The sequence below is a fragment of the Acinetobacter sedimenti genome (assembly GCF_022601685.1).
In the GTDB taxonomy this organism is placed as follows: domain Bacteria; phylum Pseudomonadota; class Gammaproteobacteria; order Pseudomonadales; family Moraxellaceae; genus Acinetobacter; species Acinetobacter sedimenti.
The window spans coordinates 1-57,671 of sequence record NZ_JAKUML010000010.1 but is presented as its reverse complement, the minus strand read 5'-3'; the positions used below and the strand labels follow the sequence as shown (position 1 = coordinate 57,671).

Annotated in this window: 57 protein-coding genes (1 of these 57 running past the window's edge); 27 read left to right on the top strand and 30 right to left on the bottom strand. The window is 41.0% G+C overall.

Annotated features, from left to right (window positions below; genetic code table 11):
- From MKI79_RS07595 to MKI79_RS07580, 4 genes are all read right to left on the bottom strand, one after another.
- On the bottom strand, nt 1-224 hold the 5' portion of the coding sequence (locus MKI79_RS07595) for a hypothetical protein (protein ID WP_241571629.1). Its footprint begins 163 nt before the window's first position; 224 of the gene's 387 nt are visible here — the first part of the coding sequence; its start codon is at nt 222-224; its stop codon lies off the left edge, out of view.
- 174 nt (nt 225-398) lie between these two features.
- The gene (locus MKI79_RS07590; protein WP_241571625.1) at nt 399-1,316 is read right to left on the bottom strand and encodes a LysR family transcriptional regulator; all 918 of its coding nucleotides are present in this window, start codon (nt 1,314-1,316) and stop codon (nt 399-401) included.
- A 122-nt stretch (nt 1,317-1,438) separates the two neighbouring features.
- A complete protein-coding gene (locus tag MKI79_RS07585; RefSeq protein ID WP_241571621.1) occupies nt 1,439-2,041 on the bottom strand; it encodes a DUF1287 domain-containing protein in 603 nt (200 codons plus the stop codon).
- 169 nt (nt 2,042-2,210) lie between these two features.
- Nucleotides 2,211-2,957, bottom strand: a complete 747-nt coding sequence (locus tag MKI79_RS07580; protein ID WP_241571618.1) for a YebC/PmpR family DNA-binding transcriptional regulator — start codon at nt 2,955-2,957, stop codon at nt 2,211-2,213.
- Nucleotides 2,958-3,200: 243 nt separating this feature from the next.
- On the opposite strand from MKI79_RS07580, the gene MKI79_RS07575 reads away from it, so the two are divergent.
- Together MKI79_RS07575 and MKI79_RS07570 are read left to right on the top strand one after the other, a co-directional pair.
- On the top strand, nt 3,201-3,830 hold the full coding sequence (locus MKI79_RS07575; protein WP_241571616.1) for a glutathione S-transferase N-terminal domain-containing protein: 630 nt from the start codon (nt 3,201-3,203) through the stop codon (nt 3,828-3,830).
- Between the two features lie 87 nt (nt 3,831-3,917).
- Nucleotides 3,918-4,805 carry a DUF4349 domain-containing protein gene (locus MKI79_RS07570; RefSeq protein WP_241571612.1) on the top strand — a complete coding sequence of 296 codons (888 nt, stop codon included), beginning with the start codon at nt 3,918-3,920 and terminating at the stop codon, nt 4,803-4,805.
- A gap of 61 nt (nt 4,806-4,866) precedes the next feature.
- Here MKI79_RS07570 and MKI79_RS07565 read toward each other — a convergent pair whose 3' ends face one another.
- Both MKI79_RS07565 and trmB read right to left on the bottom strand, forming a co-directional pair.
- Nucleotides 4,867-5,412: a 1-acyl-sn-glycerol-3-phosphate acyltransferase gene (locus tag MKI79_RS07565; RefSeq protein ID WP_241571608.1), complete on the bottom strand. Its 546-nt coding sequence runs from the start codon at nt 5,410-5,412 to the stop codon at nt 4,867-4,869.
- 127 nt (nt 5,413-5,539) lie between these two features.
- Nucleotides 5,540-6,343, bottom strand: a complete 804-nt coding sequence (trmB, locus tag MKI79_RS07560; RefSeq protein ID WP_241571604.1) for a tRNA (guanosine(46)-N7)-methyltransferase TrmB — start codon at nt 6,341-6,343, stop codon at nt 5,540-5,542.
- Nucleotides 6,344-6,601: 258 nt separating this feature from the next.
- Here trmB and ahpF point away from each other — a divergent pair, with 258 nt between their 5' ends.
- Nucleotides 6,602-8,167, top strand: coding sequence for an alkyl hydroperoxide reductase subunit F (ahpF, locus tag MKI79_RS07555; protein ID WP_241571603.1), 1,566 nt, complete (start codon nt 6,602-6,604; stop codon nt 8,165-8,167).
- Nucleotides 8,168-8,349: 182 nt separating this feature from the next.
- Here the strand turns inward: ahpF and rplI are convergent, their stop codons facing one another.
- The 10 genes from rplI to ppsA form a co-directional block, all read right to left on the bottom strand.
- Entirely contained in the window at nt 8,350-8,796 is a 447-nt protein-coding gene (gene rplI, locus MKI79_RS07550; RefSeq protein WP_241571601.1) for a 50S ribosomal protein L9, read from the bottom strand.
- Nucleotides 8,797-8,804: 8 nt separating this feature from the next.
- The gene (rpsR, locus tag MKI79_RS07545; RefSeq protein WP_092615240.1) at nt 8,805-9,032 is read right to left on the bottom strand and encodes a 30S ribosomal protein S18; all 228 of its coding nucleotides are present in this window, start codon (nt 9,030-9,032) and stop codon (nt 8,805-8,807) included.
- A gap of 11 nt (nt 9,033-9,043) precedes the next feature.
- Nucleotides 9,044-9,436, bottom strand: coding sequence for a 30S ribosomal protein S6 (rpsF, locus tag MKI79_RS07540; protein WP_241571599.1), 393 nt, complete (start codon nt 9,434-9,436; stop codon nt 9,044-9,046).
- Nucleotides 9,437-9,647: 211 nt separating this feature from the next.
- A complete protein-coding gene (gene cyoE, locus MKI79_RS07535) occupies nt 9,648-10,526 on the bottom strand; it encodes a heme o synthase (protein WP_241571597.1) in 879 nt (292 codons plus the stop codon).
- A 9-nt stretch (nt 10,527-10,535) separates the two neighbouring features.
- Complete coding sequence (gene cyoD, locus MKI79_RS07530; protein WP_241571595.1) at nt 10,536-10,859, bottom strand: cytochrome o ubiquinol oxidase subunit IV; 324 nt, start codon at nt 10,857-10,859, stop codon at nt 10,536-10,538.
- Nucleotides 10,856-11,479: a cytochrome o ubiquinol oxidase subunit III gene (cyoC, locus tag MKI79_RS07525; protein WP_241571593.1), complete on the bottom strand. Its 624-nt coding sequence runs from the start codon at nt 11,477-11,479 to the stop codon at nt 10,856-10,858. Before cyoC ends, cyoD begins: the two co-directional genes overlap by 4 nt.
- A gap of 4 nt (nt 11,480-11,483) precedes the next feature.
- The gene (cyoB, locus tag MKI79_RS07520) at nt 11,484-13,484 is read right to left on the bottom strand and encodes a cytochrome o ubiquinol oxidase subunit I (RefSeq protein ID WP_241571589.1); all 2,001 of its coding nucleotides are present in this window, start codon (nt 13,482-13,484) and stop codon (nt 11,484-11,486) included.
- Between the two features lie 2 nt (nt 13,485-13,486).
- A complete protein-coding gene (gene cyoA, locus MKI79_RS07515) occupies nt 13,487-14,587 on the bottom strand; it encodes a ubiquinol oxidase subunit II (RefSeq protein ID WP_241571587.1) in 1,101 nt (366 codons plus the stop codon).
- 364 nt (nt 14,588-14,951) lie between these two features.
- Nucleotides 14,952-15,719 (bottom strand): RDD family protein, encoded by a 768-nt coding sequence (locus tag MKI79_RS07510; RefSeq protein ID WP_241571583.1) that lies wholly within the window; start codon nt 15,717-15,719, stop codon nt 14,952-14,954.
- Nucleotides 15,720-15,830: 111 nt separating this feature from the next.
- A complete protein-coding gene (gene ppsA, locus MKI79_RS07505) occupies nt 15,831-18,206 on the bottom strand; it encodes a phosphoenolpyruvate synthase (protein WP_241571581.1) in 2,376 nt (791 codons plus the stop codon).
- A gap of 349 nt (nt 18,207-18,555) precedes the next feature.
- On the opposite strand from ppsA, the gene ppsR reads away from it, so the two are divergent.
- The gene (gene ppsR / locus MKI79_RS07500) at nt 18,556-19,377 is read left to right on the top strand and encodes a posphoenolpyruvate synthetase regulatory kinase/phosphorylase PpsR (RefSeq protein ID WP_407651597.1); all 822 of its coding nucleotides are present in this window, start codon (nt 18,556-18,558) and stop codon (nt 19,375-19,377) included.
- Nucleotides 19,378-19,480: 103 nt separating this feature from the next.
- On the opposite strand, the gene MKI79_RS07495 is transcribed toward ppsR, so the two are convergent.
- Nucleotides 19,481-20,524: an LLM class flavin-dependent oxidoreductase gene (locus tag MKI79_RS07495; protein WP_241571574.1), complete on the bottom strand. Its 1,044-nt coding sequence runs from the start codon at nt 20,522-20,524 to the stop codon at nt 19,481-19,483.
- A gap of 177 nt (nt 20,525-20,701) precedes the next feature.
- Complete coding sequence (locus MKI79_RS07490; protein ID WP_241571571.1) at nt 20,702-21,148, bottom strand: glycine zipper domain-containing protein; 447 nt, start codon at nt 21,146-21,148, stop codon at nt 20,702-20,704.
- Between the two features lie 427 nt (nt 21,149-21,575).
- Here MKI79_RS07490 and prfA point away from each other — a divergent pair, with 427 nt between their 5' ends.
- From prfA to MKI79_RS07470, 4 genes are all read left to right on the top strand, one after another.
- Complete coding sequence (gene prfA, locus MKI79_RS07485; RefSeq protein WP_241571568.1) at nt 21,576-22,664, top strand: peptide chain release factor 1; 1,089 nt, start codon at nt 21,576-21,578, stop codon at nt 22,662-22,664.
- A gap of 42 nt (nt 22,665-22,706) precedes the next feature.
- Nucleotides 22,707-23,534, top strand: a complete 828-nt coding sequence (gene prmC, locus MKI79_RS07480) for a peptide chain release factor N(5)-glutamine methyltransferase (protein ID WP_241571565.1) — start codon at nt 22,707-22,709, stop codon at nt 23,532-23,534.
- The gene (locus MKI79_RS07475) at nt 23,534-24,700 is read left to right on the top strand and encodes an MFS transporter (RefSeq protein ID WP_241571562.1); all 1,167 of its coding nucleotides are present in this window, start codon (nt 23,534-23,536) and stop codon (nt 24,698-24,700) included. Before prmC ends, MKI79_RS07475 begins: the two co-directional genes overlap by 1 nt.
- Nucleotides 24,701-24,914: 214 nt before the next feature.
- Nucleotides 24,915-25,958 carry an NAD(P)H-dependent flavin oxidoreductase gene (locus tag MKI79_RS07470; protein WP_241571560.1) on the top strand — a complete coding sequence of 348 codons (1,044 nt, stop codon included), beginning with the start codon at nt 24,915-24,917 and terminating at the stop codon, nt 25,956-25,958.
- Between the two features lie 91 nt (nt 25,959-26,049).
- Here the strand turns inward: MKI79_RS07470 and MKI79_RS07465 are convergent, their stop codons facing one another.
- Nucleotides 26,050-26,391, bottom strand: a complete 342-nt coding sequence (locus tag MKI79_RS07465; RefSeq protein ID WP_241571559.1) for an AzlD domain-containing protein — start codon at nt 26,389-26,391, stop codon at nt 26,050-26,052.
- Complete coding sequence (locus MKI79_RS07460; protein ID WP_241571556.1) at nt 26,381-27,160, bottom strand: AzlC family ABC transporter permease; 780 nt, start codon at nt 27,158-27,160, stop codon at nt 26,381-26,383. The genes MKI79_RS07465 and MKI79_RS07460 overlap by 11 nt, the downstream gene beginning before the upstream one ends.
- 136 nt (nt 27,161-27,296) lie before the next feature.
- Between MKI79_RS07460 and MKI79_RS07455 the strand changes: the two genes are divergently transcribed.
- A complete protein-coding gene (locus MKI79_RS07455; RefSeq protein ID WP_241571554.1) occupies nt 27,297-27,836 on the top strand; it encodes a hypothetical protein in 540 nt (179 codons plus the stop codon).
- 75 nt (nt 27,837-27,911) lie between these two features.
- Here MKI79_RS07455 and MKI79_RS07450 read toward each other — a convergent pair whose 3' ends face one another.
- Entirely contained in the window at nt 27,912-28,364 is a 453-nt protein-coding gene (locus MKI79_RS07450; RefSeq protein WP_241571552.1) for a hypothetical protein, read from the bottom strand.
- A 236-nt stretch (nt 28,365-28,600) separates the two neighbouring features.
- Here MKI79_RS07450 and MKI79_RS07445 point away from each other — a divergent pair, with 236 nt between their 5' ends.
- From MKI79_RS07445 to MKI79_RS07415, 7 genes are all read left to right on the top strand, one after another.
- Complete coding sequence (locus MKI79_RS07445; protein WP_241571550.1) at nt 28,601-30,241, top strand: CTP synthase; 1,641 nt, start codon at nt 28,601-28,603, stop codon at nt 30,239-30,241.
- 50 nt (nt 30,242-30,291) lie between these two features.
- Nucleotides 30,292-31,149, top strand: coding sequence for a 3-deoxy-8-phosphooctulonate synthase (gene kdsA / locus MKI79_RS07440; RefSeq protein ID WP_241571548.1), 858 nt, complete (start codon nt 30,292-30,294; stop codon nt 31,147-31,149).
- Nucleotides 31,150-31,214: 65 nt separating this feature from the next.
- Entirely contained in the window at nt 31,215-32,504 is a 1,290-nt protein-coding gene (gene eno, locus MKI79_RS07435; protein ID WP_241571545.1) for a phosphopyruvate hydratase, read from the top strand.
- A gap of 23 nt (nt 32,505-32,527) precedes the next feature.
- Nucleotides 32,528-32,893: a septum formation initiator family protein gene (locus MKI79_RS07430; RefSeq protein WP_241571543.1), complete on the top strand. Its 366-nt coding sequence runs from the start codon at nt 32,528-32,530 to the stop codon at nt 32,891-32,893.
- 37 nt (nt 32,894-32,930) lie between these two features.
- Nucleotides 32,931-33,635 carry a 2-C-methyl-D-erythritol 4-phosphate cytidylyltransferase gene (gene ispD / locus MKI79_RS07425; RefSeq protein WP_407651596.1) on the top strand — a complete coding sequence of 235 codons (705 nt, stop codon included), beginning with the start codon at nt 32,931-32,933 and terminating at the stop codon, nt 33,633-33,635.
- 256 nt (nt 33,636-33,891) lie between these two features.
- Entirely contained in the window at nt 33,892-34,179 is a 288-nt protein-coding gene (locus tag MKI79_RS07420) for a type II toxin-antitoxin system RelB/DinJ family antitoxin (protein WP_241571537.1), read from the top strand.
- A 135-nt stretch (nt 34,180-34,314) separates the two neighbouring features.
- A complete protein-coding gene (locus tag MKI79_RS07415; RefSeq protein ID WP_241571532.1) occupies nt 34,315-34,755 on the top strand; it encodes a GNAT family N-acetyltransferase in 441 nt (146 codons plus the stop codon).
- Between the two features lie 15 nt (nt 34,756-34,770).
- Here the strand turns inward: MKI79_RS07415 and MKI79_RS07410 are convergent, their stop codons facing one another.
- Both MKI79_RS07410 and MKI79_RS07405 read right to left on the bottom strand, forming a co-directional pair.
- Entirely contained in the window at nt 34,771-35,499 is a 729-nt protein-coding gene (locus MKI79_RS07410; protein WP_241571530.1) for a pseudouridine synthase, read from the bottom strand.
- A gap of 161 nt (nt 35,500-35,660) precedes the next feature.
- A complete protein-coding gene (locus tag MKI79_RS07405; RefSeq protein ID WP_241571529.1) occupies nt 35,661-37,217 on the bottom strand; it encodes an acetyl-CoA C-acetyltransferase in 1,557 nt (518 codons plus the stop codon).
- A gap of 304 nt (nt 37,218-37,521) precedes the next feature.
- Here MKI79_RS07405 and MKI79_RS07400 point away from each other — a divergent pair, with 304 nt between their 5' ends.
- On the top strand, nt 37,522-38,913 hold the full coding sequence (locus MKI79_RS07400) for a 3-oxoacyl-ACP reductase (protein ID WP_241571527.1): 1,392 nt from the start codon (nt 37,522-37,524) through the stop codon (nt 38,911-38,913).
- 126 nt (nt 38,914-39,039) lie between these two features.
- Nucleotides 39,040-39,900, top strand: a complete 861-nt coding sequence (locus tag MKI79_RS07395; RefSeq protein ID WP_241571525.1) for a MaoC/PaaZ C-terminal domain-containing protein — start codon at nt 39,040-39,042, stop codon at nt 39,898-39,900.
- Nucleotides 39,901-39,968: 68 nt separating this feature from the next.
- Here MKI79_RS07395 and arsH read toward each other — a convergent pair whose 3' ends face one another.
- Together arsH and arsC are read right to left on the bottom strand one after the other, a co-directional pair.
- Nucleotides 39,969-40,688 carry an arsenical resistance protein ArsH gene (arsH, locus tag MKI79_RS07390; protein ID WP_241571522.1) on the bottom strand — a complete coding sequence of 240 codons (720 nt, stop codon included), beginning with the start codon at nt 40,686-40,688 and terminating at the stop codon, nt 39,969-39,971.
- A gap of 84 nt (nt 40,689-40,772) precedes the next feature.
- Nucleotides 40,773-41,213 carry an arsenate reductase (glutaredoxin) gene (gene arsC / locus MKI79_RS07385; protein WP_241571519.1) on the bottom strand — a complete coding sequence of 147 codons (441 nt, stop codon included), beginning with the start codon at nt 41,211-41,213 and terminating at the stop codon, nt 40,773-40,775.
- Nucleotides 41,214-41,458: 245 nt separating this feature from the next.
- On the opposite strand from arsC, the gene MKI79_RS07380 reads away from it, so the two are divergent.
- Nucleotides 41,459-42,727 (top strand): serine hydrolase domain-containing protein, encoded by a 1,269-nt coding sequence (locus MKI79_RS07380; protein WP_241571757.1) that lies wholly within the window; start codon nt 41,459-41,461, stop codon nt 42,725-42,727.
- Nucleotides 42,728-43,015: 288 nt separating this feature from the next.
- Here MKI79_RS07380 and MKI79_RS07375 read toward each other — a convergent pair.
- From MKI79_RS07375 to lpxB, 3 genes are all read right to left on the bottom strand, one after another.
- Nucleotides 43,016-44,133, bottom strand: a protein-coding gene (locus MKI79_RS07375; RefSeq protein ID WP_241571755.1) for an IS3 family transposase whose coding sequence is annotated in 2 segments (ribosomal slippage) — nt 43,016-43,914 and nt 43,914-44,133 — 1,119 coding nt in all. Because the reading frame shifts where the segments join, the coding sequence is not laid out codon by codon here.
- Nucleotides 44,134-44,319: 186 nt separating this feature from the next.
- A complete protein-coding gene (locus tag MKI79_RS07370; RefSeq protein WP_241571516.1) occupies nt 44,320-44,709 on the bottom strand; it encodes a hypothetical protein in 390 nt (129 codons plus the stop codon).
- 166 nt (nt 44,710-44,875) lie between these two features.
- Nucleotides 44,876-46,090 (bottom strand): lipid-A-disaccharide synthase, encoded by a 1,215-nt coding sequence (gene lpxB, locus MKI79_RS07365; RefSeq protein WP_241571513.1) that lies wholly within the window; start codon nt 46,088-46,090, stop codon nt 44,876-44,878.
- Between the two features lie 202 nt (nt 46,091-46,292).
- Between lpxB and MKI79_RS07360 the strand changes: the two genes are divergently transcribed.
- The 3 genes from MKI79_RS07360 (at nt 46,293) to MKI79_RS07350 (ending at nt 49,081) form a co-directional block, all read left to right on the top strand.
- Nucleotides 46,293-47,177, top strand: a complete 885-nt coding sequence (locus MKI79_RS07360; protein ID WP_241571511.1) for a sulfite exporter TauE/SafE family protein — start codon at nt 46,293-46,295, stop codon at nt 47,175-47,177.
- A gap of 176 nt (nt 47,178-47,353) precedes the next feature.
- Entirely contained in the window at nt 47,354-48,445 is a 1,092-nt protein-coding gene (locus MKI79_RS07355; RefSeq protein ID WP_241571510.1) for a 3-deoxy-7-phosphoheptulonate synthase, read from the top strand.
- A 96-nt stretch (nt 48,446-48,541) separates the two neighbouring features.
- On the top strand, nt 48,542-49,081 hold the full coding sequence (locus tag MKI79_RS07350; protein WP_241571508.1) for a protein tyrosine phosphatase family protein: 540 nt from the start codon (nt 48,542-48,544) through the stop codon (nt 49,079-49,081).
- Nucleotides 49,082-49,197: 116 nt separating this feature from the next.
- On the opposite strand, the gene crp is transcribed toward MKI79_RS07350, so the two are convergent.
- Nucleotides 49,198-49,929: a cAMP-activated global transcriptional regulator CRP gene (gene crp, locus MKI79_RS07345; RefSeq protein WP_241571504.1), complete on the bottom strand. Its 732-nt coding sequence runs from the start codon at nt 49,927-49,929 to the stop codon at nt 49,198-49,200.
- Between the two features lie 208 nt (nt 49,930-50,137).
- Here crp and MKI79_RS07340 point away from each other — a divergent pair, with 208 nt between their 5' ends.
- The 4 genes from MKI79_RS07340 (at nt 50,138) to MKI79_RS07325 (ending at nt 54,220) form a co-directional block, all read left to right on the top strand.
- Nucleotides 50,138-50,563 (top strand): OsmC family protein, encoded by a 426-nt coding sequence (locus MKI79_RS07340; protein WP_241571501.1) that lies wholly within the window; start codon nt 50,138-50,140, stop codon nt 50,561-50,563.
- Between the two features lie 296 nt (nt 50,564-50,859).
- Nucleotides 50,860-52,845: a transketolase gene (tkt, locus tag MKI79_RS07335; RefSeq protein ID WP_241571498.1), complete on the top strand. Its 1,986-nt coding sequence runs from the start codon at nt 50,860-50,862 to the stop codon at nt 52,843-52,845.
- 207 nt (nt 52,846-53,052) lie between these two features.
- On the top strand, nt 53,053-53,637 hold the full coding sequence (locus tag MKI79_RS07330; RefSeq protein WP_241571495.1) for a YceI family protein: 585 nt from the start codon (nt 53,053-53,055) through the stop codon (nt 53,635-53,637).
- Between the two features lie 175 nt (nt 53,638-53,812).
- On the top strand, nt 53,813-54,220 hold the full coding sequence (locus MKI79_RS07325; protein WP_241571493.1) for a GFA family protein: 408 nt from the start codon (nt 53,813-53,815) through the stop codon (nt 54,218-54,220).
- A gap of 87 nt (nt 54,221-54,307) precedes the next feature.
- Here the strand turns inward: MKI79_RS07325 and lipA are convergent, their stop codons facing one another.
- Nucleotides 54,308-55,321, bottom strand: a complete 1,014-nt coding sequence (gene lipA / locus MKI79_RS07320) for a lipoyl synthase (protein ID WP_241571490.1) — start codon at nt 55,319-55,321, stop codon at nt 54,308-54,310.
- Between the two features lie 562 nt (nt 55,322-55,883).
- On the opposite strand from lipA, the gene sthA reads away from it, so the two are divergent.
- Nucleotides 55,884-57,302: a Si-specific NAD(P)(+) transhydrogenase gene (gene sthA / locus MKI79_RS07315; protein ID WP_241571489.1), complete on the top strand. Its 1,419-nt coding sequence runs from the start codon at nt 55,884-55,886 to the stop codon at nt 57,300-57,302.
- Nucleotides 57,303-57,671 lie beyond the last annotated feature (369 nt).

The following is a 57,671-nucleotide window of genomic DNA, read 5'->3' as shown; positions in this document are numbered from 1 at the left end:
ACTGGCGATGTGCCACGGCTACAGGTTTTTTGTGCGGCTTTGACTGCGTTGTTTTGTGCAGTGAGTTTATCTTTACCAATGCCTGTGATTTGATATTGATTATTTTCTTTTTGCATTGCAAGTGTTGTGGTTTCAGTGCTTTGACAGCCAACGAGTGCTACGATAGATAGCACACTTGCGCCAACGACCCATTTGCGTGAATGCGTTTTTACTAAATTTTGCATATGCAATACCTCATTTTTTAAAATTCATTGATTTACATCATTATGCCGTTTGCTTTACTTGCTCATGTATGAAAAATGATGATGAATCAGTAGATTGCTGTAAGTAGATCTCCATTATTTTTTAGAGCATCAAAGTGTTATATCACAGTTAAAAAGTGCAGTCTTAAAGCGTAGTTAATCATAATAACATTCTCGTTTTTTCGAGAATTTTTCTAACTGTTGTAAAAATCCTGCGAAGTATTCTTTATGCTTATCTTCACTGCGAAAGCCTGCATATAAAGTACGACGCAAGCCGTTGTCTGATACAAAGGCAAAACGGCGACTTGTCACCCAGCCTTTTTGCTCATATTCATTGACCACCCAATCAGGTAGAGCAGATATTCCCCGACCACTTGCGACTAATTGGATCAGCATTTGCGTGAGTTCGGTGGTGCGAATTTGCTTTGGTTGAACATTCGCAGGGATAAATATATGCGCCATGATGTCCAAACGATGTTTATCGACAGGATAGGTGATTAAGGTTTCTTCGCTCAAATCCTGTAGCGTGATGTCAGCCTTACGTGCTAAAGGATGTGTATGCGCCAAGACGAGCCGAGATTCATATTCAAATATGGGGAAATACTCAATGCCTTTCAATGCAATTGGATCAGCGGTGATGAGTAAGTCAAACTCACTATTTTGCAATAGCTCATGCGGATTCACCTCAAAAGCCGAAGCAAAGTCCAAATCCACATCGGGATAGTTCAGTCGATATTGATTGAGCAGTGGCATGAGCCAATCAAAACAACTATGACATTCGGAAGACAAAATAATTCGTCCAGTTTGCCCATGTACAATACGAGTAATATCAGATTGAGTGAGTTGTACTTGCGGTAAAATATCATCGGCAAGTTGAAGCAGTCGCAAACCAACGGTAGAGAATTGTAGGGGACGACTGCGCCGATTCACGATTTCTACATCGTACCAATGCTCAAGTTCTTTCAGCTGATGTGAAATCGCAGATGGTGTAAGGTTCAGCTCATTGGCTGCGGCAACCAATGAACCGTGATAGCGTAGAGCGCTAAGTGTGCGCAGATGACGAAGTTCTAGCATGATGAAAATTCAACAGATAAAATTTATATTTAATAATATTCATCTTAGCATAGATGCAGTGAATTGAATTCAATTAATGTTTCATTCAATGCTATTAAGGTTCAATTCTATCTAGATTCAATTTATGGAATGCGATAATGACCTGTAATTTTATATTGCAATAAAATATTTTCTTCCTGTGTACCACGTCCAATATTATGAATGATCAGCGGTACTTGCGTCGAAGATTTTCGATCTGACACGATACCGATGTGTACCAAACCACGACCTAAATCCCAAGTGACGATATCACCCGCTTTAAATAATGCGGTTTTGAAAGGGCTCTTCTGTACACTATAACCTTGACGCGTCATATATTTGGCGATATTTGGAACACGGCGATGATCAATATTACGATCGGTATTTTTTAATCCCCAAAGTTTTGGATAAGCATTAAAATTTCGCTTCATATCTTCATGAATGACTTTTTGCAGATCAATATTTTGCTTGCGTAAAGCACGAATCACGACATCAGTACAGACACCTTTTTGTATTGGCACATCGCCCATTGGATAGCTTAAACGTGTATAAGCAGGATCATAGGTTAGTGTTTGGCCAATTTGACTGCGAGCATCTTTAACCAACTGATTGGCAGAGATTGCATAGCTGAAAGTGCTTAAAATCAAACTCAAGCACGTCAGACTCAAAAATAGAATGTACCGAGGATAATTTTTAAATATTGTCATTACATTGTCTACACAGAGTGAATTTGTAGTTCTTTATTTATTTTATCAATATTAAGAAAATAGTCATAAACAGCTTTGTAGAGATTTACTTTAATCACTCGATAAAAAAACGCCACCAGTGTGACGTTTCATTTATTTCAATCAATGATATTAAAATCAATAGAACAAATTATTCAAGCTCAGCCATCACGTCATCGCTAAACTCAACATTGGTATAGACGTTCTGTACATCATCCAAATCTTCAAGCATATCAATCATTTTTATGATTTTTTTCGCTTGATCAATGTCGGTGATTTCAGCTTTAGTCGAAGGATTCATCACGACTTCAGCGTTGTCAGACTTTAAGCCTGCTTCTGTCAAAGCATCTTGTACTGTACCAAATGTTTCAGGTGTCGTGATGACGAGGATGCCATCTTCAGACACTTCGATGTCTTCTGCGCCTGCCTCTAAAGCCACATCCATGATTTGATCTTCAAGCGATACATCTTCAAAGCTGATCTCACCACGCTTGGTAAATAAGAAAGATACAGAGCCATTCGTCCCCAAATTACCGTCTGTTTTGGAGAAGCAGTGGCGTACATCAGGTACAGTACGGTTTAGATTGTCTGTCATGGTTTCGACAATCACCGCAACACCACCAACGCCATAACCTTCGTAGGTCACTTCTTTTAAGTCGTCATTGTCTTCGCCACCTGCACCACGTTGAATGGCCCGGTTAATCACATCACGTGTCATATTGACAGAGAGGGCTTTTTCCACCACAGCACGCAGACGAGGGTTGCTTGCAGCGTCACCACCGCCAAGCTTTGCAGCAGTGACAATCTCACGAATATATTTGGTAAATACCTTACCACGGCTTGCATCTTGTTTTGCTTTACGATGCTTGATATTTGCCCATTTTGAATGACCCGCCATGTGAAAAGTACTCCGACGTTAAATCAATTACTGAATAAAAATGTTGAATAAAAAAATGTGGCGAAATCTTAGCATAGCGCAGGATTTTTTGAAAATAGCACGGTGCGCTTTTTATCGTTAGAACTGCGACTGCTCGTATTGAAAAAAGTTGTATAGAAGTTTTGTAGTGAAAATTGTGTGGTTCAACACTGCATGCTATAAATTGCTGAGAACAAGTGGAAAAATTTCAGATGGAGCAATCTTGTGATCGACTTATATTATTGGGGCACGCCAAATGGACATAAAATTTCCATTGCTTTGGAAGAAATGAAACTGGCTTATAAAATTTATCCAATCAACATCCTCTCCAATGATCAGTTTGATCCTGACTATTTAAAAATTTCCCCTAACAATAAAATTCCAGCGATTGTTGATCACGATACCTTTGATGGTCAGCCGATCTCAATCTTCGAATCGGGTGCGATTTTGCAATATTTAGGGCGGAAAACAGGGCTGTTTTATCCGCAAAATGAACGTAAACGGATTCAAGTGGAACAATGGTTGATGTGGCAAATGGGTGGTTTTGGTCCGATGCTTGGGCAAAATCATCACTTTTCTAAGTTTGCACCTGAACGACTTGAATACCCAACCAAGCGTTATCAAGCAGAAACCAAACGCTTGTATGGTGTGTTAAATACACATTTGCAAAATCGTGCATTCGTGGCAGGACAAGGTCAAGGTGAGTATTCGATTGCAGATATGGCGATCTTTCCGTGGATGTTGACTCATGAATGGCAAAATATTGATCTCAATGATTTTGTAAATGTGAAAAGTTATTTTGAACGTATCTACGCACGAGAAGCAGTGCAAAAAGCATTAGCCATTTCTGTATGACGGATTACATTGAAAAGCATTGCTATGACAATTAAAGTGTTTTCCTAGATGGTTTATAAAAGCCAAAATTTATAAAAGAGAAAAATGATGAATACGATTAAAACGACTAATGCGTTGACTGTCGCTACATTAAGTACGGTACTGATCCTTTCGGCGTGTAGTAAGCCTAGTGAATATGCGAGTGGCGATGCGGTTTCAGAGTCAGCAGCTTCGGCGGTATCCGCTACGGACATGAACCGAGAAAATATAGAGAATCCTGAGCAACTGGTTTCCGATACACAACAACAGCTCGAACAATCACGACAATTGGTGAAGTCGGCGACGGTACGTTTTGAAGTAGAGAATATTCAAAGCACTACAGCGAAAATTGAACAACAACTCGCAAGCCACAAAGGCTATATCGAAGCAAGAGAGCTACGATATGAAGTGAATGATTATCGTCGTAAAAATCATAACGATGGTACAGTGACCATTTTTGAGAAGATTGTCCCAACCACAAGTATTACGGTACGTGTACCAAATGCCGAAGTCGCAAACTTTTTAAATGCCTTGCCTGCGATGATGAAATATTTTGATGCACAGTCATATGAGGCAAAACGCTATCAATTAAAGCTTTTAGAACAACGTCTAAATACAGCAGATCGTACTAATAACGTATCAGAACAAACTGATCAACAATTACAACAACTGACTGAATCAGAAGCAAAAGATCGCTTGCAATACAGCACGATCCATCTGACTTATTTCCAAATGCCTGAACTACGTCAACGTCAAGATATGAATCTCGATGAGGTGGTGGCAACGCATCAAGATGCTTTCCATCATCGGATTTGGTATGCCTTACAAGATGGGTTTGAAATGTTTAAAGCGCTCATTCTGTGGTTATTTTATATTTGGCCTGCGTATGTGGTGCTATTGGTGTTTTATTTTGTTTTTCGAGTGATTCGAGCGAAAAAACAAAAGGCGAATATTTAATTCGCCAGTGTTCTTTTGAAGTTTAATTTGAGAATTAACTTCAGATTTAAAACAGTGCGGATTACTCAATCCGCACATCTATCCCAAGTTCTGCATAATGTTGTTTGATTTTGATCAAATCACTGTGTAAATTAGTCGGATAAATCTTGGCGAATAGACCGCCTTTCTTGGTTTTGGCATGTGCGTAGATCAATACAATCGGTACATTGGCTGCTTTGGCAATATGCCAAAATCCTGTACGAATCGGTTTGCGTTCTACGCCATTTTTCGCACGAGTCGCTTCTGGTGCGATGACTAAAGTAAACTTTTCATGTTGCGCAAAGACATCGACCATTTGACCGACGACATCTTTATTGTTACTGCGATCGACTGGAATGCCACCAAGCTTCGTCATGATCGGTTTCATGGGACCACGAAACCAATCTTGTTTGATTAAGCCATATGCTTTGAGATCAAGAATCCCAAAAATCGAGTAGGCGAGTATCGCATCTAAGTTTGATGTATGTTCAAAGCCGATGATCACTTGTTTATCTTCAAGTAGACTTTCATCGACTTGATACTGCCATCCTGCAAGTTTAAAGATCGTTTTTCCAATCCATTTTTTCATTGATGTACACAATACAAAGTAGAATTCGTGAATATTATCATGTGCCTAATGTGTATTAAGCAATGTGATAAAGTGACAAAAACGCAGAAATCATTGATTTAGCTGCGCAGTTGTCAAGCGATAAGTGTTACTTCAATTTCTCAAAAATAAAGTCATTAATCACATGACCTTCTTCCAGCCCACGACGTTCAAACTTGGTCATTGGTCGCCAATCTGGGCGAGGGAAAGCATTACCTTCACCTGCAAGATTTTTCAGACGTTCACGGCTTGAAAGCACTTCAAGCATCCACGCCGCATAATGTTCCCAGTCGGTTGCAGAATGAAAAGTCCCGCCAATTTCTAATTTTTCTTCCACCAATGCCATACGTTTTGGTACGACAAAACGACGTTTGTAATGACGTTTCTTTTGCCACGGATCAGGGAAATACAGTTGGATGCAGTTGATGCTATTGTCAGGCATTGCCGTTAAAATTTTAATTGCATCGCCATCTATGACACGTAGATTGTCAATTTCTGCAAGCCCTGCCTCATAGACACACTGCGCAATCCCAGGCACATGTACTTCGATGCCGACATAGTTACGTTCAGGATTGGCTTTCGCCATCTCTACCAGCGAGCGCCCCATACCAAAGCCAATTTCCACAGTTAAAGGGCGTTCAGGATGAGCAAAGGCAAGACGCAGATCACCAGATTGTAACGCTTCAGCATGTTGATCAAGAATTAAATGCTGATAATCTTCGAGTGCTGTACGCTGTGAGGTATTCAGCGGTGAAGAGCGACGCATAAACGTCACAATTTCACGATGCTCAGTCAATTCATCAAGATTTTTGATGGCAGCGATTTGCTCACGAATTTCTAGCACATTTTGTGGTGTGTTGGAAACAGGTGGCGCACTTTGCGGGATAAGTGGTGAGGTATTTTGATCTGACATGGAAAAGATGCGCTAATGACAAACGATAAAGTGGGCGCTATTCTAAAAGTATCTGCTCGTTTGTGCAAATGTAGAGAAATCATCGTAAAATGGCGTATTCAACATTAATCGGTTATTTCATCGTTATTTTTATAAAAATCTAAAAAACCGATTGTATTGATAAAATCATTCTGTTTTACCAATCATCAAAAACAGCATAATATAGCCTCATTGAAAAGTTTTAACCCTATACATTTTAGACATTTGGAGAGTTTGACGATGTTAGAGCAAAACATTAAAGCACAATTAAAAACTTATTTAGAGCGTTTGGAATCACCGATTGAAATTATTGCTTCACTCGATGAATCGAATAATGCGACCAAAATCAAAGAGCTCGTGACTGAGATTGCTGAGCTGTCAGATCAAGTGACCGCACGCTTTGATGGTACACATACACGTCGGCCGAGTTTTGCCATTGCCAAAGTCGGTGAGCAACCACGTGTGCACTTTGCTGGTTTGCCGATGGGTCATGAGTTTACTTCATTGATCTTGGCATTATTGCAAGTCTCAGGTTATGCGCCAAAAGTGTCTGATGAAGTTTTAAATCAAATCAAAGGTTTAAATTTATCAGGTGACTTTGATGTGTTCGTATCATTAAGCTGTCACAACTGTCCAGATGTCGTGCAGGCGTTGAATTTGATTGCAATCTACAATCCAAATGCAACAGCAACCATGATCGACGGTGCATTCTTCCAAGATGAAGTTGAACAACGCAAAATCATGGCTGTACCAATGGTATTCAAAGGCGAAGAACAATTTGGTCAAGGTCGTATGACGTTGGAAGAGATCGTCGCAAAATTGGATACCGACTCTGCCAGTAAAGACGCAGAGAAGATCAATGCTAAAGAGGCTTTTGATGTGTTGGTGATCGGTGGTGGTCCTGCAGGCGCAACAGCGGCGATCTACGCAGCACGTAAAGGCATTGCGACAGGGATCGTGTCTGAACGCTTCGGTGGTCAGGTCATGGATACCATGGACATTGAAAACTTTACGTCAGTACAAAAAACCCAAGGGCCGAAATTCGCAGCCGATATCGAAGCACACGTCAAAGACTATGATGTCGATATCATGAATTTGCAAAAAGTTAGCAAAATTACAGGTGCCGATCAAACCACTTATGGCATGGTTGAAGTTGAGCTTGAAAATGGCGCAAAACTGGAATCAAAAACCGTGATCTTGGCGACAGGTGCACGTTGGAGAAAGATGGGTGTACCTGGTGAAAATGAGTATGCGACTCGTGGCGTGGCGTACTGCCCACACTGTGATGGCCCATTGTTCAAAGGTAAACGTGTTGCGGTGATTGGTGGTGGTAACTCTGGTGTGGAAGCTGCGATTGACCTTGCAGGAATTGTTGAGCATGTGACCTTGATCGAGTTTGATACCAAACTCCGTGCTGATCAAGTCTTGCAAAATAAGCTCAATAGCTTGCCAAATACCGAAGTCATTTTGAATGCGCTGAGTACAGAAGTGATCGGTGATGGGCAACAAGTGACGGCTTTGAAATACCAAGATCGTGCTACAGATCAAGAGCATACCGTGGAGCTTGCAGGTATTTTTGTACAGATCGGCTTGTTGCCAAATACTGACTTCTTAAAAGACAGTGCGGTCGAGCTTAGCCCGCGTGGTGAGATCGTGGTCAATGACCGTAACGAAACCAATGTGCAAGGTGTATTTGCCGCAGGGGACTGTACTACGGTGCCGTATAAGCAAATCATCATTGCGACTGGTGAAGGTGCTAAAGCGTCACTCAGCGCCTTTGACTATATGATTCGTTCAGGGCAGTAATATTGCACTGAGTGTTTGGTAAAAAGTAATTCAAAAATAAAACCCAAAATCATGGTAATGGTTTTGGGTTTTTACTATGTATGCTTTTACAAACAAAACTTTAGCAAAACTCGAGAATTAAGCAACAAAAAAGACATATGCAAGCATATGTCTTTTTTGTCAATCATTTAGGAATAAATAAATTATTCAGAAACGATTGTTACTAAAATTTCAGAAGTCACATCGTGGTGCAATTGAACTGCGATGTGGAACTCACCAGTGTGGCGAAGTGCGCCATTTGGCAAGCGAATTTCAGTACGATCTACTTCAAGACCAGCAGCTGTCAAAGCATCTGCGATATCACGCGTTCCGATAGAACCGAAGAGTTTACCTTCATCACCAGCTTTCGCAGTGATCACGATATTTACTTCGTTCAATTGGTCAGCACGAGCTTGAGCAGTAGCCAATACTTCAGCTTCTTGCTTTTCAAGTTCCGCACGACGTGCTTCAAATGCAGCTGTATTTGCTTCAGTTGCAGCAACAGCTTTACCTTGAGGAATCAAAAAGTTACGACCGTAACCAGCTTTTACTGATACTTTGTCGCCAAGCTTCCCAAGGTTAACAATACGTTGTAATAAGATAACGTCCACAGATCACCTCACTTATGGTTGTCAGTGTATGGAATCAATGACAAGTAGCGAGCTTGCTTGATCGCAAGAGCCAATTGACGTTGATAACGAGCACGAGTACCAGTGATACGGCTAGGAACAATCTTGCCGTTTTCAGTGATGTACTGTTTTAGAGTATCGATATCTTTATAGTCGATGTATGTAACGTTCTCAGCTGTGAAGCGGCAGAACTTACGACGACGGTAAAAACGTGCCATGTGTGTTCTCCTTATCCTTCAACAGATTCGTCTTGATGAGACGGCTGATTGTCTTCACGTTGCGCTTTACGAGCACGTTTTTCTTCAGCACTCTTAGCAAGCAAAGATTCTTCAGTGATTGCTTCATCACGACGGATGATCAAGTTACGGATGATTGCATCGTTGTAACGGAACAATTCTTCTAATTCGTCAAGCGTAGTTTGACCACATTCAACATTCATCAAAATGTAGTGCGCTTTATGAATTTTGTTAATTGGGTAAGCCAATTGGCGACGGCCCCAATCTTCTAGACGGTGGATTTGACCACCAGCTTCTTTGATCTGTGCGATATAGCGTTCAACCATACCAACAACTTGATCGCTTTGATCTGGATGAACCAAGATCACGATTTCGTAGTGACGCATGTCAGCTCCTTACGGTTTAAACAGCCCCTAATCCGTTCAAAAGAATTTTTAAAACGCTTAGAAGCAAGGAGTCATAACTTTCAAACATTGTGTTTGACATGTTATGTCGCAAATTGCGAAGCGCAAATTTTACTGCTTCGCAATAAAAAATACAAGAAAATTCCCACACTAAAACTTAGCCATCAAGCATCTAATCTAAAAAAGATACGACTTAAAATATTGGTAAATGCGGTGCAGGGGAGATCGCTGTAAAGTAAAAGCTCAGACTCAATACAGTGATAAACTGAACTGAAAATAAGAAATAATGTTTTGCCCAAGCTTGATCATCATCAGCTTTAAAGCCTTTGATGCTGAGATATATCCAATATAAGCCGATCGCATTTAAAGCAATTGCGAAGCAAATATTTGTATAGCCAAAGACATAAAGCAAATTCATCGTAATTAAAAATAAAACCACATAAATTAACGATTCAATTTTAGTACGTTTGATTGTGCGAGCGACAGGTAGGATTGGGATATTCGCATTGGCATAATCTTGAAAACGATAGATTGCAATGCCCCAAGAGTGTGGCATCTGCCAAAATGCGTAACCAAGTAATAAGATTAAAGCGGCAAAATCGAACTGCTCAGTAATCGCTGTATAACCAATCACAGGCGGGCAAGCACCAGAGATACTGCCAATGACTGTTTGATGAATGCTACTACGCTTCGTCCATAGGCTATATAGAAAAACATAAACGATAAAACCAATACCTGCGAATAAGCAAGCCAATGGATTGACCAAAAAATACAAAATCACAAAGCCAAGTATGCCAAGTATACAGCCGTAAATAAATGCAATAGGCACAGAAATCGCTTTGGTGACCAAAGCACGATTTTGAGTACGCTGCATTTTTTGGTCAATATCTTGGTCGATAATATTATTAAAGACACAGCCAGATGCCACGACAAGAGTCGTACCAAGTAGCGTAAGGAGCAAAAAGGGGAGATCAATTGAACCTTGGGCGGCTAAAAAGAAGCCGCCCAAAGTGGTAATGAAATTACCAAATAGAATCCCTGGTTTGGTCAGGAATAAATACTTTTTAAACATGACAAGCGTTTAGATCATCATGTTCGCATGTAGGTTGGTCATTACCCATACCGAACCAATCAACAAGATCGCAATGGTCAAAATGGTATAGATAAAGGCAATCGAATCCCAACGCTGTTGTTCAGAACCATTCAAGTGAAGGAAGAACACCAACTGGACGAGTACCTGTGCAATCGCAGTAATCGCAATCGTCGCAATGACAAGACCACCAGTCATACCAGCCATGACCATCCCAAAAGGGATGAGGGTCAGGATGATAGACAAGATAAACCCGATTGTATATTGCTTAAAGCTACCGTGCGCAGCACCAGGATTATTCACATCATGACTCATGCGAGAACTCCTCCTAAGTAAACTAAGCTAAACACACAAATCCATACGATATCAAGGAAGTGCCAGAACAAGCTTAAGCATGCCAAACGACGTGTGTTTGGTAATGTCAAACCGTTCTTTTTGATTTGGTACATTAACACCAACATCCACACCAAGCCAGAAGTCACGTGAATACCGTGTGTACCAACTAGAGTAAAGAATGCAGATAAGAATGCACTTGTACTCGGACCATGACCTGCATGTACTAAGTGATTGAACTCATAAAGCTCCATACCGATGAACGCTGCACCAAAGAAGAATGTAATCATTAACCACTTCAATACACCGCCAACATCATTACGGTAGCGAGCCAATACTGCAAAACCAAAGGTCACTGATGAAATCAAAAGTGCCATAGTTTCAGTCAATACAAATCCTAAAGAGTCACCGAACAAATCCTTCGCACTTGGTGTACCAGGTGGAATGTGTGTGCTCAATACAGCAAAAGCGATGAAGAGTGTGCCGAATAAGATCAAGTCACTCATCAAGTAAGTCCAGAAACCAAAGACCGTTAGATCAGTATCATCATGTTCGTGATGATCATCGTGTCCGTGGTTGTCGTGATGAAGTACTTCAGCCATTGTCTTAGTCCTTCTTCAAATGTTTATCTAACAAAGCATAACGTTCGTTTTCGATACGTTCTACTTCGGCAGCAGGGACGTAGTAATCCACTTCTTTAGTAAATGAACTACGAATGAAGCTGATGATCGCAATTACAAAAGTAACTAGCGCTAACCACCAAATATGCCAGATCAATGCAAAGCCCATGACTGTCAATACGATTGCAATCACAAAACCAGCTGCACGATTTGTCGGCATATGAATGTCTTCATATTTCGCTGGACGTTGGTAAGCGATACCGTTTTCTTTATCAGACCAGAAGCGATCAATACCAGCACCATCTAAGTCAGTTGCAAAGTTATAAAACGGTGCAGGCGAAGAGGTAGACCATTCATAAGTACGACCAGCACCATTCCATGCGTCGCCTGTATAGTCGATAGTTTCTTTGCGTTTTAAGAAACCAACAAATACAGAAAGAAGCAAACATCCAATACCAATAGCAACCAAGATTGCACCGACCATTGCGACGTTGAGATAAGGTGTCCATTCTGGATTGTCATATGTATTTAGACGACGAGTCATACCCATGAAACCAAGGATATAAAGTGGCATGAAAGCAAAATAGAAACCGAAGAACCAAAACCAGAAGGCTGCTTTGCCCCAGAATTCATTCATTTTCCAACCAAACATTTTTGGCCAGTAGAATGTAATACCAGCGAACATACCAAATACCACACCACCGATGATCACGTTATGGAAATGCGCAATCAAGAACAATGAGTTGTGGACAAGGAAGTCAGCAGGTGGAATCGCCATCAATACGCCAGTCAAACCACCGATACCAAATGTTACGAGGAAGCCAAGCGTCCAGTACATCGGAGAGGCGAAAGTAATCTTACCGCGATACATGGTGAATAACCACGAGAACATTTTCACCCCAGTAGGGATCGCGATGATCATTGTCATAATACCGAAGAAGGCATTGACATTTGCACCTGCACCCATGGTGAAGAAGTGGTGTAACCAAACGATTAAAGACAATATGGTAATTGCGATCGTTGCATACACCATAGACTTGTAACCGAATATCGTCTTACGGCTAAACGTTGCAACAATCTCAGAATATAGACCAAATGCAGGCAGCACCAAGATGTATACTTCTGGGTGACCCCAAGTCCAAATCAAGTTCACATAAAGCATTGGGCTACCGCCAAGCTCATTGGTGAAGAAGTGGAAACCGAAGTAACGATCAAGTGTTAACATTGCCAAAGTTGCTGTCAATACAGGGAAAGTTGCAATGATCAAAGCACTTGTACACAAGGTCGTCCAAGTTGATACAGGCATATCCATCAACTTCATACCCGGTGCACGCATCTTGATGATGGTCACGAAGAAGTTGACACCTGATAACAATGAACCTAAACCTGAAAGCTGTAGTGCCCAAATATAGTAGTCCACACCCACACCTGGGCTGTACTCAATATTTGAAAGTGGTGGATAAGCCATCCAACCTGTCGCAGCAAACTCACCGATGACCAATGAAGCCATCATTAAGCCAACCGCACCAGCGAATAACCAGAAGCTCAAAGAGTTGAGCAGTGGGAATGCAACGTCACGCGCACCGATTTGAAGTGGTACAGTGATGTTAAACATACCAACAACTAGACCCATCGCTACGAAGAAGATCATAATTACGCCGTGGGCTGTAAAGATCTGATCGTAGTGCTCGGGGTGCAGATAGCCTTCGCCACCTGGTCCTGCGAGGAACAGTTGCAGACGCATCATGATCGCATCGGCAAAACCACGGACTAACATGATTCCTGCCAAGAGGAAGTACATGATACCAATTTTCTTATGGTCAACAGTGGTAAACCATTCTTTCCACAAGTAGCCCCATAGTTTGAAGTAGGTAATCGCACCTAATAGCGCGAATGCACCTAAAAACATAATTGCAGCAGTCACCAATACGATTGGATCATGTGGAATTGCTTCAGGGCCTAATTTGCCTAATAAAAGTGTAGACATCATTATTCTCCTGTGACAGGTGTAGCGGTGTCATGCGCTACAGCTTCAGGCTGATGACTTGGAGCTGAATGTGTGTCAACTGCATGTCCAGCGTGATGGTCATCACCGTGGTAATTACTCATGTAATGATTAATCACAGAGTCAAAAAGACCTGCTTCAACCGATGAGTAATAAGTCACTGGGTGAGGGTGATGAGGGTAAGGACCTTCCGCTTGTGCAATTGCAGCCGCTTTTTTCTCAGCTTCTGTACGTGCTGTTTTCACCATTGCATCAATTTGGAATTGAGCACGGTTACCATCACGAAGTGATTTGAATTCTGCTTGGTCAAGTAGACCTTTTTGAACAGCAGTCGTGCCTTTGTCATCAACAACAACAGCATTGCCTTGACCACTCTTAATCGCTTGAACCCATTGTTCAAACTCAGGTGCAGTCACACTGTGTACAAGGAAGCGCATTTGGGAGAAGCCATAACCACTATAGTTGGATGAGAATCCGCGATACACACCAGTTTCAGTTGCACTCAAATGCAACTGGGTTTGCATACCCGCCATCGCATAAATCTGACCTGCAAGCTTCGGAATGAAGAAAGAATTCATCGTGAAGTTCGACGTGACGCGAAACGCAATCTCTTGATTTTCAGGGAAACGAACTTCATTGACTGTTGCAATATTTTGTTCAGGATAAATAAATACCCATTTGAACTGTTCAGCAATGACTTGAATCGTCATTTCTTGATCAGGAGATGTCGCACGTGGCTTGTAAGGATCGTATTCATGCGAACCCCACCAAGTGAGATATGCTAGATAAGCAATAATGATAATTGGAACACCCCAAACAACGATCTCAATTGCCGTTGAATGCGCCCAATGTGGTTGATAGTCAGCATCTTTATTAGATTCACGATACTTCCAACCAAACCATAATGCCATCAAAATCGACGGCACAACAACAAGCAACATCACATAGATGGCTGTCATCATTAAGTTTGATTGACCTTCAGCAACAGGACCTGCTGAATTCAGAAGTACCATATCGCCGCCACAGCCTGTTAGGGCAATCGCTGCGACCAATAAAGACAATACTGTTATAGTCGTTTGTCTCATAATACAACCTCGGTGAAGAGACCCATTTTCAAAAAAATATGGGATAGCGATTTGAGTGCTGCATGATTGATTAGATATTTGATTAGCAAATAGGCTATTTTCTAGCCAAACATGTGGCACCGCTACTTTATAGGGCATTATGCCTGATTCATCGACACGAAGCTATAACAAAACTCTGATAAAACACAATTAATTCCATGAAAAAAATAATGGTTTAAAACCAAAAGGCACAAATTTTTAATAATTCTTTGAAGAATAAATATTTTTTGTATATCTTTGATTAAAATATAGCCACAAAATGGTTTATTTTGTGGCTAAAGGTTCACTATAAAATAAATGAATAGCGAGTCATTCATATATTGAATTATTTTTCAATGACAATGGTTTTTGCAACTTTGTCATGCAAGGTTTGACGCTTTTTCGTTGCAGAAAATGCAAGGTCGATAATGGTGCTAAATGGCATAAACAATACATTCAAAATAATAAACAATGCACTACGCATCACAAATACTCGTCCGAAGCCTACAGTTTCTTTGCTTTCGGCATCTACGATTTGTATTTTCATGATTTTTTTACCGATACTTTGACCGCTACGTGTCAGTAAAACGGCTTGTGCAGTCAACATCAAAATGAGATACATGCCCATGCCAATCCAACCAATCTGTGGAATAAGGCTAAAGAGCGCTTCTTGAGTTTCAGGCGTTGGCAACATACCTTGTGCTTGAAGCTTGGCAAGCTCTGCATGTTGCGCAGGTGACATAAATGCAGTTAAAAATAAAAATGCAGGAAGCCATAACAACAAATCAATAATTTTGGCAAAAATACGTTTTGAAAATGGTGCTAAGCCACCATCGGTGTTTTCATTTTTATTAAACTGAATGTTATTTTTCCAGTCATATTGCTGTGTAGTAGATGCAGGCGTTGCCCATTTTGAGTCGCTATTATTTGCCTCATCTACAGCAGGCGGAAGTTGACCACTTTGTTTGACTTCGCCAATGGTTTTCCATTCAGACATGCCTTTGAACCAAATCAAATCTGTTGTAACGACTTGTTGGCTTTCAATCATTTGATGAACTTGCGCCAAAGTATATGGGCCTGCTTGTTCATTATTTCGAGCTAAATAAATATCCAAAATGTACAACCTCAAATAAACGCCAAATTTTCCAAGAAAGTGTCATAAAAAAGACCCACAAACGGGTCTTTTCCATTGTCATAATACGAACATTTTATCACATAATGTCGTTTACTTTTTGTTTTGGTTGTCTGACAGGTAGAACCATGTATCGAGCACTGAGTCAGGGTTTAATGACACTGAGTCAATGCCTTGTTCCATCAACCAAAAAGCTAGGTCAGGGTGGTCGGAAGGTCCTTGACCACAAATCCCGACATATTTTCCTGCTTTACGACACGCATTGATCGCCATAGAAAGCAATGTTTTCACTGCTTCGTCACGCTCATCAAAGAGGTGCGAAACAATACCTGAGTCACGATCAAGACCAAGTGTTAATTGAGTTAAATCGTTTGAACCAATCGAGAAGCCGTCAAAGTGTTCGAGGAATTGATCAGCCAAAAGCGCATTGGTTGGCAATTCACACATCATGATGACTTTTAAGCCATTTTCACCACGTTTTAAACCATTTGCACCAAGGAGTTCAATCACACGCTTTGCTTCGTTTACAGTGCGTACAAATGGAATCATGATTTGAATATTGGTCAGACCCATTTCATCACGTGCTTTTTTCAAGGCACGACATTCAAGCTCGAAACAGTCACGGAAGTTATCAGATACATAACGACTTGCGCCACGGAAGCCAAGCATTGGATTTTCTTCTTCAGGCTCGTAGAGCTTACCACCGATCAAGTTTGCATATTCATTCGATTTGAAATCTGACATACGTACGATCACTGGCTTATCAGCAAATGCCGCTGCAAGAGTGGTAATTCCCTCAACCAATTTCTCCACATAGAAATCGACTGGAGAAGTATAACCTGCGGTACGTGTTGCAACCGCAGCACGCGTTTCACGAGGTAGACTGTCGATATTTAATAATGCTTTTGGATGTACGCCGATCATACGGTTGATGATGAACTCAAGACGTGCCAAGCCAATCCCTTCGTTTGGAATTTGCGCAAAGTCAAATGCACGGTCAGGGTTTCCAACGTTCATCATGATTTTAAATGGTAGTGGTGGCATTGAAGAAATTGAATTACGTTGTACTTCGAAGTCCAAAGCACCTTCATAAATAAAGCCTGTATCACCCTCTGCACAAGATACAGTGACTTCTTGACCATCAGACAAAATCTCTGTGGCATTGCCTGTGCCGACGATCGCAGGGACACCAAGCTCACGTGCAATAATTGCAGCGTGGCAAGTACGACCACCACGATTGGTGACGATCGCAGCCGCACGCTTCATCACTGGTTCCCAATCTGGGTCAGTCATGTCTGAAACAAGCACGTCGCCAGTTTCAACTTTGTCCATCTCTTTGATCGAGTTCACCACACGTACTTTACCTGAACCAATACGTTGACCGATCGAACGACCTTCGCAAAGAACGGTACCTTTTTGCTTGAGTAAGTAGCGTTCCATCGTGCCGACATTTTGACGGCTTTTGACGGTTTCTGGACGTGCTTGGACGATATAGATTTGCTCATCATCGCCGTCTTTTGCCCATTCGATATCCATTGGCGCACCGTAGTGCTTTTCAATGATGAGCGCTTGTTTTGCAAGTTCGGTCAGTTCGTGATCATTGAGAGCAAATTGTTGACGATCCGCTTTATCAACATCAACGATCTCTACAGAACGACCTGCGGCAGCATCTGCGCTATAGATCATTTTCTTATGTTTAGAGCCGAGATTACGACGCAGTACAGCATGTTTACTATTATTTAATAATGGTTTAGACAGATAAAATTCGTCAGGGTTCACCGCACCTTGTACCACCATTTCACCCAAACCATAGGCTGCAGTGATAAACACCACATCACGGAAGCCTGATTCGGTATCAAGGGTAAACATCACACCAGCTGCCCCAGTTTCAGAGCGCACCATACGTTGTACACCTGCAGAGAGCGCAACGATGTCATGCTCAAAGCCTTGATGGACACGGTAAGCAATCGCACGATCATTATACAGTGAAGCAAAGACTTCTTTGATTGCTACGAGGATATTGTCGATACCACGAATATTCAGGAAAGTTTCTTGTTGACCTGCGAATGAAGCATCAGGCAAATCTTCTGCTGTGGCAGAAGAGCGCACAGCAACAGCAATCTCAGGATTGCCATTCGACATGCTTTCAAAAGCACTACGAACTTCTTGCTCAAGTTCAGGTGTCAGCGGAGAATCGATGATCCATTGGCGGATTTTTGCACCAGTTTCAGTAAGGGCTGTAATGTCATCAACATTCAGCTTTTTGAGTTCATTGGAGATTTTTTCTTTTAGACCGCTTTTATCAAGGAATTCACGATATGCTTCAGCAGTTGTGGCAAATCCTCCTGGGACTGAAACTCCAGCATTAGAGAGGTGACTAATCATTTCACCTAAAGAGGCATTTTTTCCGCCTACTTTATCTACATCATGCTTGCCTAATTTTTCCAGACCAATAACGCGTGCTTCCAAAATCGTTACTCCACTGTGTGCTTCATTAAAAATTTAACTGATTCGAAAATTTCTTTCGAACGTCTACATTCAAGTCTAAATCAAAAAATCTCGAAAACGTATTTCATAAATCGATGTCGTCAATCTATTCGTAAATCAAAGTTGTGATATGCGTACCAATGATTCAAATTTCCACCCCTAGTGGCATATTATTTTTTACTATTTTTCACAGTTTTCACGTTTTATCAGCGAATATAGCAATAATAGGCGACAGGAGATCAACATCCGATTACTATAAAGATTATGTGCTGTGAAAACAAATGTTAAAGGTGAAAAAAACATGTCAGAAAGTAACATACCTAATGACAATATGATTAATCGAAGTGTGTTCTTTATATCTGATGGAACAGCGATTACCGCTGAAACCTTAGGGCATTCACTCTTAGCACAATTTCCCAATGTTGAGTTTGATACGCACATCATGCCGTATATTGATAGTGAAGAAAGCGCCATGAATGTGGTGATGAAAATCAACAGTATCGCTGAGCGTGATGGCAGTTTGCCGATTGTGTTTGATACTTTAGTTGATCCTGATCTGCGAGATATTATCAACACTGCAAATGCGATTAATTTGGACGTGTTCGAAGGCATTATCAGTAAACTTGAAACTGAACTGGAAACCAAAGCGACAACACTAGTTGGTCAGACCCATGCGGTGACGGACTCGGAGTCTTATAAAGGGCGTATCGATGCAGTGCATTTTGCACTTGACAATGATGATGGCGCACGCACACGACATTATGATCAGGCGGATTTGATTTTGATCGGTGTATCTCGTTCGGGGAAAACGCCAACGTCGATTTATTTGTCATTACAGTTCGGTATTCGAGTGGCGAACTATCCGCTCACTGAAGATGATTTGGATGACAATCGTCTGCCTGCGGTACTTAAACCACATAAAAGCAAGCTCTTTGGTTTGATGATTGATGCGGAGCGATTAGTGGCGATACGTACCGAACGCAAAGCCAATAGTCGTTATGCGAGCTTTAGTCAATGTCAGATGGAGCTTCGAGCAATCGAAGGGATTTATATTTCAGAAGGTATTCCATATTTAAATGTATCGGAAATGTCGATCGAAGAAATTTCGACACGAATTTTGCAAACGACAGGTTTAAAGCGTCGGATTGGTTAGGATTTTCTTTAATTTGAAAAATTGATTTTTTCGAAACGGAAATATCAAAAAGCAAATAATAAAACGCCAAGTTCATAAGCAACTTGGCGTTTTTCAATCTAAATTATTGAGATTCACCTTGAATTTGTTTCAATAATTCAAAGCTTTTGAGCCGTTTTTCAGGATCATACACATCACAAGTGAAGATGAATTCATCCGCCTGAGTACGCTGTAGTAATTCCTCTAAGCCGTGTTTCACGGTTTCTTTAGAGCCAGTCTGCTCAACACCAAAGAAACCTTCGACGCCACGTTTTTCTACTTCTGACCATAAACCATCCATCGACGCTACAGGTGGCACAAGATTGGTTGGTTGACCACGAAATAGTGCAAGGATGCGCTGATAATTGGTCGTGGCAAGATATTTTGCTTCTTCATCACTCTCTGCAACAAGACTTGGCACACCAATTATCACATAAGGTTTATCCAAATAAGCCGAGGCTTGGAAGTTTTCACGATATAAAGCGATGGCTTGCATCATCATCCGTGGCGCAAAGTGTGAGGCAAAAGCATAAGGTAAACCGAGTCGTGCAGCAAGCTGTGCGCTAAATAGGCTAGAACCTAACAAATACACAGGGACTTTTGAGCCTTGCCCTGGAACGGCAATGATTTGCTGTCCTGCTTTGGCATCATCGAAATAAGTTAAAATTTCACTTACATCTTGCGGGAATTGCTCCTCAGTTTCAAAACGTCCACGACGCAAAGCTCGCATTGTGATCTGATCTGTACCCGGTGCACGACCTAATCCGAGATCAATCCGATCAGGGTAGAGTGTCGCTAAAGTACCGAATTGCTCAGCAACCACAAGAGGGGCATGATTGGGCAACATAATGCCACCCGAACCTAATCGCAGTGTTGAAGTGTTCGCCGCAAGATAACCAAGCAACACACTGGTCGCAGAGCTGGCGATACCTTTCATATTGTGATGCTCGGCAACCCAAAGACGATGATAGCCAAGCTTTTCGGCATGTTGTGCAAGTCGTTTTGCATTTTCTAAAGCATCTTTAGCGGTACCATCATCACGAATCGGTGCAAGTTCTAAAATGGAGAATTTTACATCTTTCAGATTGGATGATGCGTTTTCATTGAACGCTGTATCGGCTGTGGACACAAAGCCACCTCATTTTAAAAATCATGTCATGTTAATATGAGGTTGCTTCGGATAAAATCAATTTTTACCTTTTAAATTTCTCATAAGGTTATAAATAAGCTGATTTTTAATTTTTGAATATCCTTTCTCAGGCAACAAAAAAGCACCCGAAGGTGCTTTCTTGAACGTATTTAGCTATTAGTCATGGTAATGACGTGAACGTTTCCATTGGCTGCGTTTGTATTTACGTGAGTTGTTATACTTACGTTTTTCAGCGTCTTTATCATCGCTGATTTTATTACCAAGAGCTGCGCCACCTGCTGCACCGAGAGCTGCTCCGATGATTTGACCATTTGAACCATAGTTTTTACCCAGTGCAGAGCCTGCATAAGAGCCTAAACCGCCACCAATTGCCGATTCAGTCCGGCTTGATTTGCTACTTGCCGCTGCAGCACCACCTGCACCACCGATTGCAGCACCTAAATCTGCACCATTTGATCCACCGACTTGTTTACCGATGACATTACCAACGACGCTACCAAGTGCACTCGCTGCTGCCACACGTGTCGTACTATCCGCCATCGCAGGTGTTGCAATGATCGAACTCGCTAAAACTCCAGTTAAGATATATGCATAATGTTTCATTGTGCTCTCCTTATAAGCTTCTATTTTTAAGTCTTTTTGACAAAGTATGTCAAAATGTTTTGATGGAAATAAATTTAGCAAAGGATAGGGCGAAAAAAATGGAGATCTGTAGCGCAAACACATACTTTGCGTAACTCAAAGGTAGCGAAAGACGTATCTTCTGTAACTTTCGCCGTAATTCCTCCCTATTCTGAATTTGAAATGCCAAGACGATCACATTGTCTAAAAGTTGATGTTGTCGATAGGATTTAGCTTGATTTGTCGGTAAACTATGCGCCACATTGCATTGATCAATTTCACATCTTTAATGATTTTTATTCATGATTTCTATTCATGGTCTTGAAATAATTTTGATGCACCAAATTTGAAACACATTCGTTGAAGTAAAACCTAGAAATAGAATCTAGGACAAAGAGAAAGTTATTGTATGAAAGAGTCGCTACGTTTACGTTTGGATCAGTTGGTCGATCGTTATGAAGAGTTAAATGCCTTATTGGCAGATGTAGAAGTTATTTCGGATAACAATAAATTCCGCAAACTCTCTCGTGAACATAGTGAACTACAAGAGATCACCGCTGTTTGGCAACAATATACTCAAGCCGAAGCGGATATTGTGACTGCTGAAGAAATGCTATCCGAGCCAGATTTCAAAGAAATGGCACAAGAGGAAATCAAAGAAAATAAAGCCTTGATCGACGACCTTGAAAGTCAGCTCAACATCTTAATGATTCCCAAAGATCCGAATGATGCCAATGCTGCATTCCTTGAAATTCGTGCAGGAACGGGTGGTGATGAAGCGGCGATTTTCTCAGGTGATCTATTCCGTATGTATAGTAAATATGCCGAAACACAAGGTTGGCGTATTGAAATCCTCTCTGAAAATGAAGGCGAACATGGCGGTTATAAAGAAGTTATTTGTCGTGTCGATGGTGATGGCGTCTATGGTCGCTTAAAGTTTGAAAGTGGTGCGCATCGTGTACAACGTGTGCCTGCAACCGAGTCGCAAGGGCGTGTGCATACTTCGGCATGTACCGTGGCGATTTTACCTGAAGTGGATGTGGATACGTCGGTCGATATTAACCCTGCGGATTTGCGTATTGATACTTACCGTGCATCAGGTGCTGGTGGTCAGCACATTAACAAAACTGATTCTGCGGTGCGTATCACCCATATTCCAACAGGTACGGTGGTAGAATGTCAGGATGAGCGTTCACAGCATAAGAACAAAGCCAAAGCGATGACACTGCTTGCGTCACGTCTTGAAAATGCCAAGCGTGCGGCCGCTGATGCAGCGACTTCAGAAATGCGTCGTGATTTGGTGGGTTCGGGTGATCGTTCTGAACGGATTCGCACCTATAACTATCCGCAAGGTCGTATGACCGACCATCGTATCAATCTGACTTTATATAAGCTCGATGCGATCATGGAGGGCGATTTGACCGAAATCTTGGACAATCTGCATCGTGAATATCAAGCTGATCAATTGGCGATGTTGGCGCAAGAGAATGATGCCTAACCTTTATAAAAAATTCATTATTTCAAAAATTCAGGTCATGTGATGAATATTGCACAAGCCTTAAATCTGCGTGGGCAAGTGGATAGCTATGAACGCCAAGAAGCGACATGGCTACTTGAGCATATTCTTAAACTCAGCCCATTGCATCTGAAAATGAATATGATGCAAGACTTATCAGCGGAGCAAGAACAGCACTATCTCGATGGTTTGATGCGCTTAGCAAAAAATGAACCGCTTGCCTATATCATCGGCTCACAGCCGTTTTGGACGCTGGATTTAAAAGTCACATCGGACACATTGGTGCCACGTCCTGATACCGAGATTGTGGTCGAAACGGTATTGGCGTTGGACTTACCGAAAGTGGCTAATGTGCTGGATTTGGGGACAGGTACAGGCGCAATTGCACTGGCACTTGCCTCGGAAAAGCCACTATGGAAAATCACAGCAACAGATATTTATGCACCAAGTCTTGACGTGGCAAAGTTTAATGCAGAGAAACACGGTTTAAATAATGTTAATTTTGCGCTCGGCTCGTGGTATAAAGCGCTAATGACGCGACAGCACAAAGATAAGTTTGACTTAATTGTCTCGAATCCGCCGTATATTGATCCTGATGATGTGCATGTGGCTAAGCTCGAATATGAACCGCAACGTGCTTTGGTCGCTGAGAAAAAAGGCTTATCAGATTTAGAGCTCATTATCCGTGAAACGCCAGAGTGGTTAAATCCAAAAGGCTGGATTGTGCTTGAGCATGGCTATGATCAGGCGACTGCTGTACAGGATTTATTAAAACAACAAGGCTTTAAAAATGTCCGTACTGTGCAGGACTATGGTAGTAATGATCGGGTGAGTTTGGGGCAATTTGTTTAATGCAAAAGTCAAACGACTTGCAAAAGATCGGTATACGACTGTCTGCATTTTATTTTTTCTACTATGCGATCGTCGGCACATTCATGCCGTATTGGAATTTATATTTGGAATTCCAACAGTTTAGTCATTTTGAAATTGGTTTGCTCAGCACCATTGCGGTGATCACTCGATTTTTTGCGCCATTTATTTGGGGATGGCTCGCCGATCTGACGGGCAAGCGCATGTTGTGGATTCGCATTGCAACTTTTGTAGAAGCAGTGATTTGGCTGACCATTTTCTTTATTGATAAAAAATTTCAAAGCATCGCCATCATCATGCTGATTTTTAGCTTTTTTCAAAATGCAATCTTGGCGCAGTTTGAGGGCGTAACGCTATTTTGGCTCGGTGATCAACATCAGACTTTATATGGCAAAATCCGTAAATGGGGCTCGATCGGCTTCATCGTTGGCGTGTTTGTGATTGGTGCAATTTTGGATTGGATTCCAATTACCAATCTACCAATTCTATTATTGTGTATTTCCGCTTGTGCTTTTCTGTGTTCGTTTAGCATTGCTGAACCAAAACAAGCACCGACTGCACAGCGCAAACTTGAGCCGATTTTACCGATCTTAAAACGTCCTGCGGTGGCGTGTTTTTTTCTCATTGAATTTTTCCTTTTGTTTTCTCATGCGCCGTTTTATAGCTTTTATAGTAATTTTCTGCATGAATATCAGTTTTCCACCACGAAAACAGGGCTGTTATGGTCAATGGGCGTGGTAGCAGAAATCGTGATGTTTGCTTATGCGACATGGTTTTTTCGTCAATTTTCATGGCGCAGTTTAGTTGCTATCTGTTTGGTCTTGACCAGTATGCGTTGGATCATTGTCGGCGTATTTGCTGAGCATTTTTGGATACAGCTTTTTGCACAATGGATTCATGCCTTTAGTTTTGGTTTATTTCATTTGATTGCCATGCGGATGATTTTGCAACACTTTAGTGCAGGACAACAGGGACGAGGGCAGGCGCTGTATAGCACCATGTGGGGGCTAGGTGTGGCACTCGGTAGTTTACTTGCAGGAAAATATTGGGATGTGTTGTCTGGGCAATGGATATTTATCATTGCAGGGTTGATGTGCTTATTTGGGCTAGTTTTTATCAAAGCATTGCCAAATAATAAGATGGCTTAGAACTTGTCATTAAAGTTTGCAGTGAATCAAGTCACCATAAATAGTGAATATTCATTATTAAAATACATAAAGCTGAAAGAAGCGGTATGCTAAAAGTATCTACAGTCATTGAATTTTAATCCTGCTACATCATTAACCTTAATTGGTTGCATTGCGTTAGAAATAAATTTCTTTGACGATACAATGGCATTTATGAAGAGATCTGGGTGGTCAAATGGATTTATTACAACGCTTAGGAATTACACATCCTATATTTGTTGCACCGATGGCAGGTACGTCTACACCTGAGCTTGCGGCAGCGGTATCAAATGCAGGCGGTTTAGGTGCGTTGGGTTTAGGAGCAAGTAATGCCGAAACAGCAAAACAAGCCATTCTCAAAACCCAGCAATTGACCGATCAACCTTTTCAGGTCAATTTTTTCTGTCATCAACCGACTGCTTATGATGCAGACAAAGCGCAACAATGGATTAATTATATTCGTCCACACTTTGATGAGTTTGATGCAGAAGTGCCAATACAACTCAATGAAATTTATCAAAGTTTCGTATCGAATGATGATTTGCTGAAAGTTGTGTTAGACACAAAACCGAAAGCAGTGAGTTTTCATTTTGGCTTACCAACTGCTGAGCAGATTTCTGCTTTAAAACAAGAGGGCATCATTACACTGGTGACAGTGACTCAGTTGAGTGAAGCCTATTTGGCACAGCAGGCAGGCATTGATGTGTTGATTGCGCAGGGTGTTGAAGCAGGCGGACATCGTGGCACATTTAATCCAAGCTGTGATGCGGGACTGACGACTTTAGATTTGGTGATTATTTTGAATCAGTATTTTGATCTGCCGATCGTGGCTGCGGGTGGTATCATGACGGGTGAAGATATTCGATTGTATTTGGAGCTGGGTGCCAGTGCGGCACAGCTAGGGACAGCATTTGTACAATGTAAAGAATCCGCTGCCAATGACGTCTATCGAGAATTGCTTTTTCAACAGCCGATTACCCAAATCACCGATAATATTTCAGGTCGCCCTGCACGTGGTTTGCTCAATGCGTGGCATCAGTTTGTTGATTTGCCTGATCGTCCATCTCATGCGGGCTATCCATATACTTATGACTTGGCAAAACAACTGCATGCAGTTGCATCAAAACAAGATGAACAAGGTTTTGGTGCATATTGGGCAGGCAGTAATGTGGCGAATATTCGCCGTTTGGATGCCAAAGAGTTGGTAGAAAAATTGGTGCAGGAATTGCAAGAACTGTAATAAGTTTTGCTCAGATTGCAGGAAATCAGCATCAATATATGTTGCTGATTTTTTTGATAGGTGTTTGTTTCTAAGTTTGTTTAATTTGTCGTTAGAAATGCACGTAGGTAAACAATACGCCATAAATCAGCGCCGCTGTTAAGGTCGCCAAAATAATCTTTTTACTCAGCGCATACATCATGATCAATGCCAAAAATCCACAACTCATGGCAAAAATCCGATCATGATGATCAATTAACGGTGGCAATGTGGCAATCATGAACATGGCACAGATCGCACTAACACCAATACTTGCCATCGCCACGCCAATCCATGCACGTCCTTTATTTTGTTGCTGTTGCTGTTTTTTATGTACTAGCCAAATTGGTACAAAACGGTTAAAAAAGTTAGCTAAGCCGACCAACAAACCAATCAATAAAATTTCAATGCTCATGGGATTGTGCTCCTTGAGATGTGTTTTTATCAATGCCATAGTATTTGATTAATGCAACGACCATTCCCGCAATAATTCCTGAGAAAATCGCAAAAGATAATCCAAGCCATAAATAACCAAGCGCACTGAATAGCAAGGCGCTGATAATGATATGTAAATTTTTCTTCTCAAATGCCGCCAATAAAAAGCTTAAAAATAATGCAGGCAATAAAAAGTCAAAACTGGCTTGTAAAAACATCGGCATTAGATGTATCTGATCGGCAAACATCGCACCGACAAATGAGCCAAATGCCCAAGATGCCCATGAGGTAAAACTTAATCCGAGCATCCACGCCTCAGACCAGTTTTGCTTGCGCTGACTGAGTTCAATCAAACCTCGTGCAAACACTTCGTCGGTCAAGCCCCAAGCCCAAAATCCTGTTTTTTTCATGCTCAAGGTGGGTTTCACTGCGGACGGGAATTGCTGATACATCGCAGGGCCATACAGCACATGACGCAGATCTAGAATAATCACGGTAATCGCCGCCACCCAAATCGAGCTACCAGATGCCAAAAGTGCAATGACAATAAACTGACTTGCTCCTGCATAAATGGTTGAAGATAAGAATAGCGCTTCCCACGAATTAAAACCAAAGCCGACCGCAGCCACACCAAATGCAAATGCCACAGGCAAATAGGTAAATACAATGACTAAGGCATCACGTGCACCGTCTAAAAAGGTACTCTGACGGTGTGTGCTTGGATTTGAAACGATATGAGTGTTGGACATAAAAACCTTTATACATACAGCGCAGAAATCACAAAATACTTATCGCTTCAGGATAATGTAGGAATAGCGGTTGAGTATTCTAATATAATTTTTTAATATGCGAGCCTGTCAATTGATTAGGCTATGGTGGCATCGTATGAAATTTCAACTTCAATGTTCCGTTGTACTGATGAGCGTGTTGGGTGTTGCATGTGGCAATCCGCAAAACAGCAACACGAGTGAGCAAAGTGCAACTTCGCCGAGTACGGACAGTCAAAATGAACAGCATGCAAATGCAAATCAAAAAATCAAACCTGCAAAGAAATTAACAAATGATGCTTCTGCTGTTGCCAATGAAGCATGGATTTTGATTAATCAATTGGATCAACTCATTTATGCTGAAAATGCGAAAAGTAATCCTGATATTGATGGCATGGTGCGAGAACCACTGCGTGAGCTGTCGACGCGTTGGCGTATCGAAGTCAAAATGACAGACTCAGTGACCGAAGGGAAGTATGCACTTTGCCGTAAATCATTGAATAGCTTGGATGCTTGGGCGAGAAGTGTGCAAGAGCAGAGCAGTGATCGTGCGCAGAAGCAACTGAACTATGAGCGTGATAAGCAATATTGCAAAGATGCGATTGAAAATCCGAAGTATGGCAATACACCACCGAAAATTAGCCAAGCGCCGATTTGATTTAAACAATCACAGGAAAGTTGCGCATAAAAAAGCTGACCTAAAGTCAGCTTTTTTAACGCAAGAATTTAATCTTTATTGAAGCGCAGGTTGAGCTGCTTTCATCGCTGCTGCTACAGCATCATCTTCAGTGGCATCACCTGATAACGCATGTTCATCATTGACGACATCTTCGCTCACAGTATTGGCACTATTTGCAGATGATGTACTGCTCGAACCGTTGCTATTTGATGAAGAGCCATTTGAGCTTGCAGAACCACTGCTTGGTGCAGGTGTTGGATCAACATAAGCATCTTCTTCACTTGCTGTAATTTCAGCTGTACCTGAATTGTCATCTATCTCTTCAAGATCGGTGTATTCAGCTTGTTCTTGACCATTGTCCAGTTCTTGAAAGTCTGATTCTTGCACTTCAGTTTGAGTGGTTTGCTCTTGCTCAGCGTCTTCAGGCTTTTCTTTTTTCATGCACGCAGTAAGTAGTAGTGCACTTATAGAACTGACCATGATCAATTTTAAAAAAGTAGATTTCATAATCGTTTTCTTCATTTCACAAAACAGAAAATTAAGTGAATTATATCAAACTAAAAACTTAAATTGTAAAAATTCATAACTCGAATTGTGCTTTTATGGTACGTAGATGCTTTAATCGGCATTTCAACAAAATTATTGCGTAAAAGATGCGATTAGTTTTGCTTTATGAGGGGGGTTTACAGTAAAATCGCCAAACATTGTATGCCGTTTTTCGGTGCCATTGTACGAGAATTCGAATGACTCATTTTATTTTTGTCACAGGTGGTGTGGTTTCATCACTTGGGAAAGGTATTTCTGCTGCTTCTGTTGCTGCGCTATTAGAGGCGCGTGGCCTTAAGGTCACGATGGTCAAAATGGATCCGTACATCAACGTCGATCCAGGTACAATGAGTCCATTCCAACATGGCGAAGTCTTTGTTACCGAAGATGGCGCAGAAACTGACCTCGATCTAGGCTATTACGAGCGTTTCCTCAAGCGCTCAAAAATGACAAAACTCAATAACTTCACCAGTGGTCGTGTTTATCAAGACGTACTCAACAAAGAGCGTCGTGGTGACTATCTTGGTGGTACAGTTCAAGTCATTCCACACATTACTGATAATATTAAAGCACGTGTCCTTGCCGCAGGTAATGGATTTGATGTGGCGATCGTTGAAATCGGCGGAACAGTCGGTGATATCGAATCTTTACCATTTATGGAGTCTGTGCGTCAGCTGATGGTAGAGCTTGGGCATAAGCATTCGATGCTGATGCATTTGACCTTGTTGCCTTATATCAAATCTGCGGCTGAGCTAAAAACTAAACCAACACAGCATTCGGTTAAAGAATTACTTTCGATCGGTATTCAGCCTGATATTCTCATCTGCCGTACTGAGCATGATGTGGATGCAGATACTCGACGTAAAATTGCGCTCTTTACCAATGTTCGTCCAGAAGCCGTTGTGGTCTGTAAAGATGCCAAAACCATTTATGAAATCCCACGTAATTTCTATGAACAAGACGTTGATGATCTCATCTGTGAGCGTTTTGGTTTTGACAATTTACCAGAAGCTGATTTAACTGATTGGGATCAAGTCTGCGAGGCTTTATTCAACCCTGAATTTACTGTGCGTGTAGCAATGGTGGGTAAATACGTTGAGCTTCCTGATGCCTATAAATCTGTCAATGAAGCTTTATTGCATGCGGGCATTCGTAACCGTGTGAAGGTGCAAATCGACTATGTTGATGCTGAGCAACTTGAAACACTTGATGTTAATGAAACCTTATGTGATGCCGATGCAATCCTTGTACCAGGCGGTTTTGGTGAGCGTGGCACAGAGGGCAAGATGAAAGCGATTCGTTTCGCTCGTGAAAATAAAGTACCGTATCTTGGTATTTGCTTGGGTATGCAACTTGCGGTGATTGAGTTTGCTCGTAATGTTGCAGGTATGCCTGAAGCAACTTCAACAGAATTTAACCGTAATACCAAACAACCATTGATTGGCCTAATCACAGAGTGGTTAGATGAACGTGGCGAATTGCAACAACGTAATAATGAATCGAATCTCGGCGGAACCATGCGTCTTGGTACGCAAACGTCTGAGTTGGTTGAAGGGACTAAGATTCGTGATACCTATGGACTTGCGGAAATCAGTGAGCGTCACCGCCATCGCTATGAGATGAATAACCGTTATATTGATGATCTTGAAAAAGTAGGTATGAAGATTTCGGGTTATTCTGCGGTGCAACACTTGGTCGAAACAGTGGAAATCTCTGATCATCCGTGGTTTATTGCGGTACAATTTCACCCGGAATTTACCAGTTCACCTCGAGATGGACATCCATTATTTGCAGGATTTATCGCTGCAGCAAAAAAACAGTTTCAAGGAAAGGCGTAAGGCTTTACACAAATTGATTCGAGATTAGGAAAAGAGTTTAAGGAAATTTCATGACAGAACTTAAAGCAAAACAAATCGTTGAATTAGGTGACATTCAGATGGCGAACCATTTGCCATTTGTATTGTTTGGTGGCATGAATGTACTTGAGTCGAAAGACTTGGCGTTTGAAATTGCTGAAACTTATATCGACATTTGTAAGCGTCTTGAAATTCCTTATGTCTTTAAAGCAAGCTTTGATAAAGCAAACCGTTCAAGCTTAAACTCTTTTCGTGGGCCAGGTTTGGAGAAAGGTGTTGAGTGGCTCGGTGAGATAAAAAAACACTTTAACGTGCCGATCATTACCGATGTACATGAGCCATACCAAGCTGCACCTGTTGCCGAAGTTGCGGATATTATTCAACTGCCTGCGTTTTTAAGTCGTCAGACTGATCTCGTTGAAGCGATGGCGAAAACCGATGCAATCATTAACATCAAAAAAGCGCAATTCCTCTCACCACGTGAGATGGGGCATATCCTGCATAAGTGCTTAGAAGCGGGTAATGATAAGCTGATTCTGTGTGAGCGTGGTTCTGCATTCGGCTATAACAACCTTGTGGTGGATATGCTTGGCTTTGATACCATGAAAGCGATGGATGTGCCTGTATTCTTTGATGTGACACATGCTTTGCAAACTCCGGGTGGTCGTGAAGACTCAGCGGGTGGTCGTCGTGCGCAAATCACCACGCTTGCTCGTGCGGGCATGGCAACTGGACTTGCAGGGCTGTTCTTAGAAGCGCATCCTGATCCGAATAAAGCAAAATGTGATGGACCATGTGCATTACTTCTTTCTCAACTTGAACCATTTTTGGCACAGTTGAAAGAGTTAGATACATTGGTTAAAGGTTTTAAACAACTGGATACACACTAAGTAAGACTTTAATGAGTTTTTTGGTGTGTGTTTTTATAAATTGAACAACGATTGAGGAAAAATAAATGAGCCAAATCGCTGACATTCGTGCCCGTGAAATCTTGGACTCACGTGGTAATCCAACCATTGAGGCTGATGTGATTCTTGAGTCTGGTGTAGTTGGACGTGCCTGTGCGCCAAGTGGTGCATCTACAGGTTCACGTGAAGCATTAGAGCTTCGTGACGGCGATAAAGCACGTTATTTGGGTAAAGGCGTACGCCAAGCAGTACAAAACGTGAATAGTGATATTCGTGAGTTGCTTCTTGGTCAAAATGTCTTTGAGCAAAAGTCACTTGATGACAAGATGATTGCTTTAGATGCAACTGAAAACAAAGCAAAACTTGGTGCGAATGCGACTTTGGCAGTATCACTTGCTGCAGCGCATGCTGCGGCGACCGAACAAAAAACTCCATTATTTCAATATATCGCCAATCTGCGTGGTCAAACATCATTGACCATGCCAGTGCCGATGATGAATATCCTCAACGGCGGTGCACATGCAGACAATACCGTTGATATTCAAGAATTTATGATTGAACCTGTTGGCTTTACCTCATTCTCAGAAAGCTTACGTGCAGGTGCGGAGATTTTCCATGCACTGAAATTTGTATTGAAAAAGCAAGGTTTGAATACGGCTGTTGGCGATGAGGGCGGTTTTGCGCCAAACTTACGCTCAAACGAAGAAGCAATCACTGTGATTCTTCAAGCGATTGAAACTACAGGCTATAAAGCAGGTTCTGATATCATGTTGGCTTTGGACTGTGCATCGTCTGAATTCTACAAAAATGGTCAATATGTGCTTGCAGGCGAAGGCAATAAAGCATTTACTAGCAATCAATTTGCAGATTATCTTGCAGGGCTTGTCAATCAATATCCAATTATTTCGATCGAAGATGGTTTGGATGAGTCTGATTGGGAAGGTTGGGCGTATTTGACGTCAATCTTGGGTGATAAGATTCAATTGGTCGGTGATGACTTGTTCGTAACTAATCCAAAAATCTTACAACGTGGTATTGATGAAAAAGTTGGTAACTCAATCCTCATCAAATACAACCAAATTGGTACCTTGACTGAAACACTTGATGCAATCTATCTTGCAAAAGCAAATGGTTATACCACGGTGATTTCACATCGTTCAGGTGAAACTGAAGATTCAACCATTGCTGATCTTGCAGTAGGTACAGCAGCGGGTCAAATCAAAACTGGTTCACTATGCCGTTCTGACCGTGTGGCGAAATACAATCAATTGCTTCGTATTGAAGAATTGATCAAAGCGCCGTACCGTGGTAAGGCTGAATTCAAAGGCTTAAACTAATTTTATAGTCAGGCACTTTGAATATGTTCGCTACGGCAACAGGTCGAATCATCATCGGACTTGCGATACTTATTGTCGCAAGTCTGCAATACGCCTATTGGTTTGGTGAAAGTGGTTATTTCATGCATGAGAAACTCATCAATGACATGACCACGCAGATCGAAACCAATCAGGAATTGTCTGAACGAAATCGCATTCTCGCAGCGGAAGTGTACGACCTGAAAAATGGTTATGAAGCGATTGAGGAACATGCGCGTTTAGATCTTGGTTTGGTGAAACCACATGAAACTTTCGTACAAATGAGTATGATTAGTGGTGCATATCAGCCGATCTATTTGAATGATCGTGAAGAAACTGCCTTAGAACGGCAAACCAATGAATCAGAATAATTCCGAGCTTGTTCAACAGCTCAATTCACGAAATAATATTCATCAAAAACCAAAACTGTGGGGCGTAATTCCAGCAGCGGGTTCAGGTCAACGCTTTTCCAAAACCGAGTTAAAACAATATCTAAAGATCGCAGGGCAGACTGTGCTTGAGCATAGCGTCAATGCTTTGTATAAACTTCCACTTGAAAATTGTGTGATTGCGATCAGTGTAAATGATACCTATGCCAAGCAGATTCAATTTGCGCACCCTGTACAGTTTTGTATCGGTGGCAAAGAGCGCATGGATTCAGTGTTTTCTTCATTACAGCATTTGCAAAATTTTGCGGATAAAGATGATTATGTGCTTGTACATGATGCAGCACGTCCTTGTTTACATCAAAGCCAGATTCAAGCGATTGCTGATTTTTGTGAAACAGGTCAAGACGCAGCGATTATTGCTGTGCCAGTACGAGATACTTTAAAAAAATCAAAAGCAAACCAAGAGATTGAAGCGACTATAGATCGTAGCGCATTGTGGCAAGCACAGACACCACAGATCATTAAATATGGTGTGCTCTATCAAGCATTACTACATGCGATTCAAAATCATTTGTTAGTAACTGACGAAGCAAGCGCATTAGAACACTTAAATGTCCCAGTCAAACTTTTAGAAGGGCGTAGTGATAATATTAAAATCACTTATCCTGATGATTTAGACTTCGCTACGCTCATTTTGCAACAGTTTTCATCGCATTCAAACTAACTTATTTTTGTAATGACAATGAGGTGATTATTTCAGAATGAATGCACCTTTAGTAGTATTTTGTTATTTTTTTGATTCCATAATGATTTTATTTTTGCTAGACTTCAAAAGTCATGTATTCCACATTACTTTGTAATGACGCAAATAAAAGATAATTTAAATTGCAAGACTTTTGTCATCACAAAAGAATGATGATTTAAAGCGAAGAAGTAAGGTAAAGGAATACAATTACTGGAGATTATTAGGGATTCACGTCATGGCAAAGACTGAGGTTTATCAAATTCGCTTAGATAGCGATGAAAAAAAACTGGCATTTGCTGTATTCCGCCAGCTTGGCTTGACACCTGCGCAAGCAATTCGAATGTTTTTTCGTCAGGTTGTACTGACACAATCTATTCCATTTCAGATTGAGAGCAAAAGCATTCAACCGTCTTTATTGCACACACCTGTGAGTGATAAGTCTGCCACAGTTGCTGAAAATGAAGAAAATCATCACGATATCTTTACAGAGTTAGATCAAATTCTAAATTCTGACAAAAAATAATATTGCTAAAATCTTGTTGCATTTTAATAACTAAACGACACTTTTTGGGGTGATTTTTTTGTATATGCTAGACCTGACACAAAGGAATTTTAGTCGTTTTTAATTTTTGGTTTTAAAATTAGTGGAATAAAAATTATGATTGTACGTCGTGCCACAGAAGCAGATTTGCTTTTATTAACTGTATTGTTTGATGAATATCGCCAGTTTCATGGCACGAGCTCGAATCTTGCACAGACGCAAGATTTTTTAACCAAGCGTATGAAAAACCAACAGACGGTGATTTTTGTCAGTCAAAAAGATGACGTAATTACTGGTTTTATTGTGTTGTATGTGGGCTTCTCTACGGCGGATTGCCGTGAATATTATATTTTAGATGATACCTATGTTACGCCAAGCTATCGTCGTCAAGGTGCGGCACACCAGTTGATTGATACGGCAATTTTGTTTGCACGCCAACAACAAGTAAAACGTATTAGCTTACAGACTGAAGTGGACCATGTTGAAGCTCGTCGTTTGTATGAAAAGCTTGGTTTTGTTAAAGATCATGAGTTCGAGTCGTATCACTGCTTTATCTAAATCTAATTGATTCCCTTAGGTGTTATTTTCTGAAATTGCTCGAACCGTTGCAGATTGATATTCTGATTCACTCAAATAGCACCATTCGCCTGATTGTATGGACAATTGTTCCAATTTTAATTCGGCAATTTGATCACGATGCAATGCGTCCACATGATTGCCAACCGCTACGATCATCCGTTTCACCTGATGATAAACACCTTGAGAAATCGCAAATCGGTAATGTCTTTCACCGATTTTTTCAAAATTTAAGGCTTGAAAAAGACCTTGTTCATTGCGTAGTTCTACGCCGTTTTGAAGTTGCTTAATTACATCTGTACTCAGCGCTTCAGTCGTGTGGATTTGATAATATTTTAAAACGTGTTTCTTGGGATGCGTGAGCTGATGTAGATATTGACCATCGTCGGTCAGTAGAAGCAAACCAGTTGTGTCTTGATCCAGCCGTCCAATGCTTTGAACATTACGCTCAATCAGATGGTCGGGTAGTAGTTCAAATACACTGTGGTGATGTTGTGTTCTGTGTGAACATTCATAGCCTTGCGGTTTATTCAGTGCAATATAGACTTTTTCTCGATAGCTAAATTTTTCACCGTGTACTGAAAATTGAAAATTTGGTGTGTTGCAACGAAATTTATGATCATGAACGACATCATTGTTTATGCTGACGTGTCCACGATGAATCAAAATTTGACATTGTTTACGTGTGCCAAAGCCTTGAGATTGCAGTAGTTTATCGAGTTGCACAGGGAAAATAATCAATAAAGAAAGTTTAAGTATAAAAGAATTGATCTGTCATTTGTAGTTTAACAATTTTATTTTGCATTAAAAAAACCACCAATTCTTGTGAAATGATGGTTTCTGTTAAATCGCTAAATTAGCAATTTAAATGATGTGATTTGTCGAAATTACTTCTCAACGATCGCAACGACGCCTTGTCCACCTGCTGCACAGATAGAGATCAATGCACGACCTGAACCTTTTTCATTGAGTAGTTTTGCAGCAGAAGCCAAGATACGACCACCAGTTGCCGCAAATGGGTGACCCGCTGCAAGTGATGAGCCTTTGACGTTCAATTTGCTACGATCAATAGAACCAAGTGGCTTGTCTAGACCAAGACGCTCTTTACAGAAAGTTGGATCTTCCCAAGCTTTCAGTGTAGACAATACTTGTGATGCAAATGCTTCATGAATTTCATAGAAATCAAAATCTTGTAGAGTCAAACCAGCACGCTCAAGCATACGTGGCATTGCATAAGCAGGAGCCATCAACAAACCTTCTTTTTTGCCAACGAAGTCAACCGCAGCAGTTTCAGAAAATGTTAAGTAAGCAAGGACTTCATGACCGTTTGCTTTCGCCCATTCTTCAGAAGCAAGTAGCACACAAGATGCACCGTCAGTAAGTGGCGTAGAGTTACCCGCTGTCATGGTTGCATTTTCACCTTTACCGAAAGCTGGCTTTAATTTTGCCAATTTTTCAGCAGTAGAATCTGGACGTAGGTTGTTGTCACGCTCAAGACCCATGAAAGGTGTGATTAAGTCATTGAAGAAACCTTCTTCGTAGGCTTTTGCCATTTTTTGGTGAGAAGATGCAGCAAGCTCGTCTTGATCTTCACGTGCAATATTCCACTCAAGCGCAGTGATTGCTTGGTGATCACCCATTGACATACCAGTACGTGGCTCGCCATTTTTCGGTGCATCCATCAAATCTTTAACATTGAGTTTTGACAATGCTTTTAGACGATCTTTACCAGTTTTTGCGATGTTGAGCTCAAGTAATACTTTACGTACACCATCACCAAGAGCGATCGGAGCATCAGAAGTTGTGTCCACACCGCCTGCGATACCGACTTCGATTTGACCAAGCGCAATTTTGTTTGCAACTAAGAAAGCAGCTTGCAAGCCAGTGGCACATGCTTGTTGAATGTCATACGCAGGAGTTTCAGGAGCAAGTTCAGTGTTTAGAACACTTTCACGAGTCATGTTGAAATCACGGCTATGCTTTAATACTGCGCCAGAAACAACTTCACCAAGACGTTGACCTTGTAGGTTGTAGCGAGTGATCAAGCCATTTAATGCAGCAGTAAACATGTCGATGTTTGAAGCAGTAAAATAAGCACCATTTGAACGTGCAAATGGAATACGGTTACCGCCAATGATGGCAACACGGCGAACTGTATTTTGGCTCATAGATTGTTCCTTTTTTACAGGGGTTGAGGTTGTGGATTTTCGAGTACGTGTACTCGGTGATTTTGTCGCTGATTGGCTCTCAGTTTTAGTTGCAGTCGCTGCTTTGCGAGGCGTTGCAGTTTTAGCTGGAGTAGCAGTCGATGTGCTTGTACGGCGACGAGTTGTACTTTTTGTCGCTGTGGTTTTAGCTGTATCTTTCGACTGGGTTGATGTTTCTGACAGTGAAGACGAATCGGTTGATGTCACTTTCGATGGATCTTGAGGTGTTTTGCTCATCGTGGTTTCCCAAGTGTTTTATTCATTTTCGATTAAGATATTATCACAAACTTGGCTTGATCAAATTGACTGTATTGACATGACAAATCCAATCAAGGGGTCAAGACAAGTTTATCCAAACTCAGTATGATAATGGTATGTAAAATCATTTTTATCAATAGTGATTAAAATTTGGTGACAATATCGACGGATCATTGGTTTTTTTACCCTTGAAACTTTGATATACATCGAAGCATTCATATTGTGTTTTATTCAGTCCGAGTTAACCTTTAGTCCGAATTAACCTTAGTTTAAGAGAACAATCATGTCTGATCAGTATCAAGCCTTTGCAAAATCCCCAATCGGTAAGTTTGTGATTAAAAATTTGGGTCTACCATCTCCAACTGCTTTAGATCGTTTTCAAGCAGGTGCGCCTGTTATTCAAGGTGCGGTGCTTCTTGGTGCTGCAGTTAATAGCACACTAACTGGTGCAATTAGCCAAGTATTGAGCAATATCCATGCAGATACTTATGCAGGCAATAATGCACAGCTTCAGCAAACTGCTGCAGAAGTGGGTTTGAATCTTCGTGCCTTTAATAGCGGTGATAAAGAGTCTAAATTTAAAGCATTGGTATTTGATGCATCAGGCATTGAAAATGCAGATCAATTGAAAGATTTGTATGAGTTTTTCAATCCAGTAGCTCGTCAAATCGAAGCTTCTGGTCGAGTGATCGTAATTGGTACAACACCAGAGAAAGCAGGTTCAGTATCTGCTGCGATTGCACAGCGTGCACTCGAAGGCTTTGTAAAATCAGTCGGTAAAGAATTTAAAAAAGGTGTTGTTGCTGAGCTAGTCTATGTGGACAAAGGTGCAGAAGCAAATCTTGAATCTACACTTCGTTTCCTACTTTCTCCACGCTCTGCTTATGTATCCGGTCAAGTGATTCGTGTGTCTAAAGGCAAAGCGGTTAAAGTAGATTGGGCACAGCCATTGGCAGGTAAGACTGCTGTAGTGACTGGTGCAAGCCGTGGTATCGGCGAAGCGATTGCACATGTTTTGGCACGTGATGGCGCACACGTGATTTGTTTGGATATTCCACCACAGCAAGCCGATCTTGAGCGTGTTGCAGGGGAAATCGGTGGTTCGGTATTGGCACTCGATATTACAGCGGCTGATGCAGGTGAAAAGATCAAAGCGGCGGCAGCGGACAAAGGCGGTCTAGATATCATCGTGCATAACGCAGGTGTAACACGTGACAAAACCTTGGCAAATATGAAGCCTGAGCTTTGGGACATGGTGATCAACATCAACCTTGCTTCGAATGAACGTGTAAACGATTACTTGTTGAATAATGACGGCTTAAATGCTAACGGTCGTATTGTTTGCGTATCTTCGATTAGTGGTATTGCAGGTAACTTGGGTCAAACCAACTATGCAGCATCAAAAGCAGGTGTGATTGGTTTGGTGAAATTCACTGCACCAACGTTGAAAAATGGTATCACCATCAATGCAGTTGCACCTGGATTTATCGAAACACAAATGACTGCTGCGATCCCATTTGCCATCCGTGAAGCTGGTCGCCGTATGAACTCAATGAGTCAAGGTGGTCTTCCTGTTGATGTGGCAGAAACGATTGCTTATTTTGCATCAACTGCGTCAACAGGTCTAAATGGCAACGTGGTACGTGTCTGCGGTCAGAGCTTGCTTGGCGCTTAATCAGCTAGAATTTAAATTAGACTTATCTTTTGTATAAGCTATAAAAAGATAAAAGGGTGCAAGTCACCCTTTTTTTATCATGGCTATATATGAAAAGCTTTTGAGATAAAATTAGAGGATGAATCAATGAGAACACGTCATTTTGACCAATTACCAAAAGCTTATGCTGCCTATCCAAAGGTCATTCAAGGACTGATTAAAAAAGGTGGTAGCAAAGAAAAAACATTACCACAAGTGGAGTATGTGGTTGATCGTTTAGAAATTGACGCTGAGCATCTGCATAAATATCAAAAAATCTGTAATTTCCCTACCAACAATGAAGTGCCTGCAATGTATTTGGCAGTGTTGGCGCAAAGTTTACAAATGCACATGATGACCAGTGAGCCGTTTCCATTTGTATTACTCGGTTTGGTGCATATTCGTAATCAAATCAAGCAATATCGTACCATTCAGGCGACTGAAGCGTTGCAATTAAGCTGTAAATTCGGCGAGCTGAAACCGCATGATAAAGGTGTACAATTTGACTTTATCATCAGTGCAAAATCAGGTGATGAATTGGTATTTGAAGGTTTAACCACCTATTTATCACGCCAAAAAGTCACTGAAAAACCAAGTGAAAATAGCAAAGCTGAGAAAAAGCCTGATTATCAACTCAAGCAAACTTGGCGCTTGGCTGAAAATACAGGTCGTCGTTATGCGATGATTTCAGGTGATTTTAATTTAATTCATATCCATGCACTCACTGCAAAAGCGTTTGGTTTTAACAATGCAATTGCGCATGGCATGTGGAGTAAGGCACGTGCTCTTGCTGATTTGGCACCATTACCTGCAAGCTATAGCGCAGATGTTTGGTTTAAATTGCCAATGAAGTTGCCATCACAAGTTGAGCTTTTAACTGCAGAACAAGAACAAAGTACCGATTTTCTTGTGCAAAATGTTAAGAATAAAAAACCACATTTGTCAGGTGAATTAACCAAATTGGTTTAAGCAGACAGTTTTCGAGCAATTCATTCAAAGCATAAGTTCACTCTGAGCTTATGCTTTTTTAATCTGGCTTAAAGACTTCGTTGATTGACACGTTTAGAGAGTTCTTCTGCTGATTCACAACGTTCGGAGTAGCGGTCGGTAAAATAGTCGCTTTGTCCACGAGTGAGCAGGGTAAATTTAAACAATTCCTCCATGACATCGACGATGCGATTGTAATAAGCAGACGGCTTCATGCGTCCATCTTCATCAAACTCTAAAAAAGCTTTGGGAATAGATGATTGGTTTGGAATGGTGATCATGCGCATCCAACGTCCCAATATTCGCATTTGATTGACGCTATTAAAAGACTGTGAGCCGCCGCTAACTTGCATTAATGCTAGTGTCTTACCTTGTGTTGCACGAATTGCGCCATTGGCAAGTGGAATCCAATCTATTTGTGATTTTAAAATCGAACTCATCGCACCGTGGCGTTCAGGTGAACACCAAACACTGCCTTCCGACCAACGGAGTAATTCATGAAGTTCTGTGACTTTGGGATGATCAGTTTCAGCATCTTCGGGCAAAGGTAATCCTTTGGGATGAAAGATTTTGACCTCAGCGCCGAGATACTGCAAGATTCGACCTGCTTCTAATACAGCAAGACGACTGTATGAGCGTTCACGATTTGAGCCGTATAGCAATAAAATTCGTGGCGGATGATCTCGCTTAACCGCTTGAATCTCATTAAAACTCGGCTTTTGCAGTTGTTCAATATTTAGGTTGGGTAAACTTGGGTCAGAAATATTCATAAAGTCTCAATTGGGTTTTTTTATATAAACGATTTATTCAATGTGTTTGCTGTCGTGTTAAACACCTAGCCTCAATGACTTGTTCTATTTCGACGAGATGCGTTGTCCTTGTGTATCAATGATTTGTTCGCCATCTTCTTTTTGAAATGCACCAAGCTGTGGAAGCGGTAAGATATCCAGCACAACTTCTGACGGACGACATAGGCGTGTGCCTTTTGAGGTGATCACAAATGGGCGATTGATCAAAATAGGATGCGCCAACATAAAATCTAACAATTGATCATCTGTCCAGTGGTCTTGTTCAAGTTGTAATTCTCGATATGGATCAACATTTTGACGAATAGCATCACGAACATTGAGACCTGCATCAAGGATCATATTGACCAATTGATCACGTGTAGGTGGATGAACGAGATATTCAATAATGTTTGGCTCAACACCAGTATTACGAATCAATGCCAACGTATTTCGTGAAGTGCCACAGGCAGGGTTGTGATAGATTGTCATGTTGTTTTGTGGATTCATGGTGATCACCTGTTCAATGTTGTGTGTAGTATATATGGAAAAGCATATATATTGGATGACAGATTTCTTACATTTTAGATTTTTATTTTGATTGATTTTTATCTTGAAAATTTCAGGATCAAGGCTTTCGCTCAAAGAAATATGTCAGGCAGAAAAAACATATTTTGCAATTGCATTGCGTTTCATGACACTTAGAATATAAACCCAATAACCTTGTTTTTGGAAGAAAGATGTCAAGCTTAAAAATTCTCAAGAAAATCACACAAGGCAATAAAGATAATTATCGTGGACAATGTATTGATCAATTTCAGCCTTTGGCCAATGTACTCAGTCAAATTCAACCTGAAACAATGCACGGTGGTGCGGCGATTAGTGTTTATTATCAAGGTCAGGCTGTTGCAGAGTTATATACAGGTGAGGCGAATCCTGATGAGTTGTGGGATGCACAGCATATGGCGCTGAGCTACTCTACAGGTAAAGCGGTATTGGCGACATTAACGCATATTTTGGTCAGCGAAGGCTTCTTGGAATATGACACACCAATTACACAATATTGGCCTACATTTGCTCAAAATGGTAAAGAGAATATTACGCTTCGTCATGTACTTAGCCATCAAAGTGGTTTGTTTGACATCAGACATACCATCGACAATGCACAAGTGATGTTGGATTGGCAAGCAATGCTTAGTGCCTTTGAAAAGGCGACACCACGCTTTGCACCCGGTACAGCGACGGCATATCAAGCGATGAGTTTTGGTTGGTTGATTGGTGGTGTCATTGAAAAGGTTATGCAAAAGCCTTTAGCAGAAGTGATGCAACAATATTTGGTTGAACCATTACAATTGGATGCAGCGTATTTTGGCGTGCCTGATTCAGAATTATCTCGAGTTGCTCGACCATTCAAAAAGATTCAAACGGTACAGCCCAATGCGACAAATGTAAAAAAACCGCCTAAACCGTTAAATAGTGAAGGGCGACGACCGCTTAGCTTTACTGAGCGAGTGATTAGCTTAAGTGGCATTAACCCTTATGATGCGGAAGATGCGCTTGTACCTCGTAGTATGGGTAAGTTTGATTTCTTTAGTGATGCAGGTCTACAAGCGGTGATTCCTTCGGCAAATGGCGTATTTAGTGCCAATAGTTTGGCCAAAATTTATGCCATGCTTGCCAATAAAGGCGTTTGGCAAGATCAAGTGATCATTAAGCCTGAAGTCTTTGAACAACTCAGTAGCATTCAAACGCATGCACGAGATCGAGTGATGCCGATCCCGATGCATTGGCGACTGGGTTATCATCGTGTATTTACACTGGGTAAGCGTGTGCCGACAGCATTTGGTCATATTGGCTACAACGGTTCGGGTGCATGGTGTGATCCAACTCGTGAGCTCTCTTTTGCCTATATTCATAATTTTAAATCGGGAAGCATCACAGGGGACTATCGTCTATGGTGGTTGACGCAAACGACATTACAATGCGCTGATGAGCTTCGGCAAGGCAAGAAGTCTTGGTTTTAAATTTCAAATCTTAGATTTAAGCATAGAACGTATTAAATTCTGCCATAGAATAAATGCGCCTTGTGTATACTAGTTCATTCCGTTTTGCGTGATTTGATTTAAGGTCGATCTACATGGGTAGTTATTTATTATTACAAGTATTGACGATAGTATTTTTGCTGTCTATTTCGACCACATTATTTAATAAAAAAATTCTTAATTTCCCTGCAGCGATTGGTGTTCCAATTTTTTCAACACTTTTCGTTTTGATGTGAGTCTATTTTCCCGTACACTTTCACTTGGGAGATTCTAGGCAGCGAAGCTATAAAAGTCTTCTGCCATTTGGTTTGGTGTTTTAAAATCTAACCCCTTTTGAATCCGTCGTTGATTATAGAATAATTCAATATATTTGATAATATCCTCTTTAGCTTGTTGTCTAGTCTGATAGTTGTGATGATGAACTAACTCATTTTTGAGTATTCCCCAGAAACTCTCAATTGGAGTATTATCGAAGCAGTCACCCTTTTTGCTCATTGAGCCTTGAAATTCATGCTTTTCCAACATATTTCGATAATCGTGACTACAGTATTGACCGCCCCTGTCTGAATGGACAATTAACCCTTTAGGCGGTTTTTGATTGTGTATAGCCATCGATAATGCATCACACACCAGCTTTGCTATCATACGCTCATTAAGGCTATAGCCGAGGATTTGCTTGGTGTATAAGTCCTTAAAAGCTGCTAAGTATAACCAGCCTTCGGCTGTCCATATGTATGTAATGTCGGTTGTCCATGCTTGATTTGGATGAGACATTTTAAAATCCTGTTGCAATAGATTATCGTATACAGGTTTCTTGTGATTGCTATTCGTTGTTTGCTTATACCGCTTGTGGCGTTTACAGTACAGTTGATGAACCTGTTTGATTCTACGCACAGCATATTGGCTAATGTTTATGCCTTGTGATTGTAAATAGTTGCTTAGACGAATTGTGCCATAGCTTTCTTTCATCTCTTGATGGGCAATTTGAACCCATATCATCTGTTGATTTCGCCTAATAGTTCTTGGGCTTATATCTTGACGTAGCCAATCATATAAACCCGAGACAGAGACTTTGAGCAGGCGTGCTATCAAGCGAATTGGGGAGTCATTATAATATTGTTTCATGAATGCGTACCTCACTGATTTTCTTTGGCAAAGTACGCTGCCGCTTTTTTTAGCAATTCTCGCTTCATTTCGGCAATTTTAAGTTGTTGCTTGAGTTTATTGTTTTCTTCAATCAGAGCGACATGCTTTGCATCATAGCTTTCTGTACCTTTTAGTTTGCCTGCTTTAGATTTATTGTACCAATTTGAAAGTGTCTGCATCGATATGCCTAGAGCTCGGGCGGTAGCACTGATATTGCCTTGATTTTGTTCTATCTGTTTGATCGCTTCTGCTTTGAATTGATCAGTTTACGTTTTACGTGTTTTGCTCATGGTAAACTCCTGATGAGTACATTATAGTTTACCAAGTTAAAGTGTCCGTTTTTTTCGACTCACATCATTTGTACGATGAGTTACTTTTTGGAATTTTTTAAAGCACTGTTACATCCCCAGTGCAAGACTTCGCCTTTTTTAATATGATATCAATATCATGATTTTTAATTTCTGGGAGAAGTCCAAGCCTTTATCTATTAGCCCTAAAGTGTAGAACTTATTAAATACATTTTGATCAAAATTGAAATCTTTTGGACTCACTTTAAAGTAATTTATCAGTTCTTCGAGAGATTCTTTTTCCTCAACTGTTATTTTTCCATCGCTAGTGATGTTTTTAAAAGCAATAGATGCCGCCTTTTTGTGTGCATCCAGAAGTTCACTTTCCGTAAGATTACATTCGGAGGCTGGCTTTTCTAACTCTAGCTTTTCATTTTCATCTAACTTTCCATCAGAAAGAAAATCTTTGAGAAGGTTATAATATTTAATTTTTTCGTTTCGCTTTACGAGAAAGTTGGCGAATTCAAGCATGTTTTATAATCTAGTCGTGTATTGATGTTTAAAAATCTTGTTCGAAGAATCTACTATATACTGAGTAATTGTCGAGTTAGTAACACTCATCAAAGAATTTTTAGCACAGTTATTTATCAAGATCAAAGTAATATTGATTTTACAACCTATAATTTTTAGCATTAATTCAACCTAATCCAAACTCCTCAATAATTGCCTTTGCAGGATCTTGGATCGAATCATCCGAAGTCAGCAGACGATGCAAACCTATCAACGCTTCTATTTGATCATCGCCTTTACTAGTCATTAACAACTGCTGTAACTCCTGATAAATATTCTGCGCAGTCGCATCCGACTGAATCAACTCTTTGACCAATGCTTTTTTGGCAATGATATTCGGCAGGGAATAGTGCGGAATTTTGACCATCATCGACGCAATAAAATACGTCAGCCAATGCAACTTATACACCACCACCATCGGCTTATGCAGTAGCAACGCCTCTAAAGTCGCCGTCCCCGATGCCAACACGATCGCATCACTCGCTGACATCACCAGCCGCCCGATATTAGACTCTCTACTTTGATTATCAATTACCGTGATATGGTCTTGAATGGATTTTTCTTGAGTCGCCAAAAGTTCATGAATCTGTTTGGCACGATTGGCATTGATCGCAGGGATTAAATAATGAAAGTCTGTGGTTGAATTTCTAGTACCGTCATTGTTCTGTTGCATCAACGCCACGCTATCAAGCATCACAGGCAGTAAGCGTTCAATTTCCCCTGAGCGACTTCCAGGCAAGAGCGCAATATAACGCTGTTCAGGATCGAGATTGAGCTGTTGTTTGGCGGCTAAGGTATCGGTTTCAAGTGGTAACGACTTCGCCAATGGATGCCCGACAAACACCGCAGGCACGTCATATTTTTGATAAAAATCCACTTCGAAGGGAAATAAACACAGCACCAAATCACAAGCATATTTAATATTAAAGACACGTTTCTGACGCCACGCCCACACCGACGGACTGACATAATGCACAGTTTTGGTTGGCAGTTTTAAGTCTTTGATGGATTTGGCAACCCGTAAATTAAAATCAGGCGCATCTATACCAATAAATAAATCAATCGGTTGCGATTGCCAATGTGCAAGTAATCCATCTCGTACCGCAAACAGTTCTTTCAGGTGCTTTAACACTTCAACCAAACCCATCACCGACAGCGTATCCATTGGATAGAGGCCATTGAAGCCTTCGGCGATCATCTGCGGTCCGCCAATGCCTTCAAACTCTGCGTCGATGCCTTGTGCTTTAAAACTGCGGATTAACGCTGCGCCTAACGTATCTCCAGACACTTCACCGACGACGATACCGATTCTTAAAGGTTTCGATGGTTTGGAATCTGACACGCTGATCTCGCTAGGTTAAATAATTGAATTTAGGCATTTTAGCATTTTGAGTCTGAGAATAATATTGCAAATCAAGAGTGAATAATTCGCTATCGAATGCATGGCTTTATCATAAATTTTCATAAGCTATGCACTTTTGATTACAACGTCTTAGCACTAAAAGTTATAAGATGCGCACAGTTTTGAATATTTTGGAAAATACATGCTCGATGTCATTCATTTTATCTTGGCAGGTGTGGTTGTTGGCTTTTGTGTCGGTGTGACAGGTGTTGGTGGTGGTTCACTGATGACACCGATTCTGATTGGTTTGTTTAAGATCGAGCCACATATCGCCATTGGTACAGATTTATTGTATGCCTCAATTTCCAAATTTTGTGGTTCTTTAGTGCATGCGAAAAAGCTCAATATCATTTGGCCATTAGTGATTTTTCTTTCACTGGGTAGTATTCCTGCATCTTTTGCAACGACTTGGGTGCTTGAGCATTATTTGAGTCAATCGACGCATTATAAAATGCTCTTAACCATGTTCTTGGGTTTTATGCTGACCATTACGGGTATTTCGATTATTTTCCGTCCGCAGATTGAGCGATTCTTTAGCAAATATCGCAATCCCAATCCAAGTGAAACGGTGATTGACCCGAATGCTATTACTAAGAATAAGCGTGTTTATATCATCATCATGGGTGTGATTTTAGGTGTGTTTGTGACCTTATCATCAGTCGGTGCGGGGGCATTTGGCATTATGGCGTTGATTATCATGTTCCCGAATATGCCAATGATTCGGATTATTGGGTCGGACGTGGTTCATGCGGTGCTACTGACATTAGTGGCAGGGCTTGGGCATATGAATTCGGGTAATGTCGATTTTCATCTATTGATGTGGTTATTGGTCGGTTCGATTCCTGCAATCGTGGTGGGTACATTACTCAGCTCAAAAATGCCTGAGCGTTTGATCCGTCGAATTTTGGGGATTACATTGTTTGCTTTAGGTGTGAACTTTATTGTCAATCCAATCAAAGTAAAACCAGTCAAAGCCGAAACAGCGCAAGTGGTGATCTTGCAAGCGCAATCTCAAAAGATCGTTTAAAGTGAAATATTTAGCATTTCTTTTTATGTGAAAAATTAGTGATTGGGAAAGCTGTTTAATTTGATTGAAAAAAGCACATGAAAATTAAGTTTTTCATGTGCTTTTGTAATGATCAAGCTATGGAAACATGCTATATTCGAGCCAAGTTGTTATATTGAAAAAAGTTTGGAAGACTAATGAGTGATTTAACCGCCCAAGAAGTGGCGAATACTGTTGTTAACGATTTGAACATTGCCAGCGTACAAGCTTTGATTACGCCAGCTCAATTAAAAAAAGATTTGCCGTTGTCTGATCAAGCCCGCAATAGCGTGGTCAATGGTCGTCAAACTGTGCGTGATATTTTAGATGGTAAGGACAAACGCCTTTTTGTGGTGATTGGGCCTTGCTCAATTCACGATCCAAAAGCTGCACATGAATATGCAGATCGCTTGCTTGCGCTACGTGAAAAAATCCAAGATACGCTGTATATCATCATGCGTGTTTATTTTGAAAAGCCACGTACTACAGTGGGTTGGAAAGGCTTAATCAACGATCCTGATATGAATGACTCTTTTGATATTGAAAAGGGCTTACATATTGGTCGTCAGCTTTTGCTTGAACTTAATGAAAAAGGTCTGCCATGTGCAACAGAAGCACTTGACCCAAACTCACCACAATATCTACAAGATTTGATCGCATGGTCTGCGATTGGCGCACGTACTACTGAAAGCCAAACGCATCGTGAAATGTCATCAGGCTTGTCATCACCAGTCGGTTTTAAAAATGGTACGGACGGTGGTTTAACCGTAGCGACCAATGCAATGCAAGCTGTACAGTCAGGGCATAGTTTCTTAGGTCTAAACAATGATGGTCAAGTAGCGATCATCCGCACCAGTGGCAACCCATATGCGCACGTAGTATTACGTGGCGGTAATGGCAAACCAAACTATGACGCAAGCTCGGTGGCACAAGCAGAAGATGTGCTGAATAAAGCCAAAGTCAGCAACAAGATCATGATCGACGCAAGTCATGCGAATTCAAACAAAGATCCGTACTTACAGCCTTTGGTATTGCAAAACTTGACCAACCAAATCGTCGATGGCAATAAAACCATCGTTGGTGTAATGTTTGAAAGCCACTTGAAAGGTGGTCGTCAGGATATTCCAAAAGACTTAAATGACCTCGTTTACGGACAGTCTGTGACTGATGGTTGTATAGATTGGGAAACCACTGAAAAAGTCTTGTTAGAAATGCACGACGCATTGAAAGACGTACTACCAAATCGTTAATCCTAAAAAACGCCATCATTTGATGGCGTTTTTTATATAGACTTTTTATGTAGAGAATCAAAATTAAAGCTGATCATTTTAAAGACTGTGAACTTTATGAATATTGATGATGAAATGACCGACATTGAAAGTCAGCCTGATCTATCCAGTAAACTACAAGAGATTGAACAGTTTGAATGGATACATGCACATTTGGCAACGTCGGGACAGCCTACGGTTGAACAACTGACTGAAATCAAAGCACAAGGCTTCACGACGATCGTCAATCTCGCTTTGACGGATGCCTCAAACCATCTGCCTAATGAAGATCGAATCTGCCTTGAGCTTGGACTGGACTATATTCAAGTGCCTTTATTGTGGGAATGTCCGAGTAGTAGCGGGGCTTTGTTTGTGATCGACTTGATCGACCATCTCGTACAAGAACAAAAAGTATGGGTGCATTGTGCCAAGAATATGCGGGCGAGTAGTTTGATTTTTCTGTATCGACAGTTTTATATGGGAATGGATTTGGCAGAAGCTGATGCGTTGTTAGAAAAAGTTTGGCAACCCAATGAAACTTGGACAGGGCTGATTCATGCAGTGCGTTTGCAATTACAAGCAAGACAGTCTACTAAGGAGTTGGCGGAGCTAAGCTAAGTTTATTTTAATTTTTTATATTTTAAAATTTTATCTTTAATCAAATAGATGATACCGATCAATAAAAAAACAGCCATATCAACGGCTGTTTTTTATTTCGAATTCAAATTTACAGATTAATCTTCATCTTTGTCGTCATAGTCATCATTGCTATGATTTTCAGATGAATTTTCGATCGCTTTTAAAGAGGCATCATAGATCAAGATCGCTTTACCTTCGGTTTCAATCATGCCTTGCTCTTCAAGCGTTTTGAGTACACGACCAACCATCTCACGTGAACAACCGACTAGACGACCAATCTCTTGACGAGTAATACGAATCTGACGACCATTCGGCAACATCATCGCCTCAGGTTGATTTGCCAAATCAATCAAACAACGTGCAATACGACCAGACACGTCAATAAAGGCAAGGTCAGTCACTTTACGTGTAGTATTTTTCAAACGGCGTGCAAGCTGTGCAAAGAGTGCATAGCTCAAATCAGGATATTGATGACACAACTCATGGAATGTGTCGTAATCAATTTCAGCGATTTCACAGACATCACGAGTACGAACTTCTGCGGTACGATGCGACTGGGTTTCAAATAAGCCCATTTCACCGAAGAAATCACCTGCATTCAAATATGCCACGATGATTTCACGTTGATCATCTTCTTCGATAATGATCGACACAGAACCTTTTAGGATTAGATAGAGTGAGTGCGCTTCGGCACCTGCCTGTACAATTGTTGTCTTTTTAGGAAAACGATTGATTTTTGCTCGTTTAAGCAATGCTTTGACAGACTCTGGTAGTTGACCAGGTGACAACGCATCTGTACTTAATCTAGAAAAATCAGAAGTGAGCATGATTTACCCCAAGCTTTAAAAGAAGTGCGAATCGAATACCAAATGTAAATGACCAAATTGTAGCGATTGACACAATTATATACAGTTGTTTAATTATATACAGCTGTATTTTAAAAGTGAAATGGCGCATAGATTCGATTACGCATCGTATAACGATATGCTAATATATTGAACCCGATAAATGTATAGTTTTTTAAACGGAGATGCAATGCACGCACAAGTTCAATGGTTAGAGAATGTGTCATTTAAAGCCACTTCTGCGAGTGGTCATGATGTCATTATGGATGGTTCTGCGGAATATGGCGGAGAAAACCGTGGCGCTCGACCAATGGAATTGATTTTGATGGGCTTAGGTGGCTGTGCTTCGTTTGATATTGTGACCATTTTGAAAAAAGCACGTCAAGACATTACAGATGTAAAGTGTGAGCTCCAGGCAGAACGAGCCGATACCATTCCTGCTGTATTTACCAAGATTCATTTGCACTTTGTTGTGACTGGCAAAGCCGTTAAAGAAAAACAAGTCGCAAAAGCTGTTGAGCTTTCTGCGGAGAAGTATTGCTCTGCAAGTAAAATGTTAATGGATGGCGGTGTCATCATTACCCATGATTTTGAAATATTAGAAGCTGAAGCCTAAAGCTCATTCAGCGCTAAGCATCACACCACACCACTCAGTGGATCTGAACGATTTGCTGTCGTAAAACTTTAAAGATCAGTCGCTATGCGGATCTTTTATTGTTTAGTAGATACAAAACTTAATTTGCAATTTTTTAGTTTAACTGTGTGATTAGTGACACAAAATTGACAATCAAGGCTTTACCCATAAGGCTTTTTTTAGGACAATATCGCACAGCTTACAAGCATACTGTTTTGATTGTTTTTGCTTCAGTCTGTTTGCTTTTCTTGGATGAATCACTTTTTGGAATCTGATCTATGACAACCCCACTTAATGAACGTCGTGTTGCCAATGCTATTCGTGTTTTGGCGATGGACGCAGTACAGCAGGCGAATTCAGGTCATCCCGGTGCGCCGATGGGTATGGCAGATATTGCAGATGTGGTTTGGCGTGAATTTTTATCTCACAATCCAAGCAACCCACAATGGGCGAATCGTGACCGCTTTGTATTGTCAAATGGTCATGGCTCGATGTTGCATTATGCGCTTTTGCATTTGACAGGTTATGACTTGTCTATTGAAGACATCAAACAGTTCCGTCAACTTCATTCAAAAACACCTGGTCATCCAGAGTATGGCTATGCGCCAGGTATCGAAACGACCACTGGGCCACTGGGTCAGGGGATTGCCAATGCAGTTGGTTTTGCACTTGCGGAAAAGACTTTAGCAGCACAGTTCAATAAAGAAGATATCCAAGTCGTTGATCATTTTACTTATTGCTTCTTGGGTGATGGATGCTTGATGGAAGGTATTTCGCATGAAGTATGTTCTTTGGCAGGGACACTTCAACTCGGTAAATTGATTGCTTACTATGACGACAATGGCATCTCAATCGATGGTGAAGTTGAAGGCTGGTTCAGTGATGATACAGAACAACGATTCAAGGCGTATGGTTGGCAAGTATTGCGTGTTGATGGGCATGATGCAGATGCAATCCGTAAAGCAACTGTTGAAGCAAAATCAGAAACTGCAAAACCGACATTAATTATCTGTAAAACAGTGATTGGACTTGGTTCACCAAACAAACAAGGTAAAGAAGATTGCCACGGTGCGCCACTCGGTAATGATGAAATTGCATTAACACGTGAAGCATTGGGTTGGACTGAAGAAGCCTTTGTTATTCCCGAAGATGTTTATGGCGCATGGGATGCCAAAGCAAAAGGTAGCGAAGCTGAATCTGCGTGGAATGATGTCTTTGTACAGTATCAAGCAAAATATCCAACTGAAGCGAAAGAATTATTACGTCGTATCTCAGGTGAGTTGCCTGCGGACTTTGCTCAAAAAGCAGCGCAGTTTATCGCAGATACCAATGCCAAAGGTGAAACCATTGCAACTCGTAAGGCGAGTCAGAATACCTTACAAGCTTTTGGTCCATTATTGTCAGAATTACTTGGTGGTTCTGCGGATTTGGCAGGTTCGAATCTGACGCTTTGGAAAGGTGCAGAAGGCGTTCAAGACAATCCTGCGGGCAACTATGTACACTATGGTGTGCGTGAGTTTGGTATGACTGCGATTGCCAACGGTGTGGCATTGCACGGTGGATTTATCCCTTACGTAGCAACATTCTTGATGTTTATGGAGTACGCACGTAATGCAGTGCGTATGTCTGCATTGATGAAGCAACGTATCATTCATGTCTATACCCATGACTCTATCGGTCTAGGTGAAGATGGTCCAACACATCAGCCGATTGAGCAAATTGCATCTTTACGTGGTACACCAAATCTACACACGTGGCGTCCTGCCGATACGGTGGAAACTGCTGTAGCGTGGTTATCTGCACTGCAATACAAAGATGGTCCAACTGCGTTGATTTTGTCACGTCAAAACCTACCATTCCAAACGCGTGATCAAGCACAGATTGATGATATTACCAAAGGCGGTTATGTCCTTGCGAAAGAGAAAGGTGAGCTGAAAGCCATCATCATTGCAACAGGTTCAGAAGTTGATTTGGCAATGCAAGCGTATGCGGAGCTCGATGGTGTACGTGTGGTATCTATGCCATGTGCTGAGCTATTCATGCAACAAGAAGCGGCATATCGTGAAGCTGTACTTCCATCAAATATTCGTGCACGTGTTGCGGTAGAAGCAGCGCATGTGGATTACTGGTGGAAATTTGTTGGTTTAGATGGCAAAGTGATAGGCATGACGACTTATGGTGAATCTGCACCTGCCAAAGATTTGTTTAATCATTTTGGTATTACTAAGCAAGCTGTTGTCGATGCGGTAAATAGCTTGAGCTAAGTTCACATAAAAATTTTAACATGATTCGAAAGGCGTCCTTATAGGGCGCTTTTTTGTTAATCATCAATAAATGATCAATGCTCTTCGAAAAACTTCGTTGCAAAATTAGCACAGAGTGTTGTGTCGATCGTTCTATAAATGCGGTATTGTTTATCTATAATTAACTCGTTCAACCGACATTAATCTGACATTAAGAAGAGAGCAACAATGAAAACTTTAAACGTATTGGCAGTCGCAACGGCTTTAACTTTCACCTCAGCAGTGAGCTTTGCAAAAACTGTCGATTATAAAATTGACCCAACACATACGGCGACCGTATTTACTTGGGATCATTTTGGATTCTCTACACCAAGTGGCAACTTTACAGATATTCAAGGTGTCATCAAAGTTGATGAGAATAATCCTGAAAAATCATCCGTCAATGTGACCATTCCTTTAGAAAGTGTTAATTCAAACGTGAAACTTCTTGATGAGCACTTACTTGGCGCAGAATGGTTTGATGCGAAGAAATATCCTACGATTACATTCAAAAGTACCAAAGTTGAAACGACTGATAGTAAGAACTTCAAAATCACTGGTGATTTAACAGTGAAGGGCGTAACGAAGCCTGTGGTACTAGATGCGGTACTGAATAAGAAAGCACCTCATCCAATGACGAAGCTAGATACAGTTGGCTTTAATGCAACCACGAGCTTTGATCGCTCTGCATTTGGTATTGCTGCGTATGTGCCAAATGTTGGCGATAAAATCAGCGTGAATATTACCACTGAAGCGTCTGTTGTTAAGAAATAAGTCAAATCATCGCTTCTACTGATTAGAAATAGGCTTTTACAATTAACATAAGTATTGTGCGCAATGCTTGTGTTTTTTTATGCCCAAAGTTTGTTAAGTTAAGAATTCAAATAAAGTGCGGAACAACAAGATTTGTCCAATAGTGATTAGATAAAAATCGTAAGGGAGAAAGGTGATGCAAGGTCAATGTTTATGTGGTGAAGTGAAGTTTGAGATTGAAGAAACAAGCGAGGTCGCAGTCTGTCATTGTGGCATGTGTCGCAAATGGAGCGGTGGTCCGCATATGTCACTTGAGTCGAAACGTGTTCAAATTTCTGGAGAACATCATATTCAACGCTATGAATCATCAGAGTGGGGTTCACGTAGTTTTTGCAAGCAATGCGGAACGAATTTATTTTATCAACTCAATGCAGATCCGCAGACATTTTATTTAAATTCACAGCTTTTTGATTTCCCTGAGCAAGCTCAAATCGTGTCTGAGATATATGTAGATCATAAACCGACGTTTTATCCATTCTTTTCTGAAACAGCCGAAAAACTCACGCAAGCCGATATTGAAAAAATGTTTAGTGGATCATTTTAATTCGATTTAATTTTGTTTAGTTTTCAAATGATCAAAAGCCAAATCAAATTGATTTGGCTTTTTTATATTCATCTTGAATGTCGAAAATTAGGCTTCAACAGCAAAGACTTCAATTTTCTTTTCAGGTGCAACTTTACGACGTACAGCAGGAACAGGCTCACCATAGTATTGACGATCGGCGAAGTAGCTAGAGCGTACCATAGGCGCAGACCAAATATTACGGAATCCAAGTTTACGACCATGCTCAGCATAGCGTTCAAACTCTTCAGGTGTCACGAAGCGATCAATTGGCGCATGTTGTTTTGAAGGTTGCAGATATTGACCAATCGTCACATAGTCCACATCATGCGCACGTAAATCGTCGAGCAGTGCAATTACTTCTTCTTCTGTTTCACCAATACCCACCATCAAACCACATTTGGTCGGGACATCAGGGCAGTATTCTTTAAACATTTTTAATAAGGTCAAAGAGTGTTGATAGTCAGAGCCTGGACGCATCGCTTTGTAGAGGCGTGGTACGGTTTCGATATTGTGGTTAAACACATCAGGCGGGCATTCAGTCATAATGCGCAGCGCAGTATCCATACGCCCACGAAAGTCTGGCACAAGGATTTCGAGTAATGTTTTTGGGCTAAGTTTGCGTGCTTCGGTAATGCAATCAACAAAGTGCTGTGCGCCACCATCTATTAAATCATCACGATCTACAGAAGTGATCACTGCATATTTTAATCCGAGATTTGAAATCGTTTCTGCCATATGTCGTGGCTCGTCTGCATCAAGTGCATTCGGACGACCATGTGCAACATCACAGAAAGGGCAACGACGTGTACAGATATCCCCCATGATCATAAATGTTGCAGTACCACCACCAAAGCATTCAGGTAAGTTTGGACAGGCTGCTTCTTCACAGACGGTATGTAGCTTTTGCGCTCTTAAGGTGGTTTTGATGCGTTGAACTTCTTCAGGTGCAGTCATCTTGACTCTGATCCAGTCTGGCTTGCGAGGGACTTCAACCGTAGGCACAACTTTTACAGGGATTCTAGCGACTTTTTCAGCACCACGAAGTTTGACACCCTGTTCAGGTTTACGGTTTGCAGACATAATGATCTTTATTCCTCAAGGATTGCAGGCAGAGCGATATTATAACGAAATTTACAATCGAAATTGCGTGCTTTGCCATTCAAATACGAAATGACGCTATAACTAAAAGTATAAGTGTTTCATATACATTTTTAACATATATTGGGCATACTATATATTCAACTTTATGATTAATCAGTAGGGTCTGTTAGCATTTCACAGATGCTTGCGACTAAGGATGTTTTTTAGGCGATACAAGGCAGTAATGAGGAAGTTTAGTCATTCTAAATGACTCATTGCTAACGACGTAGCGTCAAAAAACATCCTAGTCCCGAAGGGTTATCGCTAAAACTGCCATAAACTTCGTTATGAAACTTGGTAAGGGAGTGACCATTCCCTGCGTTTCATGCCTCGTTTCTGTAGTTTTAGCTTATAACGCAATGCATGGATGAAATGCCAACAGACCCTAATGTTTTTCTTCATGATTTGATTCTAAGGGTTTAAAATTAGAGTTTAAGAAAGTTAGTTTCTATCATTAGCCACTATATTTCATAACGACGATCACTGCTAAAAGGAGCATCGAATGCCAGCACGCAAAAAAGAACTGTCCAGTACCAATTACACCAAATACGATGCGGTCGTACTTGGTTCAGGTCCAGCAGGTGAAGGTGCTGCGATGAAGCTCGCAAAATCAGGCAAGCGGGTAGCGATTGTCGATATGCGTGAACAATTGGGTGGTAACTGTGCGCATGTCGGTACGATTCCGAGTAAGGCTCTTCGTCAAACCGTATCTAGCATCATTCGCTATCAGCGTGATTCATTGTTTCAAAAAGCAGGTGAGTGGAAACAATTCACCATGAAACAAATTTTGCGTAATGCGCATAAAGTGATTCAGCAACAAGTAGAAACGCACACACGATTTTATGATCGAAATCAAATCGAAATTTATCATGGTCGTGCCTATCTCCAAGATAAAAATACAGTTTTAGTATTTAGCAACGAAGGTATCAAAGAAACCTTAATCTGCAAACAAATCGTGATCGCTACAGGTAGTCGTCCATATCAGCCTGCGGAATTGGACTTTAACCATCCACGTGTATTTGATTCAGATAAAATTCTTGATTTGGATTTTCATATTCAAAAAATCATTATCTATGGTGCAGGGGTGATCGGCTGTGAATATGCCTCGATATTTGTTGGACTTGAAAACAAAGTTGATCTGATTAATACCCAAGAGAAACTACTCAGCTATTTGGATGATGAAATCTCTGATGCTTTGTCGTACTACCTACGTGAGCTCGGTGTTTTGATTCGTCATAATGAACAAATTGATAAGCTTGAAACTTTTGATGATCACGTGGTTTTGCATTTGATGAGTGGTAAGAAGATCAAAGCTGATGCGATCCTTTGGTGTAATGGTCGATCTGGTAATACCGATGGCTTAGGACTTGAAAATGTAGGGTTACAACCAAATAGCCGTGGTCAATTGACTGTGAATGAGCAGTATCAAACTGAAGTGGAAAATATCTATGCTGCAGGCGATGTGATTGGTTGGCCGTCACTTGCCTCAGCTGCCTATGACCAAGGGCGCTGTGCGGGGGCGAATATGGTCGGTGAGAAGCATGTTAAACCTGTTACAGATATTCCAACAGGGATTTATACCATTCCTGAGATTTCCTCGATTGGTAAAAATGAACAGCAACTCACAGAAGAAAAAATTCCCTATGAAGTTGGACAATCTTTCTTCCGTCAACTTGCTCGAGCGCAGATCACTGGCGATACGGTCGGTATGCTAAAAATCCTATTCCATCGTGATACTTTGGAGATTTTGGGTATTCATTGCTTTGGTAATAATGCGTCAGAGATTGTGCATATTGGACAAGCAGTCATGCAAAGCCCAGATAATTCACTCAAATATTTTGCAGAAACGACCTTTAACTATCCAACGATGGCTGAGGCTTATCGTGTTGCAGCATTAAATGGTATGAATCGACTATTTTGATTCTATCTGATGCTGACCAAAGTGGTGTTTAATGCACCACTTTTTTAGATTTATGCATTGCCGTTGAGATCTTTTCCTAAGCCATCTAGATGATGAATGTCGAGATGACATCCGTTTTCTTGCACACAATCCGCAACAGCGTTGCTCTTTCGTGCTCATAAGCCATCTATGTGATGGGACACGTTATTCGGTTTCAATTTCCCTGTTTTAATTTTTTCTAAGCCATCTGTGCGATGGAGAACTAAACGAAGATAAAGTTAGGGGCTGTAGTAGATTAGCGGGTGTGTTAGTCTGAATAGCCACCGATTTTGTAGACACCTTTTAGTTAGATAAAATGGCTAATTAACGAGGTGCTTATGAGCAGTAAAC

Bases quoted from the DNA above. Each gene is read 5' to 3' on its own strand.
- MKI79_RS07590 (WP_241571625.1), bottom strand. From the start codon at position 1,316: ATGCTAGAACTTCGTCATCTGCGCACACTTAGCGCTCTACGCTATCAC.
- MKI79_RS07585 (WP_241571621.1), bottom strand. From the start codon at position 2,041: ATGACAATATTTAAAAATTATCCTCGGTACATTCTATTTTTGAGTCTG.
- MKI79_RS07580 (WP_241571618.1), bottom strand. From the start codon at position 2,957: ATGGCGGGTCATTCAAAATGGGCAAATATCAAGCATCGTAAAGCAAAA.
- MKI79_RS07570 (WP_241571612.1), top strand. From the start codon at position 3,918: ATGAATACGATTAAAACGACTAATGCGTTGACTGTCGCTACATTAAGT.
- MKI79_RS07565 (WP_241571608.1), bottom strand. From the start codon at position 5,412: ATGAAAAAATGGATTGGAAAAACGATCTTTAAACTTGCAGGATGGCAG.
- trmB (WP_241571604.1), bottom strand. From the start codon at position 6,343: ATGTCAGATCAAAATACCTCACCACTTATCCCGCAAAGTGCGCCACCT.
- ahpF (WP_241571603.1), top strand. From the start codon at position 6,602: ATGTTAGAGCAAAACATTAAAGCACAATTAAAAACTTATTTAGAGCGT.
- rpsR (WP_092615240.1), bottom strand. From the start codon at position 9,032: ATGGCACGTTTTTACCGTCGTCGTAAGTTCTGCCGCTTCACAGCTGAG.
- rpsF (WP_241571599.1), bottom strand. From the start codon at position 9,436: ATGCGTCACTACGAAATCGTGATCTTGGTTCATCCAGATCAAAGCGAT.
- cyoE (WP_241571597.1), bottom strand. From the start codon at position 10,526: ATGTTTAAAAAGTATTTATTCCTGACCAAACCAGGGATTCTATTTGGT.
- cyoD (WP_241571595.1), bottom strand. From the start codon at position 10,859: ATGAGTCATGATGTGAATAATCCTGGTGCTGCGCACGGTAGCTTTAAG.
- cyoC (WP_241571593.1), bottom strand. From the start codon at position 11,479: ATGGCTGAAGTACTTCATCACGACAACCACGGACACGATGATCATCAC.
- cyoB (WP_241571589.1), bottom strand. From the start codon at position 13,484: ATGTCTACACTTTTATTAGGCAAATTAGGCCCTGAAGCAATTCCACAT.
- cyoA (WP_241571587.1), bottom strand. From the start codon at position 14,587: ATGAGACAAACGACTATAACAGTATTGTCTTTATTGGTCGCAGCGATT.
- ppsR (WP_407651597.1), top strand. From the start codon at position 18,556: ATGATTAATCGAAGTGTGTTCTTTATATCTGATGGAACAGCGATTACC.
- MKI79_RS07490 (WP_241571571.1), bottom strand. From the start codon at position 21,148: ATGAAACATTATGCATATATCTTAACTGGAGTTTTAGCGAGTTCGATC.
- prfA (WP_241571568.1), top strand. From the start codon at position 21,576: ATGAAAGAGTCGCTACGTTTACGTTTGGATCAGTTGGTCGATCGTTAT.
- prmC (WP_241571565.1), top strand. From the start codon at position 22,707: ATGAATATTGCACAAGCCTTAAATCTGCGTGGGCAAGTGGATAGCTAT.
- MKI79_RS07475 (WP_241571562.1), top strand. From the start codon at position 23,534: ATGCAAAAGTCAAACGACTTGCAAAAGATCGGTATACGACTGTCTGCA.
- MKI79_RS07470 (WP_241571560.1), top strand. From the start codon at position 24,915: ATGGATTTATTACAACGCTTAGGAATTACACATCCTATATTTGTTGCA.
- MKI79_RS07465 (WP_241571559.1), bottom strand. From the start codon at position 26,391: ATGAGCATTGAAATTTTATTGATTGGTTTGTTGGTCGGCTTAGCTAAC.
- MKI79_RS07460 (WP_241571556.1), bottom strand. From the start codon at position 27,160: ATGTCCAACACTCATATCGTTTCAAATCCAAGCACACACCGTCAGAGT.
- MKI79_RS07455 (WP_241571554.1), top strand. From the start codon at position 27,297: ATGAAATTTCAACTTCAATGTTCCGTTGTACTGATGAGCGTGTTGGGT.
- MKI79_RS07450 (WP_241571552.1), bottom strand. From the start codon at position 28,364: ATGAAATCTACTTTTTTAAAATTGATCATGGTCAGTTCTATAAGTGCA.
- MKI79_RS07445 (WP_241571550.1), top strand. From the start codon at position 28,601: ATGACTCATTTTATTTTTGTCACAGGTGGTGTGGTTTCATCACTTGGG.
- kdsA (WP_241571548.1), top strand. From the start codon at position 30,292: ATGACAGAACTTAAAGCAAAACAAATCGTTGAATTAGGTGACATTCAG.
- eno (WP_241571545.1), top strand. From the start codon at position 31,215: ATGAGCCAAATCGCTGACATTCGTGCCCGTGAAATCTTGGACTCACGT.
- MKI79_RS07430 (WP_241571543.1), top strand. From the start codon at position 32,528: ATGTTCGCTACGGCAACAGGTCGAATCATCATCGGACTTGCGATACTT.
- MKI79_RS07420 (WP_241571537.1), top strand. From the start codon at position 33,892: ATGGCAAAGACTGAGGTTTATCAAATTCGCTTAGATAGCGATGAAAAA.
- MKI79_RS07415 (WP_241571532.1), top strand. From the start codon at position 34,315: ATGATTGTACGTCGTGCCACAGAAGCAGATTTGCTTTTATTAACTGTA.
- MKI79_RS07405 (WP_241571529.1), bottom strand. From the start codon at position 37,217: ATGAGCAAAACACCTCAAGATCCATCGAAAGTGACATCAACCGATTCG.
- MKI79_RS07400 (WP_241571527.1), top strand. From the start codon at position 37,522: ATGTCTGATCAGTATCAAGCCTTTGCAAAATCCCCAATCGGTAAGTTT.
- MKI79_RS07395 (WP_241571525.1), top strand. From the start codon at position 39,040: ATGAGAACACGTCATTTTGACCAATTACCAAAAGCTTATGCTGCCTAT.
- arsH (WP_241571522.1), bottom strand. From the start codon at position 40,688: ATGAATATTTCTGACCCAAGTTTACCCAACCTAAATATTGAACAACTG.
- arsC (WP_241571519.1), bottom strand. From the start codon at position 41,213: ATGAATCCACAAAACAACATGACAATCTATCACAACCCTGCCTGTGGC.
- MKI79_RS07370 (WP_241571516.1), bottom strand. From the start codon at position 44,709: ATGCTTGAATTCGCCAACTTTCTCGTAAAGCGAAACGAAAAAATTAAA.
- MKI79_RS07360 (WP_241571511.1), top strand. From the start codon at position 46,293: ATGCTCGATGTCATTCATTTTATCTTGGCAGGTGTGGTTGTTGGCTTT.
- MKI79_RS07355 (WP_241571510.1), top strand. From the start codon at position 47,354: ATGAGTGATTTAACCGCCCAAGAAGTGGCGAATACTGTTGTTAACGAT.
- MKI79_RS07350 (WP_241571508.1), top strand. From the start codon at position 48,542: ATGAATATTGATGATGAAATGACCGACATTGAAAGTCAGCCTGATCTA.
- crp (WP_241571504.1), bottom strand. From the start codon at position 49,929: ATGCTCACTTCTGATTTTTCTAGATTAAGTACAGATGCGTTGTCACCT.
- MKI79_RS07340 (WP_241571501.1), top strand. From the start codon at position 50,138: ATGCACGCACAAGTTCAATGGTTAGAGAATGTGTCATTTAAAGCCACT.
- tkt (WP_241571498.1), top strand. From the start codon at position 50,860: ATGACAACCCCACTTAATGAACGTCGTGTTGCCAATGCTATTCGTGTT.
- MKI79_RS07330 (WP_241571495.1), top strand. From the start codon at position 53,053: ATGAAAACTTTAAACGTATTGGCAGTCGCAACGGCTTTAACTTTCACC.
- MKI79_RS07325 (WP_241571493.1), top strand. From the start codon at position 53,813: ATGCAAGGTCAATGTTTATGTGGTGAAGTGAAGTTTGAGATTGAAGAA.
- lipA (WP_241571490.1), bottom strand. From the start codon at position 55,321: ATGTCTGCAAACCGTAAACCTGAACAGGGTGTCAAACTTCGTGGTGCT.
- sthA (WP_241571489.1), top strand. From the start codon at position 55,884: ATGCCAGCACGCAAAAAAGAACTGTCCAGTACCAATTACACCAAATAC.